Source organism: Erysipelatoclostridium sp. An15 (assembly GCF_002160675.1).
GTDB classification, from domain to species: domain Bacteria; phylum Bacillota_I; class Bacilli_A; order Erysipelotrichales; family Coprobacillaceae; genus Thomasclavelia; species Thomasclavelia merdavium.
Window position 1 is genome coordinate 1 of record NZ_NFLA01000010.1, and the last position, 57,671, is coordinate 57,671.

Consider the following 57,671-nt stretch of genomic DNA (forward strand, 5'->3'; position numbering starts at 1 on the left):
AAAAACAACCTTACAGTTGTTAAGTCAAATGGTGGTTCCGGCCGGAATCGAACCAGCGACACGAGGATTTTCAGTCCTCTGCTCTACCGACTGAGCTACGGAACCATGGCGGTCTGGACGGGACTCGAACCCGCGACCTCCGCCGTGACAGGGCGGCATTCTAACCAACTGAACTACCAGACCATTTTGGTTGCGGGAGAAGGATTTGAACCAACGACCTTCGGGTTATGAGCCCGACGAGCTACCAGACTGCTCCATCCCGCGATATTTGATTTTAATATAATGGCGAGGGATGAGGGATTCGAACCCCCGCGGGACGTTAATCCCCTGTCGGTTTTCAAGACCGATCCCTTCAGCCGGACTTGGGTAATCCCTCGCGTTATTAAATTTGGTGGACCCTGTTGGACTCGAACCAACGACCGATCGGTTATGAGCCGATAGCTCTAACCAGCTGAGCTAAGGGTCCTTGTTGTTCTTCACTTAGGGGCACCTTCTATTAAATTGGTAGCGGGGAAGGGATTCGAACCCCCGACCCACCGGGTATGAACCGATTGCTCTAGCCAACTGAGCTACCCCGCCGTAATCAACTACAGCAACGCTATAATTTAATATCTAATGGTGGAGCCTAGCGGGATCGAACCGCTGACCTCCTGCGTGCAAAGCAGGCGCTCTCCCAGCTGAGCTAAGGCCCCTTTTCAATGGTCGGGAAGACAGGATTTGAACCTGCGACCCCCTGGTCCCAAACCAGGTGCACTACCAAGCTGTGCTACTTCCCGAAAAATGGCGCGCTAGGCAGGAATCGAACCCACAACCTCTTGATCCGTAGTCAAGCACTCTATCCAGTTGAGCTACTAGCGCATTTCGTAATGCTTACATATATTAGCATAATTCATTTTTATTTGCAAGTCTTTTTTTAACTATTTATTTAATGGTGCCCAGGGCCGGAATCGAACCGGCACGGATTTTGAGGTCCGCAGGATTTTAAGTCCTGTGCGTCTACCAGTTTCGCCACCTGGGCAACATTATGGAGGTTCCAACCGGACTCGAACCGATGATAACAGAGTTGCAGTCTGCTGCCTTACCAACTTGGCCATGGAACCATTATTTCGTTTTTCTTTTTTACCGCCCTTGCCGGACTGCTTTTTTATTATATGTTATCTTTTAAAGAATTGCAACCCTTTTTTACAAAAAAATCATTAACTTTTAAATAAAAATTAATTTAAAACCAAATTTATGGCTAATAATCATCTTTTTTTTATCTCTTATTTTTTTAATTTTTTTTAAAAAAATAACCTAAAACTACCTAAATACGTTGTTTTAAACAATTTTAATACTATTTTTTATTTTGTTATTTATTATCTATTTCTATATAACTTTTTCAAAATATAATTAATACTTTTTATTTAAATAACTTAAAACTATAAAAAAGGAAACCTAAACGATGTTAAGTTTCCTCTTTTATCAAAATCCATATCTGTTATTTAGCTTTTACTTTAGTCCAACGAGAGTTATACATTTCTTTAACTTCATTAGTTTGATATGCAAAAATCTCATCATTGTCCTCTGTTCTTATTCCATAAGCACTAATTCCATTAAAATTTTCTTTAGATGCTTGGTTAGCTGCATTAACATTTGCAGTTAAATAACCTACTTCTACTGTATTTCGATAAGATATTTCATCTGAAATCATAAAATTAATAAACTGATTAGCCAATTCAACTTGTTTACATTCTTTAGATATAACAAAACCATCAAACCAGATATTAGTTCCTTGATCTGGCATATAAAATTCCATATTTTCATTTTCAGCCATAACAGCTGCTGCATCACCAGAATACATAATAGCCATAGCTTTTAAACCACTAATCATAGTATCAATTGATTCATCACCAACATATACCGGATCCATTTCCGCTCTTTGGTCAATTAACCATTGATATGCAGCATCTATTTCTTGTTGGTCAGTTGTATTCATTGAATATCCTAACGCCTTTAAAGCTACCATAAAACTATCTCTTTCAGAATCATACATATATATTTGGCCTTTATATTTAGTATTACGTAAAATATCCCAGCCTTCTTCTAGATCTTTAGCATCAACAATAGTCTTATCATATAAAATTCCTACATTACCACAGAAATATGGCACCCAATAATCGTTATTAGGATCAAATGATTGTCCTAAAACCCCTTCATTAATATTTGAAATATTAGGTATCAAATCTTTATCAATCTTTTGTAATTGATCTTCTTTAATCAACCGTTCAATCATATATTCTGAAGGCACCATAATATCATATGAATTTCCACTCATATATTTAGTATACATTATCTCATTAGAATCAAAAGTCTCATAAATTATTTGGCAATCATATTCTTCTTCAAACTCATCAAGAACGGTTTTATCAATATACTCACCCCAGTTATAAACTCTTAGAGTTCTTTTGGATGTACCTGTTGAAATAGACCAGCCAATAGCAATAATCATACAAACTGCCAAAGCAACTTTAACTACTTTACTATTAACAATCTTTTTAGTAAATTTTGGGCAGAATTTAGGTACAATTGTCCCAATACAAACAAACAATAACACTACTACTAAAATAATTGTAGCTAGAGCATAGATACTAGGATTCGTTCTTTTTGACATGTTGTAAATAACAATCGAAATATTTTCAATACCATTACCACTTACAAAATAAGAAATAATAAAATCATCAAAAGACATTGTAAATGCTAATAATGCCCCTGAAATAATTCCTGGTTTAATTTGTGGCAAAATAACCTTTGTCAATGCCTGAAACGGCGTTGCCCCTAAATCCATTGCTGCATCAGCTAAATTAACATCTAACTGACGTACTTTTGGTAAAACATTTGTAATTACAAACGGTGTACAAAAAGTAATATGTGCTAATAATAGCGTTAAATACCCTTTTTCAATTTTAATAAATGAAAACAATAACATTAAAGAAATCCCAATAACGATATCTGGATTCATAATTGGTAAATTATTTATTTGTAAAATCAATTTTCTTAAAACTGGTCTAGATTTAGAAATACCAATTGCTGTTATTGTTCCTAAAACAGTCGAAATTGCTGTCGATAAAATAGCAATACTAACTGATACAATAATCGCATCAATCATTTGCTGATTATTAAATAACTCTTGATACCATCTAATCGAAAAACCACTCCAGCTTGAAAGCGACTTAGAATCATTAAAAGAAAAAATCGCCATTACCACTAGAGGCATATATAGAAAAATTAATGTTAAAACAATACCTAGAGAACCCTTAAACCTTTTTTGTTTTTTCACGTTTAGTTTCCTCCTGATATCCTGCATATTTTTCAACTCGATTAATTAATCCCATTAAAATAATAACCAAAATAGCCAAAATCAATGAAACAGCACTACCAAAATGCCAATCTCCAACATTAATAAACTGCTGTTCAATAAAATTACCAATTAGTGAATATTGTCCACCACCTAATAATTTTGGAATTACAAATGATGATATTGATGGTAAAAAGACCATAGTTATCCCTGTTAAAACACCACCTAGTGATAATCTAAAAGTTATCTTCCAAAATGTTGTTACAGGACTAGCTCCTAAATCATTACTTGCTTCAATCAATGATTTATCCATTTTTGTTAACGAAGTATGAATTGGTAAAATCATAAATGGTAAAAAATCATAAACCATTCCTAACACTACCGCAAAATCAGTATATAACAAGCTGACTTCACCAAAACCAAATAATTGGAAAATATTACTAATTACTCCTTTATTACTTAAAATATTGATCCAGGCATAAGTACGCATTAACATATTGATCCAAGTTGGAAATGTTATCAATAAAATTAATAACGTTTGTGTTTTTTCTTTACACTTAGAAATCGCATAAGCAACCGGATAACCGATTAGCAAACACAAAGCAGTTGTTATTATTCCTAAAACAAATGATTTGATCAAAACAGATATAAATATCGGATCAAAAAACTTAGTAAAATTATCTAAAGTAAATTTAAATGTTGCAACATTATTTCCTTTAGCAACAAAAGCATAGATCATAATCAAAAACATTGGTACGACTGTTAAAACAAACAGCCAAAAACAATATGGTCCTACTAATTTACGAAAATGTTTCATTAATATGTACCCATTTTTTCCATGACATGAATATCTTCAGGCCAGAAATCTAAATTAACTTTTTTTCCTACTTCACTAATATCAGTAGTATGTACCATATAATTACGATCTTTTGTTTCTACAATAATTTCATAATGTACCCCTTTGAATACAATTGATCTTACAACACCTTCGATTTTCCCTTTACCAACATCAACAATATCTAAATCTTCAGGACGTAAAACAATATCTACTTCCTGTCCCTCATCAAAACCTTTATCAACACATTCAAATTCTTGATTATCAAAAGACACTAAATAATCTTTAACAAATGTCCCCTCAATTATATTAGAATCACCAATAAATTGAGCTACAAAACGATTTTCAGGTTCATTATAAATATCAGTTGGTGAACCGATTTGTTGAATCTGCCCTTCATTCATAACGACAATTGTATCTGACATTGTCAAGGCTTCTTCTTGATCATGGGTTACATATACAAATGTAATCCCAACTTCTTGTTGAATATTTTTTAATTCAATTTGCATTGCTTTTCTAAGTTTTAAATCCAGTGCTCCTAGTGGTTCATCCAATAATAAAACTTTAGGTTCATTTACTAATGCCCGAGCAATAGCAACACGCTGTTGTTGACCACCAGATAATTGATTAATATTACGAGGTCCGAATCCTTCTAAACCTACTAGTTTTAACATTCTTTCAACTTTATGCTTAATGGTATCTTTATCCATTTTTTTAATTTTTAATCCAAAAGCAATATTATCAAAAACATTCATATGTGGAAATAATGCATATTTTTGAAATACAGTATTTAATTCTCTTTTATATGGAGGTAATGAACTAATATCTTGACCATCAAATAAAACTCGTCCACCATTAGCTTCTTCAAAACCACCCATAATTCTTAGTGTTGTTGTTTTACCACAACCACTAGGTCCTAATAAAGTTACAAATTCTTTTTCATTAATATCCAAATGAATTCCCTTTAATACAACTTGACCATTATATTCTTTAGTCAAATTATCTAACTCAATTAATTTTGTCATACGCTCTCCTTTAAAATAATGGTGGTGTTGAAACCCAAATTACTTTTGCTTTTGCATCTCCTGGATTAGATAAATAATGTGCAACTAACCCTTTCAAATAAAATGTTTCACCTTTTTTCAACACATATTCCTTATCACCATATACTAATTTAACCCTTCCTTGAACAACATAACCAAATTCCTCACCTTCATGAGGATCAATCGTCATTGACTGATTATTTTTTTCTAATTCAATCAATATTGGTTCCATCTCATTTTTTTGAGCATTAGGAATAATATAAGAAATTTTATATTCATCTTGAATATTTTCAAAAAAATCATCTTTTTTAAAAACAATCTGTTCCTCTTGTTTTTCACTAAAGAATTCCTGTAAATTAGTCCCTAAAGCTTCTAAAATGTTTTCCAAAGTCGCTACTGAAGGTGAAGTTAAATCACGTTCTAACTGTGATAAAAAGCCTTTGGTTAACTCACTACGATTAGCTAATTCTTCTAAAGTAAGACCATTGGCTTGACGTAATCGCTTTACTTTACTTCCAATATCCATAAAACACCTCCATCTTTAATTTCACAACAGCCTAATTATAGCGAAAAATGTCAATAAAGCAACCTATATTTAACAATTTGTTTAATATATTATACTTTTTTTGTTTAAAATAATAAATTTTTTATTTAATATAAAGTATTATTGGTAAAATAATATACTAAAGATAACTAAAACAGTATAATAAATAATATCAGGAGTGATTAGATGAATAAAAAAATATATGAATATGATGAAAAAATACATTGCAATTTAGATAATGGTGGTGCCTATGTTATTTTTCCTTGGAACATTAAAGAAGAATTCGATCGTGATCGTGTTAAAGTTTTAGCTCTATTTGATAATGAGCCATATCAAGGCAGTATAGTTAATATGGGAGTCAAAAATGAAGATGGCAGCATTTGTTACATCATCGGTATTCCCAAAAGAATCAGAAATAAAATCAATAAAGGTGATCTGGACTTAGTCCATGTAATCATTAAAGAAAGAGAATAATTTTTATAAGGAGTCAATACAATGGTAAGATTAAAAAAGATGTTAGGTGATATCAATTCTAAAGAATGTCAAGATTTAATGCGACTAATCGAAACCCAAAGCAAAGAAACCCTTGCAAACTGGGCAATTGATTATGCATACGAAAAATATTTTCCAATTTATAATATTAATGATAATACTGATGAATTAATAAAAATATGCAAAGAAGCTATTAACGATAAAAGTAAATTACCAGAAGCTAAATCAGCTATCAAACAGATGCGTCAAAATGCCAAAGAACTAACAAATGAGCCAGTAAATTTAGCCGCAATTAAAGCAATATCAACTGCTTGTGCAACAATTCAAACCCCAAGTAATGCTTTTGGTTTTTTATTATATGGAAGTGCTGCTATTGCATATTTTAAATTAGGATTGAAAGATAGTCAGGAAAACTATGATAACTTAGCAAGTAACGAATTAAAAGAAGCACTTGCTTCTTTGCAAAAACGAGCTATTTTAAACGAATCAAAACCAGTAAAAATTAAATGGAATTGTTAAAAAGCACATCAATAAAATTTTGATGTGCTTACTTTTTTTCTAATTTTTCACGTCGTAATGATGATTCAATAAACATTTCTTTTAATTTTGCTTCATCATCATCATATAAAGCCTGTTTAATCATATCTAACTGTTCTTCAAAAGAATTAATCGACGCTAATAAATGATCACGATTTTTTAAAAATAATTCTGACCATAAATTTTCATTAATATTAGCTATTCTTGTTAGATCACGATAAGAATCACCAATATATTTTCCAGTATCATATTTTTGATTATCACTATTTATTAGAGCAACCGCTAAAGCATGAGGCAATTGCGAAGTAAATGAAACAACTTCATCATGAGCCTCTGGTGACATAATTTTAACACTTTTAAAACCAAGTGTAGCAACAAAAGATTCCATAAAACTAATCGATTCTTTTTTATTTACTGGATGTTCAATTAAGATATAATTTGCATTTGCAAAAACTTCTTTACTAGCGTATTCATAGCCTTTCTTTTCTCTACCAGCCATTGGATGGCCACTGACAAATTCAACATCTTCATCAATTAAATTAAATGCTTCTTGTAAAAAATATGTTTTAATTCCAACTGCATCTGTAATAATACTTCCTTTTTTAAAAGTATTATTTTTTATAAAATCGATGACTAACGAAGGATATAAACAAATAATCGTAAGATCAGATTGGGGAATAATTTCTTTTCCATCAACAAATCCTTCAATTATTGTTCCATCATCTTTAGCCATTTGCAATGTTCTTTTATCAACATCAATACCATAAACCTCATGTCCTTGACCTTTTAAAGCCTTAGCAAAACTTCCACCAATTACACCTAAGCCAACTATTGTTATTTTCATGCAATCCCTCTCCTTATACAAATAAAAGGATTACAAAAGATACTGCTGAAATCATCAAACATGAAAAACAATAACGTCCCAACAATCCCCAGATTGAAGGTTTCTTTTTATTATATAAGTAAAATGATACTACAATCAATAAACTTGTAATCGCACCATGACCAATGATAAAGGCCATAAACTGATCAACAAATTGCATAAGTAATGGTATTACTATTAAACTTGGAATTAAAAAATCAAAAACAAGCAATAAAATTGATTTCCAGTCTGTCGGAATCCATCTAAAGTTAAAGTTCTCTTTAAATTCCTTAAATTTAGATACTTTTACAGGTGTTTTTTTCGAAAAAGTAAATTCACTTTTCTGTCTTTCTACCTTACGTTCAAATTTTGCCATAATTTACCTCTATTGTAATTCTCTATTTTTCTTTTCTAACATTTTTAATTTATAATCTAATAATGTTTTTGTTAAATCCACATAATAATCATGTGGGTATTCTAATCTAAACACCTCGTCCCATAGCCTTTCTTTTTCATGATTTGAATATTCACGAATTTCATTTACCGTATATTCAGGATACACACATTTCCCATCTACAAAAACCGGAACTTGTAATGGTTCAACAGTATATGTATTAGCTAATATTGTTTTAAATTTCCAAATATTTGATTGATGATAAATTGTTAAATCCTGATCGCTAGAAATTTTTTCATCATGAAAAGCAATAACATCACCAATAGCTTTTCCTGTTTCGTTTTCAAATAAGCGATAAACTTTTTTATAACCAGGATTTGTAATTTTTTCAGTATTTTCAGATATTTTAATTTTAGGAATAATTTCACCATTTTTTTCAATTGCTACTAATTTATACACACCACCAAATACCGGTGAACTGTGCGATACAATTAAATTTTCACCAACCCCAAATGAATCAATTTGAGCACCTTGGTCCAATAAAGAACGAATCAAATATTCATCTAAAGAATTAGACGCTGTAATTGTAGTATCGTGTAAACCAGCAACATCTAACATCACTCTAGCTCGTTTAGATAAATAAGCAATATCGCCACTATCAAGACGAATTCCTTTTAATTTTTTACCCATTGGTTTTAATACTTCTAAAGCAACTTTAATTGCATTAGGGACACCACTTTTTAAAGTATCATAAGTATCTACTAATAGTACACAATCATCAGGATAAGTTAAAGCATATGCTTTAAAAGCTTCAAATTCACTATCAAAAGATTGCACAAAAGAATGAGCCATTGTTCCAACAACTGGAATACCAAACATCATCCCTGCTGAAACGGTTGCAGTTCCGGTAACACCACCAATATAAGCAGCTCGAGCACCATAAGTTGCACTATCATATCCTTGAGCGCGACGTGCCCCAAATTCCATTACTGCTCGTCCTTTAGCTTCTTGGACAATTCGATGAGCTTTAGTAGCAATTAACGATTGATGATTAACTGTTACTAATAATAAAGTTTCTATCAGCTGAGCTTCAATAAATTTTGCTCTAACAGTAATTAACGGTTCATTAGGAAAAACTGGCGTTCCTTCTTTTACCGCATAGATTGAACCAGTAAATTTAAAATCTCTTAAATAATCAAAAAAATCTTCATCAAATTTATTTAGTGAGCGGAGATATTCAATATCTCCCTCACTAAAATGCAAATCCTTAATACATTCAATCAACTGCTGTAATCCAGCAAAAATAGAAAAACCACCATTATCGGGATTTTTACGATAAAACATATCAAAGTATACATATTCATCTTTATTACCTTGTTTAAAATAATTATATGACATCGTTAATTCATATAGATCCATTACTAATGTCAAATTACGTTTACTACCTGCATGAAAATTCATATCTACTACTCCTCGTATACATATTTAACAATATCATAAACTCTTTCTATTTAAAAATCCAGTTATTTTAGAAATATAGTTCATACGATTGACGTGGCTGTGGCTTAGGTTGTGGTTTTGGTTTTACTGGTGGCACATTTTGAAATAGCACCGGTATCAACAACTGTTGGCCTGGAAATATTAATAGGTTATCCTCTAAATCATTCATATTTTTAATATAATTTACTCGTGTATTGAATCTTCTAGCAATTGCATAGACATTATCACCTCGAGATACTGTATATAAAAATATATCACCAACTTTAGGGGCCACAATTGGAGCCGCCTGACGATCGAATAAATTATCCATGTAATCTTCGTACATGTTCATCCCTCCTACTTTACCTTATTCATCGATAAATAAAAGATATAGGCAAAAAATCTATAAGCAAAATATTTTTAGTACAAAAAAAACAGACCGAAGTCTGTTATCGAGCTAATTTATTTAAAGCATCTTTAGCAGCCTTTTGTTCAGCTCTTTTTTTAGATGAACCAGTACCAACCCCTAAAATCATATCATCCATTTTTACTGCCATTTCAAAAACCGGATTATTTGAAGGGCCACTAGATGAAAGCAGGTCATATGTTACTGTTTTACGTTGATCGGCTTGAATCAATTCCTGAAGTTTAGTTTTAAAATCAGTAATATCATCATAATTAACATCTTCAACATGCTTATAAATTGTTTTTTCTAATATTTTTTCAACATGATCAGGTCCACAATCATGACAAACAGCACCAATAAAAGCTTCAAAAATATCAGCTAATACACTATCACGATCACGACCACCATTATTTACCTCACCAGCACCAAGATAAATCAATGGTCCTAAATCCAATTCTCTTGCAAATCGTGCCAATGATTCTTCACGTACTAATTTAGCTCTTAATTTAGTCAATCTTCCCTCTGGTAAATCTGGATATAAGTCAAATATATATCGAGAAACATGATATTGTAAAACTGCATCTCCTAAAAACTCTAATCGTTCATAATCATGTTTTTTCATTTTGTTTTCATTGGCATATGAGGGATGAGTAAAAGCTTCTTTAAAAATATCTAAATGTTGATAGGGCACTTCCATTTTATCTAAAAATTCTTTTAATTTCACCTTATTTCAATCCTTCTTTCATTTTTTCAACAACATTACTTGATACCATTTCAAACGCTAAATTTATAGCATTTTCAAAAGCAATCGCATCACTAGAACCATGAGCCTTAATTACTGGTTTTTCAAATCCCATCATTAAAGCACCCCCTGCTGCTTTTGTATCAAATTTTTTCATTAATTGTTTTAATCCTGGCTTTGCCATCAATGCCCCTACTTTAGTTCTTGTTGAAGACATTAAACTTTCTTTTAAGCTTTTTACTAGAACCTTAGCAACACCTTCAGTTGTTTTTAAAGCAACATTTCCAGTAAAACCATCAGTTACAATTACATCAACATCACCGTCTAAAATCTCTTTACCTTCAATATTACCGACAAAATTAATTTCTTTCATATTTTCTAATAATTTATATGTTTCTTGATGAACTTCATCACCTTTATGATGCTCACTACCAATATTCAATAAAGCAACTTTAGGATTTTCAATTTTACGAACATTACGAGCATAAACACTACCCATTACTGCAAAAGAAACTAATTGACTAGCAGTATTTTCAGAATTTGCCCCAACGTCAAGCATAGCAACATTATCACCTTTATAAGTAGGCAACATTGCCATTAAACAAGACTTTTCAATTCCTTCAATTCGTTTTAAAAATAACATTGCACAAGCATAATAAGCACCAGTATTACCACAAGATAAAACTGCATCCACTTCGTTTTTACGAGCTAACATCATTGTTTTTACCATACTAGATTCTTTTTTTCTACGAATCGCTAAAATGTTTTCAGTCATTTCAAGTATTTCTCTAGCATCAATTAAAACTACTTGGGGATGATTATTTAACGCCTGTAACTCTTCAATTTTTCCAACTACATACAATTCATCAGTTTTATTTTTTTCTAAAAACGATAAGCATGCTTCTACAACAATTTCGCTACCCAAATCCCCACTCATTGCATCTATACCTAATTTCATTTTTTTCACCTCGTATTAAATTTAATTATAACATAAATTAATCAATATATTTATTATTAACTGTTAATTGTTCTTCAATTTCTTTTATTAATCTTAAATAAGCTGGATCATTTGATTTACTATGTAGCAATTCAATTGCATCATTACGCGATATTTCTAAAATATTAGCATCCTCAAAAATATCAGCAACCAAAAAAACTGGTAAGCCACTTTGCTGATCACCTAAAACATCTCCAGGACCGCGCATTTTTAAATCATAATATGAAACCTCAAAGCCATCATTACACGACTCTAAAAACTCTAACCGTTTTAATGCATCACTAAGTGACGAATTAGTTAAAAGGAAACAATACCCTTGTTGACTGCCACGACCAATTCTACCACGAAGCTGATGAATTTGACTCAATCCAAACCGTTCTGCATTATAAATAACCATCCAGTTAGCATTACTAACATCAACTCCAACTTCAATAACTGTTGTGGAAACTAAAATTTGAATTTGATTTTCTTTAAAACGAGCCATTATTTCATCTTTAGTCTCATCATCCATTTGACCATGCAATAATCCAACTTCATAATGTCCTTGAAAATAACTTTTCATCGCTTGATAAATACTCGTTGCATCACGACTATTTAATGCTTCACTTTCACTAACAAGCGGACACACTACATAACATTGACCACCACTTGCTAAATAGTTTTTCAAATCTTTTAAGATTGGTCGCATACTAGAAGATTTTATTACTTTTGTAATTACTGGTTTACGACCCGCTGGCATCGTTTTAATTGTTGAAACATCCATATCTCCATATAAACTAATAGCTAACGTTCTAGGAATTGGAGTAGCTGACATAACCATAAAATCAACCTGTTTTCCTTTTTCCTTTAACGCTTTACGTTGTTTTACTCCAAAGCGATGTTGTTCATCAGTAATAACTAATCCTAGCTTGTTGTAATTTACTTTTTCTTGAAACAAAGCATGGGTTCCTACTACAATATCAATTTTACCACTTTGCAATCTATCATAAATATCTTGTTTTTTAGCATTTGATAAATGTCCAGTTAATAAAGCTATTTCTACATTTGTATCTACAAATAGTTTTATTAACGATTGATAATGCTGATTAGCTAAGATTTCTGTTGGTGCCATCAATGCTCCTTGATAACCGCTTAAATAATTAGCATATAAACCAATGGCCCCAACGACTGTTTTACCACTTCCAACATCCCCTTGGACAAAGCGATACATTACTGTTTCTTTTTGTAAATCAGTTAATATTTCTTTAGTTGTTTTTACCTGATCTTCGGTTAATTTAAAAGGTAATTTTTTTATAAAATCATTTAACAGCTGATGATCAAATTCTTTTTTTATCCCAATATTCTCTTTTCGAGATAATTTTATATATTGCATTGTAAGTTGAAAACGTAAAAATTCTTCATATTTTAAATATCTTAACGCTTCGATAATATCTTTTTTATTACTAGGAAAATGGATTAAATTTAACGCTAATTCTTTATGGATCAAATGATGTTTTACCATCAAACTAATCGGTACTTGATCTTGAATATGATTATGATAAAATGCCAACGCTTTTTTTACATATCCTTGAAATGACTTTTGGTTTATTCCTTCTTTTAATGAATAAACCGGTGTTACTCCAGATAATTCATTTAAAGGTTTTAACTTAACGTCACTTGCAGTGATACTATGATTTTTTTGACTATATTTACCAATGACTGTTAAAGTCATTCCATTATGCATATTTTTCTTTAAAAAATGACGATTAAAAATTGTCACCCGATATGTTTCACCTTGATATAAAATAGAAAATGTTAATCTTGATAGACGACCTTTATAAAATAATTTAGGTTCATCAACTAAAACACCTTCAATAATAACTTTTTCATTATCTATTAAAGGTGTTGCTTCAATTATTTCATAACGATAGGGAAAATGTAAAACAAGATCCCGCACTGAATATATATCCATATTATTTAGTAAAAGAATTCTATTTTCTTTTATTTTTAACTGTTGTAATGGTATTTCCTTTGACATATTATCACCAACAACATTGTATATTATTTTAACTAAAATATCTAGATTAATAGTTTTTAAAAAATAACTATCTTAATATACAATGTATTTATTATACAAAAGTTATTATTTAGTAACAAGGTCTTTTTGTATTAGATAAAAAAGGAATAGTTTTTATCCTATTCCTATAAAAATATATTTTTAGATTTTACTTCTACGTTTACTAGTAACGAAGATACCACATAAAGCAATAATTGTTCCAGCTACAAGAATAGTAATTTGAGCTGTATCACCTGTTTTTACAGATTGACTTGTTGAAGTAGAAGAAGAAGATTGATTGTTTCCAGCTTGATTTTCATCATCTGTAGTTTGTTCTGGTGGAGTTACAATACCAGGATTATCATCAGGAATAATTTCTGGTAGCCATTGTCCTAAACCATTACCAATTCTCATTTTATTTAAAATCTCTTCTAATGTTGTTTTACTATCAACATGTTCCATTTTACCTAAAACAATATCATAATCATCAGGTGATAATAAATTACCATCTAAATCCATACTGTTATATTCTATAAATTCAACTGTATCTTCATATGTTACATTAACAGTGCTGCCATTAACATGTTTACGTGTCCATACGTTCCAACGTTCATTTTGAATTTGATCGGTCATATAACAATCAATAAAAGTAGTTGCTGAACCAATATTTTTATAATTTGGATTAGGTATATCAGGATCAAAATAAGTAACTAATGTTGAACCATCAACACGAATAGATTCAGTATAACATTCATTTTGCCATGGTCGACCTAAACTTACGTCTTCAACTCGTGAATCAGCAGTTAAACGACATTGATTAAACACTAAACCTTGATTGTCTTCATTAGTATTTGGTGCTGTATAATAACCGTTATCTTTACCATTGAAATAAGCCATATGTAAATTACATTGTTCAAAATAAGCATCAGCATTACCAAAGATAAAATCTACAGTTCCTTCAATATAAGTATCTTTAAAATATATACGATTATTAGGTCCTTTTACATAAAGAGTATCTTGACGACCAATAATTTTACACTTATTAACAAGTACTTTATCAGCATTAATACATAAAGCAACTGCTGGTGTTTGTTGATCTTTACCAGTATTATCTTTAGTATTATAAGTATTTTCAACAGTTATATTATACATTGAAAAATTTGTTCCTTTTGGACCAACGATAATTGTACCACTTTGATCAGTTCCAACATCTTTTTCATCTTGAGGAACGAAATTCCCTTCATCATCAAAAGTATTTGATGAATAATAATTAGATTGAATAATTACATCATCACTATTACCACTAATTGATTTTAAAGTTACATTTGGCTGATTTACAGATATCTTTTCGTTATAAACACCATTTTCTAATTCAATAATTAATGGTGTAGCTGCACTAGAAACTTCATTATCTAACGCACTTTGAATACTAGAATAATTAGCTAATGAACTTGTACCAACACGAACTGTATGACTTACAGAAGCATTATCACTACTATAATCAATTACAATTCCATCTAAATAACAGCTACCAGTTCCAGTAAAGGTAAGTGGTAAATAACTAGTTTCATCTGCTTTAAAAACAGTTTCAGCACCAATTGAAATTGGTTGTCCATTAAACTCAACATCTAAGTTATTGTAGTTGTTACCACTAACCGTTAAAGCTATTTCACTATCAGCAGCTATTGGTAAATATAAAATAGTTCCACCATTTATTTGTGTATCATTTTCACGAGGTGCAAATTTACTAGTTGAAGCATCGATTTGAATTCCATCAAATTCTCCTTTTTCAAACTGTAAATCTGGTCTTGTAACACTTGAAGTACCGGTAAAATCCCAGCTTTTATCTTTTGCTGTTACTTCAGGAACACCATAACCGCTATCACTACCATAATCCACCTTTATCATACTAACATATGCTTTTGAATTAAAAGTCACTGTCACATATTTAGTATCATCAACTGTTAAAGCAATATTAGAGTTTGAATTAGCCACTTTTCCATCAACAGTTAAATCAATTGGTGTAGAACCATCAATCGTTCCAGCGATAACTAATGAAACTCCTTTTGAATCAGTAGTAACTGGTACATAGATAGTTGTCCCTTCATTAATTGCCACACGGTTTTGGTCAACTTGAATATTAAATTTACCATTTCTTGCATCAACTAAAATATCATCATAACTTCCTTTGACCCCTTCAAGATTTGCATTTTCTTGTACATTACCGTTTTCATCTTTTAAAGAATCAAGAGTGTTAAAATAATATTCTTTATCACTAGCTTCGATACCTTCAGGAACTCCTGGATACTCAGCCTCCGGTTGTGTGTAAGACAATTCAATAGAACTAATATAACTTTGTATTTTAAAAGTAACATCAACCATTGTATCACTTGTATTTGTTACTGGAATAGTAACTTTATTTGAAGAATTAGTATAAGTTTGGTTATCTACTACTACTTCACAGCTACCACCAGATAAATTCAAAATGATATTAGCGCCTAGTTCATTGCCACTTACTGGAATTGATAAAATTGTTCCTGGATTAATTTGAAGATCAGTATCACGAGGTGCAAATTTACCAACTGTAGCATCGATTTTAATATCTTGCCATTCACCAGTTCCTTTTTCAATTGTAGTTATGTCTTCTTGTTGATTATTAGTAACCCAAACTCTATTTTGCATGGCTTCAATAGTTATTGCACTATATACAATACTAACAATCATTGCAAAGACAGTTATTAGCGAAAAAATCCTTTTTTTCATTTAAAAATCCCCCTTTCAATTGCTACTTTAACACACCCCAAAAGTCTACACAACGCAAAAAAAGTCGAATACATCACAGTTTTTTGACTTAATAACAATTAAATCACAATTTTATTTTCACTTATGTAATACATTTTCTAATCTATTAATTTCTTCCAAAATACTGTAATTACGTTAAAAAACATCAATAAATCACATAATCATCCTTTATTTATCTTAAATTTATCGTAAATTAAACAAATTGTTTTTAAAAAAATTAATTTTTTGTTAAAATTAATATTTTTTTGATAAATTCAACTATTTTTAACATTTATTATCAATAAACTAAATTTATCAAACAACAAAAAAAGAGGCTAACGCCTCTTAAAGATATCAATATTATCATTAAACAAAAACCATCAATAAAACCACTAACACTACAATTCCAATTATTATTGATAACGAATTTGCAACAGCTGCCACTTCCCCTTCATAACGACATTGCTTAGTAAAAACGGCAGCTACAGTGCTGATTGGAGCAGCCAGGGCAATTGTTAAAATTTTACGAGCTAATAACGGTAAAGGTAAAAACATAAAACAAGCAAACATTAAAATAAAATTTCCTAACAAACGAATTCCTAAAACACGAATCAAATCTTTAAAATCATTTCGAGAAATTTTTATTTCCAGTAATAATCCAATCATTAACATCGCCAAAAAGCCATTACCAGCGCCAATAAAATCGGTTATTGATAAAACTGCATCAGGAATTCTAATCTTGAATAGTGCTAAAAAGAAAATAATTATATAGACATCAAATGGAATCGAAGAAAATAACTTCTTACACACATTACTGACAGATAACTTTTCCTGTTTATTTACAACACTAGAAGCAATTGCAAAAGTTCCTCCTAAACCCATCAAAGCATTTCCTACATCAAACATACATAAATAAGCAACTCCCATACCTGGGAAAAAAGCTTGAACAAATGGTAAAACAAAATTTCCAATATTATAACCAGAACAATTGATCATATATGCTGCTTGAGTAGGTGCTGGTTTACCATTACTTGCAAAGTAGCCAACAGCAACCATTATTAAATTGACAATAATTCCAATTGCAATCAATATTAACATTGCCCCATTAATTGTAATACCATTAGCATTAGAAAATAGTGCACATGGCAAGGTAACATTCATAATTATTGTCGCTAATATATAGCCATCTTCTTTTTTCAAAATCTTAAATTGTTTTAAAACAAAACCAATAATAATTACAAGTATAAATCCTAATGCTTTTATTAATACATCTATCATACAAAACCCTCTTATATACAACGTTTTTTTATTTTAACATCTATATTAATTTTTTTAAATAAAAAATAAGCTATTCATAAGAATAACTTACTTATTTACTAAATTAATTGCCTGATCTAAAACTGCTTGTCCATTCATTTTTACAAAATTATCACTATCAATTACATCAACAGGAATAGTATTGTTTACAATACCTTTTATATCTTCTATTTCACCAGCATTTTGAGGTGCTACTAAAACACAATCAGCGTCAGTCCATGAATGAGAAATTGCACTTTCTGCCATAGCCCAGATTAATGTATTAATATTTCTTTTTTTAGCTTCTTTTTTCATTGCATTTACAAGCATATTAGTAGTTAAACCAGATTTACAGCATAACAAAATTTTATACATAATATACCTCCGTTCCAATTAACGAAGTGATTTTATCACAACGATAATAAAAATACTAGAATTTTCATAATTTAAAAATATATTTTAATAATCTATCTATTATAGTTATATTTGACAACAATTATAATTTCTAATACATTTAATTAATAGGTGAGCGCTATGAAAAAAAATCTTATTTTAATTATCATTATCTTATTACTTAATATTATTGCTAGTAATTCAACTGACTTTGCCTCATGGTATGCAACAAATGTTTCAAAAATATTTGTTAATACTATTGGGCGAATTAGTAGTATTATGCCCTTTTCAATATTTGAATGGTTAGTTATCATTTTAGTTATTGGCTTACTAGCTATTACTATTAAATATCGTTCTATTACATTGATTGTACGTTATCTTTTAGTTATTATCCTTATCTTTACATTGACTACTGGAATAAATTATCATCGCATGTCATTAGAAAAAGAAATGTCATTTACACGTTTAGAATATAATAATGATGATTTAAAGAAATTATGTAATTATATTACTGATAAATTAATCAATCTAAAAGCTGATGAAATTTCGATTGAGAAAATTCATAGCGAAGCTAAAATAGCAATGAATAAGATAATTCCTGGTTATTATCCAAATCCTAAACCAATGTTTTTTTCAAAATTAATGACCATGGATAATCTTTCTGGAATTTTTTCACCGTTTACAATTGAAGCCAACTACAATAAAGATATGCCTACTTATAACAAACCATTTTCAATCTGTCATGAATTTAGTCATTTAGCTGGTTATATGGCTGAAGATGAAGCAAACTTTTTAGCATATCTAGCTTGTATAAATTCTAATAATGCATATTTTAATTATAGCGGATATTTAACTGCATTTGTATACGTTACCAATGCTTTAAATTCAAATAATATTGATGTTAGTGAATACTATGATCGTTTACCAGATAATATCATTAGCGAGTTACAAAAAAATAATAAGTTTTGGCAACAATATAATAATATTTTTGCTTCAATAACTGATAGCATTAATGACACTTATTTAAAAATAAATTCAGTTAGTGAAGGAACCGGCAGTTATTCAATGTTTGTTGATTTGCTTTATTCATATTGTGTTGATCAAGAATTATTTTAAAAGCCAGCAGTTAACTACTGGCTTTAATACTAGATTTATCAAAGTTATTTTACTACCAAACGTGATAACCACCATCAATAACAATATCGATTCCCGTTGTATAAGTCGAAGCATCTGATAACAAATAAATAACTGCCCCAATTAACTCAGAAGGTTTACCAACACGATGCATTGGTGTATTATTCATTGAATTTTCAAACACTCTAGGGTCATTTAATTTAATGAAATTTTTTACATTACTCATCCCTTTTTCTAAAAAACCAGGTGATACACTATTAACACGTACATTATATTCACCATATTCACTCGCCACACTTCTAGTTAAGTGTAATACCCCAGCTTTAGAAGTACAATAACCTGACATATTAAAAGGCGGTTTATTAACAATTGTCCCTGTAAACGAAGCAATATTAACAATCGATCCTTGTTTTTGATCAACCATATACTTACCAAAATATTTACAACACAAGAATGTCCCCACAACATTAATATTCATTAATCGTTCATAATCTTTTCCAGTATAATCTTTAATACTGCTATGTTGATTTACACCGGCGGCATTAATTAAACCATCAATTCGTTTAAAATCATTAAATACCTGTTCACTAACTCTTTTTATATCTTCTTCTTTTGAATTATCAGCTAAATAATATTTAACAGTAACACTGTATTCTTTTTGTAGGCGTGCTTGTAATTCTTTTAATTTTTCTTCATTAGCCGGGATATCAATCATCGCTACATTACCACCAGCTTGTCCTATTGCTTCAACAAAATGCGAACATAAATAGCCACTAGCTCCAGTAGCAACAATTACCTTTTGATTCAATCTAAATAAATCCATAACATTTTCCATTTTTTATTCCTCCTATAATAATGTCGTAATAACATTTGATAAACCACATAGACCAATTATTACATATGTTAATTTTTTTACTAATCCACCATCAAGACGATCGACAATTTTATTAGCAACAAATAATCCTACTAAAATACCAAACATTCCTAAACCAATTCCTGACATTAAATCAATAGTAATGATTGAATTAAAGATTCTAAAAATTGTTGAATAAAGCACATTAATAAGGAAGAAACATTGGATAGTTCCTAAATATTCTTCTTTACTGCTTGTTTTAGCTAAAAAATAAATAACCATTAATGGTCCACCAATCCCAAACAAACCATCACAAATACCAGAAATAACAATACATAATATAGAAACAATTCCTTTTGGTTCGATATCTTTTTTATTAAAAAATAAGAAATACAATGATAATATAATCAAAAAGATCCCTAGAATAATTTTCATTACTTCTTGATTGATCATTTTAGCAAATAAAATAGAAATACTGCTGATCGCTAAATATAAAATAGCTGGTGCAATAATCTTTTTAAAATTAATTGTTTTACGATAACGATAAACCATCGCTGCACATAAAATCATGCAAATAGCACTAGATATACCAGCACTTTGTACAACACTATATTGTAATGGTAAAAACATCATCATTACTACTCCGGCACCAAAACCAGTAACCCCTTGAATGATGCCACCAGCTAAAGCTGGTAGAAAAATATAATAAACAAATTCCATAATTATCCTCCTTCATCCTGTCAATTTCTATTTATAATAAATACCAATTTCCTTTTTTTAACAAGATTTCAAGACAACAAAAAAACATCGTCTTCAAAATGGCAAATTTTTAAATGCCAATTTGAAAACAATGTCTTCAACTATGCAATTTATTCTTCATTCATCACTTCATTACTGCTAACTCGATATGGCTCATAATCTTTGGAAATCTGTTTCTTTAAATTAAAATTCTGTTCATAATCCTTATGAAAAACCGCACTATACAATAAATCAAAAATCAACATTATCGAAACACTAGAAGAAAAACTACCAATATTGCTATATAATTTTTCTCTTGTTGTCATCCGTAATGTAACATCAGCTCTTTTACTTAACGAATTTTCACCTACCGAAGTAATCAAAATTGATGAAGCTGGGCTAGAAACGATTTTTTCAAAATAAAGTTTAGTTCGCTGAGTCGTTCCGGTATAAGAAACAATGATAAAACAATCATCTTTACAAGCATGGTATGCATAATAATATTGAAAATTAGGATTATCACTTATAATTACCTTTTTACCAATACGCATCATTCGATCAGCAAATACCTTAGCAAATTCTAGTCCAACCCCAATACAAATAACATGAATATTTTTCGCTTTAACTAATAACGTTATTGCATGGATCAGCATTTGATAATCGATTAAAGATAATGTATCATTACTAGTTTCTTCATATAAATGGACAACGGAATTACAAACACGAGCCAGATTATCATCTTTATTAAACGGAACATTAGCGTCAACTTTACTAAAATAACCTTTTAAATATTTTTCTTCATCTAAAAAAGCTTCTTTAAAATCTTTATATCCCTTAAACCCTAATTTATTACACAATCTCGTTACTGCCGATGTTGAGCTATAAGCTATTTTAGCTAATTCACGTATTGACATATCTTTAATCTCAACACCTAATGATAAAATATTATTAGCTACGTTTTGTTCAGAAACAGATAATGTTTTTAATTCTCTTAAATTTTCTTTTATAAGCATAACAACACCCCCTTAGTTATTATTTTATTAATTTAGAGATATTTACTAGCTTCTTTAATACTTAAAGAGCTCATTTTATCTCGATATTTTTCAATAAAATTTCGTACCCATTCTGGATCAGTTTTTGAATAATCTCTTAAACTCCAGCCAATTGCCTTATTAATAAAAAACTCATCACTATTTAGATTATTTACAATTATCTTTTCTAGTAAATGCTGATCAGTTTGATCTTTTCTTAATAATTGATGGTCAATTGCAATTCTCCTAAGCCAAAAATCATCATCTTGTGACCATTTTAGCATCAATATAGCAACTCTTGTATCTTTCAATCCAATATCACCGATAATTCGATCAAAACAATCAATTGTATCCCACCATTCTTTACTTTGAATATATTCTTTCATTTTATTCATATCTTCATATTTTAAAAATTTTTTCATCGTTGATAAATAATCACAAACAAAATATTGAAATTCACGATGTTCATCTTGATAACAGTAATCTAAAAACTGCCAATCAATTTTTTTATTTGCTTTTTCTTGTTTTAAAATATCTCTATAAATTCCTTTTCTTTTAGGTGTAGCTATGCCATAAAATTTAAATAAATTTCGCATGTATTTAGCCATTTTTCTAGCATTTTCAATATCTTCATGTTGTTCAAACAATTGTTCTAAAAGTAAATATTTATCCATTATTCTACCCTCAATAATATAATTGTTTTACTAATTATACAAGAAAATCAAAAAATAAAGAATTAGAAGTTTAAAACTTCTAATCCATTAACATTTCTTCTTTACTTTCTAAAATCAATTCACACGCTTTACAAGCTGGACAATCACAATACTTGGCACCGGCTGCTTTAATTTCCTTTCCATGTACTGCAACCTCTTTAGCCTTTTCTTCCCCAAACACTTGTTTTCCAGCTTCACTTTCAGCAAAAGTAATCAATCCATCAATAGGCATAATGTCTTCTTGTAATTTAGCAAGATAAATTTCAGTCTGCTTTTTTTCTTGAGCAGTTCCAAGCGCTTTTAACCAGGTATTGGCAACTTCTTTTAATTCACCACAACATGTTGCACTATTAATTAATTCATTAGTTTTTTCTACTACAAAATCTAAAGTTTCTTGTTTCATAAGGATCCCCTTTCTATGATAATACTTTATCTTTATTATAACACATTTATAAAATAGTTAAATTTCAAAAAAAGAATGACCAATAAGGCCATTCTTTTTGTATATTAATCTTGTGTATTAATTATGATCATATTCTTTTTTTCTTTTAACAACAATGTAAACAGCTCCTGAAATAATAATTCCTAAAGCAAATATTGCCATTGTTTGTTGATCTCCAGTATCTGTAGCATTAGCATTTTGACCATTATTAGCACCTGGTTTTTCTGATACACTTGGATCTTGAGTTGAATTATTATCATCTCCATCTGTTACATTATCAACTTTACCTTTAACAATAATTTCAAATGTAGCAGAGAATTCAGTTCCGTAATGTACGGTAACTGTTTTAGTACCTTCACTAGAAGAATCAAATCCAGTTACTGTTACTCGATTAGTTACATCCATTGTAGTACCGTCTTTTAATTTTGCAACAACTTGCATACCTGTTAAGTCAAGTTCATCACCAACAGTATAGACAGTTTTTGATGGTTTTGAAACAATTTCAATAGCTGTTACATCACCTTCATCAACGTTTTTCAATGTAACTTTAGCACCATCTAGAGCTACCATACCTTCACCAGTTGCCGTAATCACTAAATTAGTAATTCCCGGATTATCTACGATAACATCAATAGATTTAGTGCTCATTTGTGCATCAGCCGCTTTTAACTCAACTGTTTGACTTTGAATACCTTCACCACTAATTGATAATGTCATATCAGCAGTTGCTTTATAATCAAAGTCGAAACTATAAGTACCTGCATGAGTAGTATTTAATGGGACAGTAATTGTGTTACCTTCTTTGATTTTGTCAATCATTCTTCCATTACTGTAATCATTTCCATTAACCATTTTTAAATATTCATCTTTAACAATATTGTCATGTGATGAATCAAGTACCCCTAATTCAGCTTCTAATAATTTTTCTTCATCAAATTCATCAGGCATGATCATTGCATTTCTTACAGTATATTGAGAAATTGTTTGTAAATTTCCATATGCTTCTAATAATGCATTAGAAAGTCTCATCTTATCATCATCACTTAAATCAGGATTATCCACTGCTGCTTTTGCATTCAAGTAAGCCGCATCAAATTCAGCCCAATTTTCAGCTTTATACCATGACTCACTGATATTTGAAGTCTGTTCAACTGCATCTGCAATACGAACATCATCTTCAATAATTACTACACGAGCTGTACTCTTCATACCTAATTCAGCACCACCAGTTGGCGTAAAGATTTCTACATAGAAGTCTTTATTTCCAGTAACTGATAAATTATCGATTGTCTGAACAGTAATATATTTAGTTTTTTCACCATCTTTAAAAGTAATGGTTTCATTAGTAATATTTTCGTAATATTGTCCTTGAACCGCAGTTCCTGGAGGTGTAGTTACATTAACAGTTACTTCACCTGTAGAACCACCATTACGTTTGATTTTAACTTTAACAGCATCTCCTTCATTTACCTGATAAGAATCTGCTTCAATTTCAAATAAACCGTTTTCATTTACACCTAAGTAATATCCATAAGCAAAGTTAACTTTTCCACGATTAGTTCCTGTTGTTAACTGAATTGAATGTTCACCATTTGATAAAGTTGGTGATTCATATAAAATTTGATTAGGTGTTTCACTAGCAGCTGAACAACTTGCTGAACTTATATACTTTCCATCAATATAAATATCAAATGCTCCATAGTTAGGACCTTTTGTTCCTACCAGCGCAAAGTATGTTCCTTCAAAAGTATATTTAATATTTGCCCATCCATCAGTTGTTGTATAACTTCCATCTGCTTGTTCATGCCATCCAGTATTACCTTTACCATCATCATCCCATGATCCTTTATTTAAAGATAATCCTTCATCACCAGGAACAAATTTAGTATAAGCTGCTGGTAATGGTTGAGTTGCTTTAAAATCATCTGCCGCCTCATAAACACCGACTTCACTAATCATTGGTTCTGCTTGCGAACCAGTAATGTTAATTCTGATTGCCGTTGCTGTTACAGGATCGCTTCTTAATAATTTTTTAGCACCAATTGTTTTTCCATCGCCAAAGACAGCCCATTCACCGTTTTCTCTTTGGTATTCAACGTTAAATTCACTAATTCTTTGACCTTTAGTAATATATTCTTCAATTGAAACCACATCAAATTGTTTTGCTTCATCAAATTGAATTTCAATTACACCTGTATTAGTACCTTTTTCTGTTGTCCAGTAAGTTTCATCATCACCATCAATAACTTTAGTTGGTGAATATTGCAATGCATTTTCATAAACACTGCTAGCACTAGCACTTGCACCAGTTACTAAATTAGTATCAAATGTTTCAGCAATTGCATTTTTAAATTCATTTAATCTAGAATAAATAGTTCCATCTAAATCTCCAGTTTTATTTGGAGGGAAGTTTAATAATAATGGTGATCCATTACCGATTGTATCAAAATAAATTTTTGAAAGCTGGCTCATTGATTTTGGATTATCACCATCATGATAGAACCACCCGGCAGTAATACTAACATCACTTTCAGGTACAGACCAATGATCACCATCAGGAATACCATAAGTAAATCCATCAGCTTCACTATATCCATCACCTTTTTCAGAATCTACTTTAGCCCAAGTTTCTTCACTTGCTTGACCCTTTTCATTTCCAATCCAGTGAATACCACCATCAGTTCCACCACCAAAGATTAAAACACCAGGTTCATTTTCTTTGATTGTAGATAAGATACGATCCATATCGTATTCTTGAGCGTCGCCACCTTCACCTTTGGCACCGTCCATCCACCATTCTACAAATCGACCATTATTTCCATAAATTGGATTAGTTACGATTTCTGTAATTTGGTTAACATAGTAATCATTATAATCTAAAGCATCTTTCTCTTTAACTTCATCCATTGTCATGCCATTGATTGGATTACCACTTTCATCTAATAAAGAATTACCATTTTCATCATAATATCCATAACTTTCAGCATTAACATCCCATGGTGATAAATATAATCCCATATCCATATTATGTTTTGTACATGCTGCAGAAATTTCTGCTAATACATCACCTTTACCATCTTTATATGGAGAATTTTCAATATCATGTTCAGTATATGCACTTGGCCAGATACAGAATCCATCGTGATGCTTTGCAGTTACAATCAATCTTTTAAAACCAGCATTTTTTAATGCTTCAACATATGAATCAGCATATGTAGCAATATCACCTGTAGGGTTGAATGATAATGGATCTTCTTGACCATCACCCCATTCTTTATCTGTAAAAGTATTCATTCCAAAGTGCACAAACGCTGCTAATTCTTCTTCATGATATTGAAGTTGTGCTTCATTTGGTACTGCACCCCATGCTTCAGGTTCTACTACATTTTTATTTTCTAAATCAGAGTCATCTAACATATTTGCGTTAACTGCTGTATAAGCAAATTGACTTACCAGTGTTGTCGCTAGCGCTGCTGCCAAGACTCCTTTCATTACTTTTCTTTTCTTCATATTTTGAACCTTCTCTTTCCTTATTTAACATGCAGAGTTGCAATTTCTCTTGTATAAATATTAGATTCTCCTACTGTTGAATAAACAATTTCATATGTTCCTTCTTTAGAAAAATCTATTTCACTTGTTCTAGTTTTTCCATTCCACATTAATTTTGTTCCATTATTTACAGAACAATATACTTCTAAATCATTACCATTGTAGTCTTTAGCTGATACATTACTTAATAAGCTTTGTAATTCATCTTCACTGCTAATAGTAATATCTTTAACACCGCTGATAGTTGGACAAGTTGCATAGTATTTATCAGCAGCAGCTTTTTGTTCTTTAGTTTGACTATAGCTGATGTAATCAATTTCAAAATCCATTGGGAATTGCGTTTGATCATTAGGGAATCCTGGCCATGCCCCACCAGCTGCTAAGTTAAGTAATAGATAATGTGGTTTTTGGAAGTAATCCAAATCAGTAATATAAACTGTAGAATATAAATTGTCATCTACATACCATTGAATTGTATCTGGATTCCATACAATACTAAACGTATGGAAATCATTATTAAATGTTTCGTCATTTGGCAATGTATATGTATTTGTTTGTGCTTTATCACCATCTTCAGTTAAACCATTATGAATCGTACCATGAACTGTTCTGTCACTAGTACCTGGCATATCAGGGTTTTCACCAATTAATTCCATGATGTCAATTTCACCACACATTGGCCATCCAACACCTTGATCACTAGCAACTAAACCATCTAATGTAAAGTCATTACCTAACGTCCAAAATGCAGGGAACGCTCCAGCTCCTTTAGGTAATTTTGCTCTCATTTCAATTTTCCCATATAAAAATTCTCTTTTACCAAAAGTAGCAATACTTCCAGAATCGTATTTTTTTACGATATCGCTACCATCAGCATTATAATGAATAGTATATTCATGTTTTTTTGTTGCCCGTAAAATTAATTTACCATCTTCAACAAATACATTTTCAGAACTGTCAACATACTCTTGTGGTTCAATTCCACGTTTATGTCCTAACTGATAAGACCAGCTGTTCATATCTAATGTATCGAATTCATCACGCCATACTTCAGTATAAAGTTTATCTTGTGCTTCTTGTTCTTCTTCTTTGATTTCTTCTAAATATTTATCATATTCTGCTTTTTCATAAACACGCATATCACTTATACTAGCAGTACTATTTCCATAATATTTATAAATATCAACATAAGCTTTTTCAAATGATCCTGAATTAAATGGATATGTGTATTCTTTCCAAGTTACCCCTCCAGAATACCCAATATTGTCATCAGCTTTAAATAAGCTAGTACCATCTAATGCATTAATACTTGTAACAGTTCCGGTATTGTCTGAACCATGTTTCAAATAGACTTTAAATACATAATCAGTATTTTGCTTTAATCCACTGATTAGAGCTTTCAAAGAATTATATTCTACATTTTCCGGAAGTACCAAACCATAGGCATTTTCACCATACCCTTCACCTATTACTGCTGGTACATCTCCGTTATAATAGAATTTCCCTGATTCATAACTATATGTATCACCATTATTTTTCAAAATATCAGATGATTGAACATTGATCAAATCACTATTTTTAATATAGTTTGTCAATTTTGTTTTCGTTTCTTGTTTTGCTTGATATTCTTCATAATCAGCTTTAGTAAATAACTTAGCATCATCTACATAAACTTCAGATTTATAAATATCACTAACTGTATCTTTTTCATCAGTCCATTTAAGAACCCTAATTACAATTTCTTCATGATTACCTGAATTAAATGAAACTGTCCCATGTTTCCATTCAGTTCCGCCCGTCCATACTTCGTCAATTCCTTCAATCTTATTAGTATTAGCATCTAATACTTGTAAGATACCACTTCCTCCAGCTAAAGATGTTCTTACATAAGCTGAAAATACGTAATCTGTATTCTTTTTAACTTTAACTACTTGTGCCAGCCAAACGTTTTGTTTATTAGCTGGAAGCATTCCTGAACGTTCACTTTCGTTATTTCCAACGTAGCTTACAACTCCACCTCCTTCAGAATACCAGTTGCTGTATTCCATATCAGATGGAGTACCTGAGTACGTTAAAATACTGCTTGTTTGTAGTTCTTCAAAATTACCATTAACAACTAAATCAGTCGGTGCCGCATTAACTTGCCAGGTTTGTTTTGCTGCCGCAAACGTACTTAGAACTAGTGCACTGGCGATAAGAACCTTTTTTGTTTTCTTCATTTTTTTCTCCTTTCTCGTAAAGTAAATATCTGGAATTATTTACTAAACTTTTTACTAAAGAGATTATATTCTTTTTAGTAAAAAATTGCAACCGTTTACAATCAATATTTTTCTTTTTATTAAAAAAAACACCTTTTAATGAATGTTTTTTTAATTTTAATAAATATTTTTTTGTTAATTATTAATTTTTTATCATATAAAATATAGTAAAATTTACTAATCTTAACCGATAATTATTACTGATTTTTTTATTAAAAAAAATATTGTGATTATTTTATTTTAAATTAATCACAATATTTTATCTAAACATTATATTCTTTTAATATATATTCTTCTTTTGAATTATATGCATAAACAATATAACTTAAATTTACTAATAAAATAATAATAGCTAACCAAATACCATGAATAGAGTATATTCTACATGCAAAGCAAGAAAGTGCAACACCAATATGGAAACTTAATAATGTGCCACCAAAGAATTGTGCTTTTTTTAATTTTTCTTGTTTTTCCTCCAAATCATCTAATAATAAATATTCCATCAAAGAAACTACCGTTTGTTTAACATTATTTGTTGAAAAAATAGTTGAACTAAAATAACCTAACGCTCCTTTAAATACACACCACTGAAATGCTGTTACAAAAAAGATGGGATATAAAGAAAGTAACGGGTCAACTGTCGCTGGTATCATACCAACAATCAAAACTGCTAGCAGTTCTAAAGCAATGCATAAATATTTAAGATTTATTTTTGACCGTTTTTCTAAATACACCGCAATAATAATTGCTCCTACATAAATCAACAAAGCCCCTAATCGTAAGCACATTTCTAAAATATCGTTTCCTAAAATACTATGTACCAATTCAATCAAATTTGCTGTTTGAGCCGAACCAAAAACAGCCATTCGACTAAAAATCGCATAGCCACCTAAAAAGCCACCACAAATAGCCATCAAAAAATGAGTCTTTACTTCAAACTTATCTTTTTTATCCATTTTTATATCGCTTCCTTTTTTTACCGAAGTTATTATAACACCAAATACAAAAAAGTGTAACTTAAAATATAGGAATATATTATTTTTAGATTCTTTAATAACGAATAGTTATTGAAGTAACATATTTAATAAATTCTTTACTATCGTTTGATAATTTAATAAAATAACAATAAGAATAAATCATGATTTTAAAAAGATAGGAGGATCATATGAAATACTTAGTTTTAGATGTCGGTGGAAGTGCTATTAAATATGCCTTGATGAATGATGAATTAAAGATGCTCGAAAAAGGAAAAGTTCCTACTCCAAAAGATAGTTTAGAAAGTTTCAAAACTGCTATTAAAGACTTATATGACCAATACAAAGATCAAGTTGATGGTATTGCAATGTCATTACCTGGTTTAATTAATAAACAAACTAGAAAGATGCAAGTTCCTGGTGCTTTACTTTATAATCAAGATGCTTATATTTTAGAAGAACTACAATCAGTAACTACTAATAAATTTACAATTGAAAACGACGCTAAATGTGCTGCTCTTTGTGAAGTAACATACGGTAGTTTAAAAGGCTGTGATGTTGGTGCTGTATGTATAATTGGAAGTGGTATCGGTGGTGGTATTACAATTGGTGATAAAGTATTTACTGGTACTCATGGATTTGCTGGCGAATTTAGCTATCTATCTGATGATTGGACAAAAATAAATGGCTTTGATGGTAAATGGGGTTCTGATTCAAGCGCTTTAAGACTTGTAAAAATGATTGGCCAAGCGGTTGGAAAAGAAGGCATTGAAGGTCCAGAAGCTTTTGAATACTGTAACCAAGGTAATAAAAAAGCTTTGGCTGCTTTAAAAGAATTTTGTGGTACTTTAGCTATGGGATTATTTAATATTCAAGCTGCTGTCGATCCCGAAAAAATCGCAATTGGTGGCGGAATTAGCCAACAACCTATTTTACATGAATATATTCAAAAGTCATTAGATGAAATCTATGAAAAAATGCCAATTCCAATTCCTAGAGTTCAAATTGTTCCATGTGCTTATTTTAATGATTCCAACTTAATTGGTGCTCTAGCAAATTATAAAAAAACATTTAATATAGAATAAAAACAAAGTATGGCCATTCAAGTCATACTTTTTTAATCATCAATATAATCTTCAAATGACCGAATACTATCAATATTACATTTTGCTTCTAATTGCTTAGAATGTCTAATAAAATATTTTTCAACCTCTAAACGATCCATTGTTGAAATAATATTATAAACACCTGCTGGATCATCAATTCTTAAATCCTTTTCTTTTAGCTTTTCTATACAACTCAAAACTTCACTTTGACTTCTAAACTCTAAAGTCCATTTATTATTCATAGTATAAATATTTAAATCATATAAATATTTTATTGTCTTACTAACTGCATATGCTGGTGTATAATTACCAATTGCAAGTGATAGTACAAGTTTATCAATATCCACAAATTTAAATTCTCGTTGTCTTAATTTTTGCTTATTAGCAGATTTTAAAATAATTCTATCGTCCAAAATTTCAAGCTTAAAATTTGCTAATGCATGTAAATCAAATGGATTAATACTATTATGTTCGTTTCCATATTGACATTTAAATACTGTTTTCATCTTCATCACCTTTACAAAATCATTATTATAATATAGTTTTATTTCAACTCCACTTCCAATATAACCATCATAAACACCTCATTTACCAATGAATTATTTTTCTTATTTATATTATATCATATATTTTAAATAAAAAAAGATTACTGATAATTGTTTTATCAATAATCTCGATCATTTCTTATTACTAAGAAATTGTATAATTATATCAGGTAATTTAAATAAATATATTGCGTGTTATCATACGGGGTAAATGTTTTTATTTTTACCTGAAATAATTATATTAAAAATTAATTTGATGTCATTCCTTTATAATTCATATGATATAAAGTACAAAATCTTTCCATTGTATAATTACACAATGATAAAGTTTCTTTAGAAGGTGCGGCCCCTTGAATTACAAAATATAAATCCTTACCGCCTAAATCATTATTATCGACAATTGAATATAAACGATCTAACAATGCTCTTAAAGGCGCTGCCATTGAATACCAGTAAACAGGTGTTCCCATTACAAGTACATCAGCTTTACACATTTCTTGATAAATTTCTGCAAATTGATCATCAGGAAAATCTTGACCTAATGCATATAATTTATAATTAACTAAATCCAGTTGTTTATATGGTTGATCTTTTAATAACTTTTTTACCATTCTAGCAGTATTACCGTTTTTATTAGGACTAGCATTAACAAATAAAATATTTTTACTCATAATCATTACCTTCTTTCTTCTAGCAGTTAAAATATCTTTAAACCACTATCAACTTTACATCAATAATTATAGTTAGCAATCAAATAAAAGTACAATATCAATATTACATCATAGTATAATAAAATTGCATAGTAACTATAAACATCCACTTTAAACTATACTTTTAATTAATTCAAGCAAAGGTATTAAATAATGATTATCTACATAATTAACTTTTTGTCCTTCAATTTCTAATAAAGCCTTCATAGTAGGTTCTAAAGAATCACGATCTTTATTTTTAAGGACTTTTTTCATTATTTTACATAATGTCCGATCAACAAAACTTAATTTGCTTTCATCATAATTTCCCCGTCCATAAAATAAATCAATATTATTTAAATCCCCACTTAGATTTTGTCTTTCTATTTCTTCAAGCAATGCTGAGTCCTTTTTACTTAAACCAACCGCAAAAATAATTTTCTTCTTATCTTTAAAATTAGCAAAATATTTTTTTACTTCTTTTACAATTGTAATATTACCAGCATATATACCACTTACAAAAATTATTACATCATAAGATTTTTCATCTCCAGGATGATAATCATTAATGTTCATAATTGTACTATCGAGCTCTTTTTTTAATAACTCTCCATATTGTTTACTTGCACCATATTTAGATTTATACAATATTAGTATCTTTTTCATTTTAGACCTCACTTATCATTCGCTATTTTTTCTTTTAAATTATTAATACCAGGATATAGCTTCATCATTAAAATGAATAAATGATTAATTTCTTCTTTAGTATAATTTGCAAATAAATACTTTAATTCTGCTTCAAACTTAACAAAATCATTATTAAAATAATCTTTCATTTTTTTCGTCGGTTCAATTAAAACACCCTTTGTTTTAAATTGATTAGATTTAATTTTAACAAACCCTTTTTTCTCTAATATCGTTGCTAGTTTTTTTACATTCTGCCTTGAACAACCTAATAATTCCCCTAACTGGGTTAATGTTAGCGGCTGGCTAGATTGCTTAATAAGCGTTAATAACATAAACTGTTTTAAAGTAATATCAGGAATATGTTGATCAAAAGTTGTTTGTAATTTATTAGTAACAATAAAAAGAGTATTAAAAATAGCTTTACATTGCTTTTCAGGTGTATCTGAAAATTTATTTATTAAATCATTTATTTCCATTCTATCCCTCTCTTTTTTTAGTAACAAGTTACTATAATTATAATAAAAAATCTATCATAATGATAGTTTTTGACATAAAATTAACTATTTTTAAACAATACCAAAGCAATAAATTCTAGTGGCTCATTACCAGTAGCATATATACTATGACCTTGACCATCATCTGTAAAAGTAACATCACCAGGATTTAAAATTGTTTCGTTACCATCTTCATCTACATATTTGGCTGTTCCTTTTAAAATATACATAGTTTCAGTAGTTCCAATATGCTGATGATAACCTAAACCACTACCTGGATTTAAAAAGCAATGATTAAAAGCCCGTCCTTTTTGATCTAACTCTTCTGGTCCATTTAAGATTTTCTTTAGCGTTAAAATACCTTCACCATTTTGTGGTTTTTCAATATTAACTATTTGTTGTTCTTCTTTTCTTCTTATCATTTTACATACCTCCACTATTAATTATTTTTTATTAACATGTTCCTAAAAATAATTACAATTACCATTACTACAATTACAAAAGCTTCAAAATATAAAAGATAAACTAAATTATCCAAGAATGGTAATTGTTGTAATAAAAGACTAACATAAGGTGTTATAGCAACACCTAAATTATATCCAACAAGTATCAAAGAAGTAGCTAAACCTTTATTAGGAATATCTAAGCGATTTACACTATTAACTAAATATGGCAAAAACAATCTAAAGCCAAAACCAATTAGAAAACCACCAACATAACTAATCATGACATTATTAGCAACACCAATTAAAAACAACGAAAATGCAATCAATAATATAGCAATAATTAAAGTATTTTTCTTTAATACTTTATAGACTTTACCAAAGATAAAACCAGATATCATTGAACCAAAGCCAACTAAGAGCAATACTAAACTACTATCGCTAGCATCACCATAACCACCTTCTATAATTATCGGTGTTGTTTTAATTCCCATAGTCATATAAAAAATTGCAATAATAAAAACTAAAATGACATATTTTACTAATGGAAAATAACTCTTTAATTGTTGTTTTTCTCTATGAGATTCTTTTTTATTAATTGTCGTGTTTTCAATCTTAGGAACAAAAAATAAAAACAAGAAAAAAACCGGTACTGCCAACAAATAAGAATAAAATGGTGCTTGCCAATTGATATTGATCAACTGACCTGCAATAAACGTAATAATCATTCCGCCAATTCCTTCACATGAGGCTTGTAAACCATAAAAAGCTGTTCTTTCATGACCTTCATAAAAATAATTAGCTAATATTACCAACAATGAATTAAACAATCCAATTCCAAAACCTAACAAAGCTCTAGAAACAACAATTAAATAAAAGTTATTAATTAGCGCTGGCATAAATCCACACACCATTACTAATCCTAATCCAATCATTATAGTTCGTTTAATTCCTAATTTATTTGCAATAAATGAACTCATTAATACTGATAACATCAAAAATAGCGATGGTATTGTTGATAAAAGTTCAATAGTAGCTAATGGTATATCTGGAAACGCTGCTGCAATTTGTGGAATATTTGCATTAATCGCCGGTCCTGAAGCTACTAAAAGTGAAGCTGATAAAATCGATCCTTTTAATAATTTTTTCTTCATATTCTTCCCCTTACATATCTATCTTCACTTATTATTTTATCCAATACCCTCAAAATGTCTAATGCCTATTTTATACTTCACTAAAATGCTTAAAAAGCATTTTGGTAGCCAAAAAAGATATCAAATAACTTAATTATAATGTTGAACAATATTAATAAATTCAACTAGTGCATTTGACATCATTCCACCCTTTTTCCAAATTAAAGTAGAATAGGTATTTAAATATGGATAAACTGGTCGAAAACACAAATTAGAATGTTGACTAGAAACAGCACCACTTATAGAAAACGCTCGTCCTAAACCATTTTCAATCATTAAACTTACACTGCTAGTAGTATTAAAATATCCTTGAATATGAATTTTATCAATATCTTTTTCAATCCAGTTTTCAAATAATATTTGGATTTCTAATCGTTGGGGATAAAGTATTGAACTATTATATAGATGTTCTTTTGTTACGTATTGTTCATTAGCTAACGGATCATTTTTAGCCATAATTAATCCCCATTTTTCAACAATCGGTAATCGATAGCTTTCATATTTCCCAATATCTGCCGGCTCTAAAACAATCGCTACATCTAATAATCCTTTATCGATATTCTCTTTGACATCATCAGCAATATTAGAATAAATATTTATTTTTACTTTAGGATATCTTTCGTTAAATATTTTAATATACCGCGGCAAAAGCTCGCTAGTTCCTTGACATTCAGCAATTCCAATCGATAAAACCCCTTCTAATTCTTTTTTCTTAGAAGAAATATTAATTTTAGTAAGATTAGCTAGATCAACTATTTCTATTGCTTTGTTTTTTAAATAGATTCCTTCTTCAGTTAGTATAATTGCGCCATTTTTCCTAACAAACAGCTTTACTCCTAACTCATCTTCCAAATCATGGATTTGTCTACTTAAAGTTGGTTGTGTTATATGTAAAATATTTGCTGCCCTTGTAATGTTTAACTCATTAGCTACAACTATAAAATATTTTAAAACTCTTAATTCCATTATATATGTCACCTCGCCTTGTCATTTTCTATTATTGTATCATATCTTTTTACAACAATATCATCAATTAATTGAAGTATCTAAAGCATATTGCTATAATTGAATATAATAAACAAGAATTGATGTGGGTGATATAATGATTATTTTAATTACCGGTGCTTCGCATACTGGTAAAACTTTATTAGCACAAAAACTTCTTGAAAAATATAAATTTCCTTATTTTTCAATCGATCTTTTAAAAATGGGATTAATTCGTAGTAAAAATACAACTTTAACCCCTGAAAATGATGATAAGTTACAAAACTATTTATGGCCTATTGTTTGTAAGATGATAAAAACAGCTATCGAAAATAAGCATAATCTTATTATTGAAGGCTGTTATATTCCACCTAATTGGAATAAAAGTTTTTCAGAAAAATATTTGAATGAAATTCACTATTATTGCCTTATAATGAGTGAAAATTATATTAAAAATCATTTTTTCGATATTAAAAAATATGCTAATGTAATCGAAAAACGTCTTGATGATAGTTATTGTACCATTGAATCAATTCTTCAAGATAATAATCGTTATCTTAAAATGTGTCAAAAATATAATTATAATTATATTTTAATTGACGATAACTACCAGATTGATATTAATTTATAAAGGAGTTACGGTATGTACGAACAAGAACTTTGGGAAAAATTTATCTCAACAAACAATATTAATAGTAATGAATATGACTCATGGAGTTTTGGTGGAGATGCTGATTTACTTGCTAATCTGGTCATTAACGGTAAAAAAACTGCAACCTCTTCTTTATATCTTTTATATGAATTAGAAAATGAACCCTTACCCAAAAAAGATTCATACAATATTATTTTGAATTCCAAAAATGAAGCGGTATGCATTATCCAGACTAAAAAAGTTTATGTTACTCCTTTTAATAAAATTACCAAAGAACACGCCTATAAAGAAGGTGAAGGTGATAAATCCTTGGAGTATTGGCAAAAAATCCATGAAGACTTCTTTTCTAATTGTTTAAAAGAAATAAATTTAAAGTTTAGTGATAATATGAAAGTAGTGTGTGAAGAATTTGAGATGATTTTTAAACCATAAATTTATTCATCAAATAAAATATAAAATGATAGAAAGGATTAGTTATGTTTAGAAAAATAAGAAGAACAAAAAGTGAAATATCAGTAGAAGAAGCAAAAATATTATTAAAAAATAACAAAAGAGCTGCTTTTTCAGTAAATGGTGACAATGGTTATCCATTTACGATCCCTATTAATTTTTATTACGATGAAAATGAAAATAAAATTTATTTTCATAGTGCTAAAAGTGGTCACAAAATTGATTCTATTAAAGCTAGTAATAAAGTCTGCTTTACAACTTGGGATGATGGTTATCTTGATGAGGGTGATTGGGCCTACCATGTATCAAGTTGTGTAGTTTATGGCCGAGCTATATTAGTAGAAGACCGTAAAATCACCGAAGAAAAAGTTAGAACTTTAGCAATGAAATATTATCCTACTACTAAAGAAGTTGAACAAGAAATCCAAAAAAGTATTGATAGAGTTCAATTAGTGGTTATTGAAATTGAACATATTTCAGGTAAAAAAGTTCATGAAAAATAACATTATTATATTTTTAAAGCAGTCATTGAATGACTGCTTTAATATCTAAAATCTATTTTAAAAATATCTCGATTGCTTCACTAACACTATCTACTTGATAATCAACTTGTTCTTTTAATTTTACAGGTGAATTTTTAAATGTAAATGAAATATCAGCTTTTTCAAGCATTGTAAGATCATTATAAGAATCACCAATTCCTGCTATTTTAGAAATTTGATATTTTTGTTTTACTATTTTTAAAGCATTCCCCTTTGAACATTCTTTCATAACAATATCAATTGAATTTGTATTTTGAAAACCTTTTAACTTACTATATTTTTTATTAATTAAATCAGTATGTTTTTGAGCTGTTTCATCATCTTTAAAAACCAAAGAAATTCCATAGATTTTTTGTTCTTTTAATCCATCAATATTTTTAATAATTATTGTATTTTCATCAAGATCATTTTCTTTTTGTGATTTATAAACATTATTAGGATTATCTGTTTGAATAATAACTATTGCCTGATGATAATAGTTATTATAGATTTCTTGAATGTACTTATAATTAATGCATTGTTCATAAATAATTTTTTTATTTTGATCTAATATCAATGCTCCACTAGAAATAATATAAAAATCCGGTTTAATCTGATTATCAAACAAATTTACAACCCCACAATAAGGTCGACCACTACATAAACCAAATAAATTATCTTGATTTTGAAATTCTTTGATTGCATCAATATCACTTTTTTTAATTGGCGGATTTAAATAATGAAAAAATAATGTTCCATCAATATCACTTACAAATGCTTTATTCATAAAATCACCTCCTTTTGATTATAAACCATCTTATTTTAATTAGCAATTTCCTATTAAAAAAAGGATTTTTACTTTAATAAAAATCCTTTAAAAATATTATTATAATGCACCAACAATATTATGTGGCTGATATAATTCCTCTAAATATTCAATTTCTTCATCACTTAAAGTAACATCTAAAGCACTAATAGCTTCATCTAAATGTTTTACCTTAGTACCTCCAACAATTGGAACAACATTATCTTTTTGTAATAACCAGCTCATAGCTACTTGAGCCCTAGAAATTTGTTTACTTTCAGCAATTTCACCGACTCGTTTAACAATTGGATAATCAATTGTTTTACTCATATCATATTTTTCTTTAACTGTCTGATCGTATTTATCACGCAATGTATCACCATTCCAATCACGAGTTAAACGACCACCAGCTAAAGGTGAATATGGTGTTAATGGAATATTCATATCTTTGCATAATGGTATGAGTTCTCTTTCATCTTCCCGGTATAATAAATTATAGTGATTTTGCATAGATACAAATTTACCCCAGCCATTTTTCATTGCAATATACTGAGCCTTTTGAAATTGCCAGGCATACATTGCACTTGCACCGATATATCTTACTTTACCCATTCTTACTAAATCATTTAAGGCTGCCATCGTTTCTTCAAGTGGCGTATTATAATCAAAACGATGAATGATATACAAATCAATATAATCTAATTGTAATCTTCTTAAAGAATCTTCAACCGCTTGAAAAATATGTTTTCTTGAAAGTCCGCGTCCATTTAAACTATTATCAACTGGATAAAAAACTTTAGTAGCAATTACTAACTCATCACGATTACCATATTGTTTAATTGCTTCTCCTAAAATTTCTTCACTCTCTCCTTGACTATAAACATTAGCAGTATCAAAAAAGTTAATTCCTGAATCTAGTGCATGTTTAATATATTCAATACCTTCTTGCTTATCTAAATGCCATGGATATTTATCCTTAGCACCTAAATTCATACAGCCAACACAAATTTTCGATACTTCTAATCCTGTATTTTGTAGTTTAACGTATTTCATAATTATTTCTCCATTTGATAGATTTCTCCAGGTGCTAATACCTGGATACGTTCAGGATTAACAACACGGTCAAGCAAATCTTCAGGATTACCATTAAAAGGCGTCATTGATGGTGCATCAACACTGCCCCAATGAATACAAATTAAATCAGCATTAGGGTATGTGTTAGCTAATTTAATTGCCCCATCTAAAGTTATATGCCAATCATTATCAGCAAAATCAAACAAGATCACATCAGGATCAGGCATATTTAAATGAACTTCTAATAATTTAGAATCACCAGGTAACCAGATTATTCCATCGCTAGTTTCCATCCAGAAACCACAATAATCTTCTTCTTTCCATTCTCTAAAATTATATTTTGATGAACCGTTTTGCCAATTATGTCTAGCTGGTGTTAATGTAATTTTAATATCATTAACATTGAAAGTTTCATTTATATCATGTCCAATACCTGGTATTCCTTCTTTAACCATTTCACCAGCTACATAATGAGGAGCATGATATGATTTACATACTGATAATACATCTTTACATGTTGGTCGACTAAAATGGTCATTATCAATATGAGTAACCAGATATGCATCTAAAGAAGCAACTTCATCGGGAGTAATTGGATTTTCATATAATAAAGGCATATCAAATCCTTCTAATACTGGATCGATCATAATATTAGTACCACGACTATTGATCATAATTCCCGCACCGCCTAACCAGCGAATTTGCGTATTTGTAATCTTTTTAAAAGCTTCCTTACCAAAATGAATTGTTTTTGGAGCTACCGCTTGTCCATTTTCATTTTTATAAATTTTTCTCATAATCATACCTGCCTTTCCTATACACCTATATTTTACTTTAATAACATCATTTATACAATTTACCAAAAAGAAAAAAAGTCTATAAATTGACTTTTTCATTAAAACGTCTATTACTTATACGGATTCCCTTTAGTTTGACCATCAGCAAATAACTTATCCATGCCCACACTTCTTAAATCAGTAATTAATCTAGCCATTTCTTCACAACTAGCCGGCATATCGGATAATATCCAGGAAATAGTCATTGAACTAGAGGCCGTTGCATGGTATTCAGTTGCAAAACGCAATGTATCAGGCATTGGCTTATCACCGTATAATTTTTGATGAAATTCTAAATCAAATTGTTTACAATGATCAAAAATATAATCTTTTAAACAATTTTGTCCTTCCATTAATAAAGCCTGTTTCATAAAATTATGATACTTTTTCATTCTTTTAAATGTATCAACCATTGAATGATAGAAATCCATTTCTTTAGTAGGATCATCAAATTTAGGAATAATTCGATTTAAATAAATATAAACAATTAAATCATTTTTATCTAAAAAATGATTATAAAAAGATTGTTTTGAAATATGAGTATAATCTAATAATTGTTTAATTTTTATTGATTCTAAACGTTGCTGCTCAAGTAGTTCTAATAAGCCATCAGCAAGAATTTCTTTTACATTAATTGCCATTTTCATCACTCTTTTCTAGCAATATTGTAATATATTTATAAACACTTTTCTATTATATAATTAATATTTTTACTATATTTAAATCATTATAAACTTACTACAATATATCTATTAAACGATTTATCCAACCATTTTTTCGTTTATGATGATATATTTATAATATCATCATTTTACAAAAGAATAATATGTTTATTTACCAGCAAATAAATTACCATCATTTCACATCATTATTCTATCGTAGTAACATTGACTTTCAAATCCAACTTATTATAATGATAATTGTACGAAATCTAAAAAGATAGATGAGATTTCGACAAAATTAAATAGCTATCCCATTATTCATCAAAGGACTGATTCACCGCAGTGATGTAGTAAAAAAGTTTTACTCAGTTTGAAGAAGATGTCGGGTGCGCCCGGTTATTATTATGATAACCAGGCGCTTTTTTTGTTTAAGGAGGTAACAAAATGAAAGCAAGTACTAAACTAGCACTCTTACAAACAAGATTAAGAAAACTAGAGGTCAGAAAAAAGAATAATTATGGAGTGCAACAAAAAATACGTTGTTAAATTAATAAATTGCAACAAGAATTAATATAAAATATCATTAAACTATGAATTTAATAACTCATGTGGAGCATAAAAATTATGCTCCTTTTTTATTTGATAGTCTATCAATGAAACTACTAAAAAATAGAACAATGAAACATTTATTTTATCTATAAATAAAAACAGATTACTTAAATTTTTTTCTTGCAATCTGTTTTAAAACATGACTAATTTATTTTTCTTTTATTATACCATTTCGATAAGCAAATAGTAACTCCTTTAAATCTTGTAATTGTCTTGATAATTCCTTTCCCACATCACAATCTCGATTTTTAATTCTAGAATTAGTTTCCATAATTTCTACTTCAGGCGTTAAACACATCAAACCATCTTTAGCCAAATCATGATATGGTAAATGTTTAGCCAACTGCAAATGTTGAGAATCAAAAATTAATGTATATCCAGCGGTACCTGTTTTAGAATGATATGATTTAGAAATGCCACCATCGATGACATATAATCTACCATTAGCCTTAACTGGTTTTTCACCAGCAACTGTTTTTACTGGCATATGTCCATTAATAATATGACCTGTATTACTATCTAAATTAAAACATTTTAAAATCATCTTACAAGTCTGCTCTTGTTCAATCCATTTATAATATGAATCCTTTATTTCATTTATTAGCTTACTTTCTTGAATAAAATACTTTTCAAATAGTGCTAACTTACTTTTTCCAAATAACGGTGAATTCTTGCCACACCATAAATACCACATTAAATCAATTGCATCTTGATTATTTTGATAATACGCAAGATTTATTTTTTCTTCAAATTTATCTAACAGTTCTTTTCCTTGATAATCTTTTCCATCAACATTGACTTTCCGTAATTTTCCAGATTTATCTAATGGAATACAGCCATGAAACAATAAGTTTCCATTTATAATTTTATACATATTTCCATAACGATATAAATATTCAATGTGCTGTTGAAGTCTTTTACTATGAGTAAATGAAGCAGTTAAAATTCAATGTCATTAAGTTAAGATTTTAATGACAATCGATGGTTATATTGCAAATATGCCCTCTCTTTTTTATAAAATTTTTATCATTTTTAAAAGAAAAATATTGACATTGCAACGATAGTGTGCGGCCTATTATCAATTTTTTTATTGATAATAGGCCAATTGTTTATAGGTATATGTCGGAGGTACTTAAACATGAATAGCTATAAACATCTTAAAAACGTTTTATTTCACATTATCAATAATCTTTCGAATGTCTGTTCTATCTTTTGTGTCAATCCTGATACTGATTTCACCAGAAATAGAAAGCTTGATTTCGAAACAATCATGAAAATTATCCTTTGTATGGGTTCTTCTTCTATCAAGGATGAACTTCTTAAATTTAATGATTTTTCTATTGATACCCCTTCTGCTTTTGTTCAAGCCAGAAGCAAGATCAAACCTGAAGCATTCAAGACTTTGTTTGATGCTTTCAATAAAAAAACATTCAAAATAAAATTATTTCATGGCTATAGACTATTGGCAGTTGATGGCTATGAACTGCCTATTGATAATACCATCTTTGACGATGAAACTACTGAATTAAGACATGGCACTCTTGCTAAGGCTTATTCTGCCTTTCATTTAAATGCCAGTTATGATCTATTGGAACTTACATATGATGATATTATCATTCAGGGTGAAGCTAAAAAAGATGAAAATGATGCCTTCTGTCAGCTTGTTGACAGATATGATGGTCATAAAGCTATCTTCATTGCCGATAGAGGCTATGAATCCTACAATGGTTTTGAACATGTTGTTCGATCAGGAAATAAATATCTGATTCGTGTTAAAGATATCTGCTCTCAAACCAGTATCACTCGATCATTAGGTCCATTTCCTGAAGGTGAATTTGATATTGATGTATTTAGAATGTTGACCTTAAAACAAACAAAAACGACCAAAGCTTGTCCTGAAATATATAAAATTGTTACTAAATCAACGAGATTTGATTTTATGAGCAAAGATGATCCATGGTATGAATTCAACTGTCGAGTTGTGAGATTCAAAATTACTGAAGATACCTATGAAACCATTATTACCAATCTAAGCAGAGAAGAATTCTCAATGGAAGAAATCCGTGAAATTTACAATATGCGCTGGGGAGAGGAAACTTCTTTTCGTGAGCTCAAATATGCTATTGGACTCAATACATTACATGCCAAAAAAAGAAAATTGATTCAACAGGAAATCTATGCCCGCATGACCATGTATAATTTCTGTCAAAGAATTGTACAGGAAATAAAAATACCTAAAAAAGATAAAATCAAATATACATATCAGATTAATTTTACAAGAGCAGTACATATTATCAGAGAATTTCTAAGAAAAAAAGGTGGAAAAAATCCACCTGTAGAAAATCTGATAGCTAAAGAAATTCTGCCGATCCGCCCTGGCAGAAAATAAAAGCGACATGTCAAGCCAAAGACTGCCGTATTCTTTAACTATCGTTATAACTAACATAATTTATTATATACCTTGAAAAATGTAGTTTCAAGACTACACTTTTTTAGCTTGAATAAATATTAAAAACCAGGAAAAATATATTTACATATAATTCCTGGCTAAAATTTTATCATCTTAACTTAATGACATTGATTTTAACTACTCCTTTATTTTTGGGCCATCATTCCAACTAGAGCATGTGGTTGATATGGTTCTTCTAGATAAGCTTTTTCTTCATCAGTTAATTCTAATTCAGTTGCTTTTACAGCTCCATCAATATGATGAACTTTTGTTGCACCAACAACTGGTACCGCTACTTTAGACATTAACCACGCAAGTGAAATCTCAGTCATTGTCACACCACGTTTTTTAGCTAACTCATCAACACGATCGATGATGATACGGTCTTGTTTTTCAGTAGCATCATACTTACCTTTTGCATAGCTATCTTCCTGCATTCTTTTTGATTGTTCACCAGGATGTTTAGCTAAACGACCTGAAGCTAGGGCACTATATGGTGTCATTGCAATATTATCTTCATTACATAGTTTTGCCATTTCTCGTTCTTCTTCTCTAAAAATTAAATTATAATGTCCTTGAATAGAGATAAATTCTTCATATCCTTTTGCTCTAGCTAAGGCATTGGCTTTAGCTAATTGATAGGCAAAGCAATTAGAAATACCAATATATCTTACTTTTCCTTCTTGAATTACTTCATGTAATCCTTCTAAATAATCTTCAATTGGCGTATTATAATCCCAAGAATGTAAAATATATAAATCTACATAATCCATACCTAAACGTTTTAAACTGGCTTCTAGACAATTTCTTACATGTTGTTGTCCGGTAATACCATCATCAATTTCTTTTTGAGTTCTAGGTGAAAATTTTGTTGCAATAACTACATCTTCTCTTTTAGCAAAATCTTTAATAGCTCGCCCTAAAAATTCTTCACTAGTTCCTCCTTGATAAGCCATAGCTGTATCAAAGAAATTAATACCATTGTCTAATGCATATTTAATAATTTCTCTTGATTTATCTTCTGGTAAAGTCCATGAATGCATTCCTTTTTGAGCATCTCCAAATCCCATACATCCCAAACAAACTTTTGATACTTTTAAATCACTGTTTCCTAATGTTGTATATTTCATTTTCACTTCCTCCTTAAAATTGATGTCTAATTACATCTTTTAATTTAAACTGATGATTTTCATATTCATAGATAAAGATACAGCAATTTCCAAAACCTTTTTGCAATTGTTCACTATAGTCATCTTCAACACCTCTTAAAAAATTAAAGCAGGCCCCACCATGACTAACCGCTAAGACTGAGTGATGATCTTCTTGTTCCATAATATTTGTAAGGGTTTCAATCATTCTTTCTTTAACGGTTTCTGAAGATTCACCACCAAATTGTAAATAATATGTCTTACATTTTTCCGGATCGTTTTCTGCTAAGAACTCTCCTTCTGCTTCCAAAGTACCATAATTATGCTCTTTTAAACCTTTTAATCTAACATAAGGCATATCACTAACTAATTCTAACGTATCACAACAACGTTCACTAGTTGAACTATAAGCATGATCAAATTGAATATTATTATCTTCAAACCATTTTCTTGCAATTTTGGCTTGTCTAATCCCTTCTTCAGTCAATGGTGAATCACACCAGCCCTGAATCTTTTTTAACACATTAAATAATGTTTGACCATGTCGCATTAGATATAATGTTTTTGCCATCTTTACCATCTCCTTTTTACAACTATTATCTTAGTTCAATCTTTATATAAATACAATTTACTAAAAAATCAGAAAGTCTATATTTTGACTTTTTCATTAAATAGTCTAAAAAAGCTGTTAATTACAACAGCTTATCGTTTAAAATTAGTAACTAAAAGTAACCCAACACATATTACAATCATAATTAAAGCAATTATAAATCCATATAAATATGAACCAAAAAAGTCATAAATATAACCAACCATCGATAAAGAAATAGCGGCTCCTAAATTAGAAGCAAAAGAAATACTTGGGAAAGCTTTAGCATAATTTTCTACTTTGAAAAAATATTTTGTTAGTAATGGTAAACTAACAGCACCAATAGCATAACTTGATCCAAATAAAAATGATCCAATCATTAATAAATAAATATTTGAACCAGCAATTAATAAAACAATACCGATTATAATTGCAAAAATCATAATCAATGTTGCCCTTACAGCACCAAACCAATCACTTAAAACACCTATAATCAATTTAGAAACTACATTTCCTACCATTCCGGCTGAAAGCAGTAAAGCACTTAAAGAAGCACTATAACCTAAAGATTGGCCATAACCTGGAAAATGTTGAGTAAAGCTAGTAATACAACTGCTTAAAAGTCCAAAGATAAAAAAGCTAACAAACGCAACTGTCAAAAAACTAAAAGAGTAACTCTTCTTTACCTCACTTACTTGTTTTTCACTATAACCATATGGTAAATAACCATCTAAACGTGGATCAAGATGAAAAGGATACAAAACTGCTGGTAAACATAGACATAAAATAACTCCAGCCTTTATAAAATACCCTGTTTGCCACCCCATTGTTTCAATAAAATGCGAAAGAACTGGCGAACAAAACGATCCAGCCAAACCGCTAAAACCAAATACAATACTTGTTGCAAGCCCATGATTTTTTTCAAACCATTGATTGATAATTAAAGTTAAAGGAACGATTGAAAAAAAGCTGGTACTTAATCCCCGAATAGCTCCAAGCAAATAAAACATTGGAATTGTTTTAGCAAAAGCCATAGCAGCAGTTGCAATTACCGCAACTAAGACACTCACTGTTAAAATTAGTTTATAAGAATATTTTTCCATCAATTTTGGAATAAAGAAAGCACTGATAGCAGTAACTAAAGAAAATATTGTCATATGCATCGAAAAAGAACCACGTAAAATTCCTAAGCTTTCAGATACTGGTGTATAAAATACACCTGATGAATTAATCGAAATTCCAATCGATGATGCTGCTAAACCACAACATACTAATAAAACTAAAAAATGTTTTGTACTTTTATTACTCATTAATAACACCTCAAATTAATTTTATCTAAAAAAAATGTTTTTTCCAATAAATTAGATTATCTAAGGAAATAACAGCAAGAAAAATCTTGCTGTTAAATAGATTTGGCATTTTCTTTAATAACTTGTTGATACCAGTAAAATGAATCTTTTTTATAACGTTTCATTTCTTTTAAATCATCTTCATCACGATCAACATAAACAAAACCATAACGTTTACCATAACCTTGATGAGTACTTACTAAATCAATAAATGACCATGGACAATATCCAATAATTTCTACTCCATCAGTTAGAGCTAATTTAGTTTGATGGAAATGTCTTTGTAAATAATCGATACGATACTGATCATGAATTTTTCCATCTACTAATTCATCTTTAGCTCCTAAACCATTTTCAGTAATCAATAAAGGTAAATGATAACGATCATAAATTCTTCTAAGGGTTACTCGCATTCCAATAGAATCAACCATCCAGCCAAAATCAGTTATTTCCAAATAATCATTTTTAGCAGCCCGATAAACTCCTTCTTCACCAATCATAATTTGTTGATCACCATTTCTTGGCTGACAATCAGTTCCATCGTTTTTAGCAGCTGCAACAGTAGCTGTAGCATAATAATTAATTCCTAAATAATCTGGTTTTGCTTTAGCTATTACTTCCATATCGCCATCATAGATTTCTGGAGTATAGCCTTTTTCATTCAAATAAGCCCAGACAAGATTATTATAACGACCATGAACGGCAATATCTAAATACAACCAGCAACGAATTGCTTCCCAATTATCAGCAGCAATTACATCTGCAGGATTGCACTTTTCAGGATAGATAGCAGTAATATTTGGAGCTGGTCCAATTTTTCCACCTTCAACCATTTCATGACACAATAATGTCACTCTAGCACTAGCAACAAACATATTATGACATCCTTGATATAGTTCTTTTTTACTTGGAACTTTACCAGGATTCATTGCATTTGGATGATTGATCATAACATTTTGTTCATTAATTGTTAGCCAGTATTTTACTCGATCGCCATAGTTTTCAAATAATATTTTGGCATATTTTACAAAAGCATCAATTGTATTACGATTAGCCCAGCCACCTTTTTTGTGTAACTCTAATGGTAAATCAAAATGATAAATAGTTACAACTGGTTCAATGTGGTATTTAACTAATTCATTAATTAAATTATTATAAAATTCAATCCCTTTTTCATTAACTTCACCATCACCATCTGGAATAATTCGACTCCAGGCAATTGAAAAACGATATGCTTTTAAACCTAATTCAGCCATTAAAGCTACATCTTCTTTATAGCGATGATAATGATCACTAGCTACTTTAAAATCAGTGATTCCTTCAGGAGCTTCATGAACATCCTGAACTGATAGTCCTTTACCATCTTCATTATAAGCACCTTCTACTTGATATGCCGATGTACTAGCTCCCCATAAAAAATTATCAGGAAAATCTTTTAATTCTTTATAAAACATATACCTCATCCTTTCTTTTTTTATTCTACTTTTAAAATAACATCTTGATAATTTACATCTTTTTTATCACTTAATGTAATTGATTGATAACTTGCACTATTAGTAATAATTACTGGTACTTGTGTCAAATACCCTTCAGCTTCAATCTTTTTAATATCAGCTTCAATTAATAAATCTCCTTGATTTACTCTTTGCCCTTGTTCTACAAAAGCTGTAAAGTGTTTACCATCTAAATTAACAGTATCAATACCAAAATGAATTAATAATTCTATTCCATCATCTGATAAAATCCCAATTGCATGTTTTGTTGGGAAAAGTGTAACAATTTGACCATCAAATGGTGCATATACTTTTCCATCATCTGGTTGAATCATTGCTCCATCACCTAACATTTTAGAAGCAAATGCTTCATCTTTAGCTTCAGTTAATGGATATAATTTACCATGTAGTGGTGAAAGAATTTCACCTTTATTAACTTGTACTTTTTCAATTGTTTTTGTTTCCGGTTCTTTTTCGAATTTTAAACTTAAGATGTAAGTTACCACTGCTGTAACTACAAAACTAATAATTAAAGCAATTAATATGTTATAAAAATAAGTCATTGTATTATCGCCAATATATAAGAATACTGCTGGTAAACCAGAAGATCCAGTCGCAAAACGATGAGTATGAGTAAGTCCTGCATATAATCCCCCAGCTGCTCCACCAATCATTGCTGCAACTAATGGATATTTTTTTGGTAAATTAACTCCGTATAAAGTTGGTTCTGTAATTCCCATATAAGCTGTAATTGATCCAGAAGTAGCAATTTGTCTTGTTTTTTTATCTTTAGTTTTAATTGCAACGACTGCTGAAGCTGTTGCTTGAGCAATATTAGAACAAACACAACCTGGTCCAAAAATACTGTCATATCCAAGTTCACCCATTTGCATAACCCCTAATGGCGCAACTCCATTGTGTAATCCAAACATAACCATAATTGGTAAAAAACCACCAATTAAAACAGCTGGTGCCCAAGCTGCAGTAGTACTCAAGAAAGTAAAGAAATCAGCAAGATAGTTACCTAAAATACTTCCAATTGGACCTAAAACAGCTAAAGCAAGTGGTCCCATAATTAAAAATGTTAACATTGGTACAAACACTAATTTCACTGCTTGAGGAATCCATTTTTCTAAAAATCTTTCAACATATGATTGAACTAATACTACAATAATAATTGGAATTACTGTTGAAGTATAAGTAGTAAGCGTAAATGGAATAATTCCAAAAAACTCTACTGGATCACCTGCAGTTACTAAGGCATTCCAGTTGGGATGCATCATTATCCCGGCTATTGAAGCTGCTAAAATTGGATTACAACGTAATTTTTGAGCTTCAGTAAACGCTAACATCATTGGTAAAAAATAAAATACTGCATCAGCAAAGAAATTTAAAATATAATATGTCTGTGATTCTGCAGAAATCATTTCAAAAGTTACTAGTAAAGCTAAAACTGCTTTAACCATCCCTGCTCCAGATAAAGCTGGAATAATTGGTTGAAATGTTCCAGAAACAAAATCAATTACTGTAGAAACAATCCCCTTTTTTTCTGTAGTTTCTACTGCTTTGCCTTCTAAAGGACCTACAATTTTTTCTACTTCTTCAAAAACATCTTTGACATGAGTTCCAATTACTACTTGGAAAACCCCGCCACTAATCAAACAGCGAGCTACTTCATCCATAGCATTTAAAGCATCTTGATCAGCTATACTTTCATCTTTTAGTTTAAATCGTAATCTTGTTTGACAATGATAAACATGATTTACATTATCTTTTCCCCCAACTAATTTGACAATTTGTTGAGCCAGACTTTCATATTGTTTACTCATAATTTTCTCCTTATTTTTTAATAAGGTCTTTATAAAACGCGCATTTTGTAACAACCTTTTTTGTTTACAAGAACACTTTAGCATTGTAAAAATAGATAAACAACGTAATTCCCATAACTTTTTAAAGTCAAAATTTTATTTCATCATTTAACAATATTTATGACCATTTTGGTGAAATTAAATGAAATAAAATCCATATTCCCTATAAATATCAATAATATTTTTTTAGAAGAAAAGATCATCAAATTACTTGATGATCCAACTATTCTTCTTTTAATTGTTTTAATGTAGCATTTCTTTGCTGCTCTAATACTTTAGAATTTTCAATTTTATAAACAAGATTTTGATGATAATGCTTTTTAAAATAACAAGCAAAAATAACATTAAATATTAATAACAATGATTGTTCAGTTGCAAAAGTAGAAATTTTACTATATAAACGTTCTCGCGCTGATATTTCAAAAATACAATCTATATTTTGTTGCAAATAATTATTACCACCACTAGTCATAGCGATCATTGGAACATTTTGCTTTTTTAATATTTCTACCTGGGCCATCGGATCTTTATTGACATTATCCCCTGAATAAGATACTAAAATAGCACAATCATCTTTAGTAAGTGTCCTTGCTAGCATCCCAAATTCACCATAACCAGCAATATGAATATGCAATCCGATGCTTAAAAACTTCCATCTTAAACTTTCAGCATAATAAGAATTAGGACGCATTCCAAAAAGAATAATATTTTTAGCTTTCGATAATCGGATTACTGCTAATTCCAGCATCTTTTCTTGAATTAAATTAGCTGTATCCATAATACTTTCAATTTGTAACTGGGCCATATTATCAATAACTTTTTTATAATCATCACTTTCAACAAAAGGAAAATTTACATCAATAGTACTTTTATTACTTTCCTGATACTTTATTTCCTCCATTAAGACCCGATTAAAATCCTTCCAGCCTTTAAACCCCAAAGTTTTCGCAAATCTTACTAAGGTAGATTTAGAAGTATAAGTAAAACGAGCAATATCATCCATTGTATATCGATATAGATGATTTTTTTCATTTAATAAAAACTCGGCAATTACTGCTCTAGCATCATGATATTGAATCATGACTTCTTCAATTCTTTGAAATAAATACATAACTACTCAGCCAATTCCTTAATAGCATTAAAAGCATTGAAAATACATGGAAAACCTAAATATGGTAAACATTGAATCAAAGCTGCATATAAAATATCTAAAGAATTACCAACTTTTAAATTTCCTAAAGCATGAGAGTATAATTGTCCTGTAGCATTTAAAGCCGTTAAAACACAAAAAATAAGTAATTCTCTAGTTTTAATATCCATAGCTTTTCGACTATAACAATCTCCAAAACACCATTCCGTTAAAAATTTTGGTAATGCATTAGCAATTTCTTCTGGTAAATATTGATAATGTTCTTTGATTTCATCACCATATAATTCTTTTTGAATTTTTAATCCTTGTTCATATCTTTGATCATCAGCGAAATCGCATTGATTTTCTAATGGTAATGTAATATTTCTTTGATTAAATACTTCATTTACTACACTAATTGCATTTAAAGTTTTAGGATAGCCTATAAATGGTGCACACTGATAAATAGCTTCTTTTAATTCTAATGGGGAAACTTCAACATTTAATGCAGCATTTACATGGGCTTTTAATTGTGGTAATGTTTGCAGTACTGTTAAAATTGTACAAGTTATCAACTCTCTTTGTTTATCAGTTAAGTTACCAGTATAGAATACTTCTCCAAAAATAAACCGTTGTAATTGACTCATTAATTCAGGATCATTGGGATCTAATTTTTGTTCTGTTTTAAATAACTGTTCATATTTTTCTTTGCTCCGTTCAATTCTACTCATAACATTTTCTCCTTCTATAATAATATAATCTTATCTTTATTATAGCATTACTTTGATTTTTAATTTAATGATGTTAAAAAAAAATCTATTAATAATTACAAATAGTTATCAATTATTAATAGATTAATAAAATATATTTTATTGTTCAACACTGATTTGAACACTTGATCCTTGATCTAGTTCTTCAAGATATTCTAATCCTTCAACAACTTTACCTAGTGGGGCTAAATTATTTTATTCTTGGAAATCTTGATAAAAGAAACAAATATTACCCCATGGAATATAATAGGCTAGTGTTCCTTGGACCGGTAAACAGCTTGTAGATACGTCACTAGTATCTAAATCTTCATCCAAATAACAAATTTTTTCAGTACCGTTAAAATCTTCAAATTGAACATCTAGCGGTAATCTAGAAACTAAATCTCTTGTAGCAGAATTATCGTCTAATTCAACAACAATTTCTCTATTATCAAACTGTAATTTAATAGTTGTCATTGTTTTTGTCTCCTCACTTTCTTTAACAGATGATTCTTGAACTTCATTATTTGAATCACCGTTATTTTGTTGATTAGTTGAAGTTTGACAGCCATTTAACAATAATACACAAATAATCAATAATACTTTAGCTGCTTTTTTTAGCATTATAACACCTCTTTTAACGATAAGCTTGTTTTAAAATCTTTAAACAATCTTCATCTGATAATAAATATCGATCATTTACAAAGTTACCAGGCATTGCTCGACGGGCTTTAGCGATAATCAAAGGGAACTCATCTTCACTTATCAAATAATCAGACATTTTTAAATTATCAACATGACATTTTTGATGAATATTTTTGATTGCTTTAATAAAATCATCAGGACTATTAGCATCTACTGCTCCTAACAATCTAGCCATTTCAACAAATACTTCATCACAAATATGCAAATCAATAAAAAACTGAAAATAAGCAATTGAAAGAATTATTAAACCTGCTCCGTGTTCTAAATCAGGATGTAATGCTGACATAGCACATTCTAGAGCATGCATTGATGTAGTACCACTTAAATTAATTACAATTCCTGATAAATAACTTGAAATAGCCATTTTTTCTCGAGCTTCTTGATCATCACCATTTTTAACTGCTTTACTTAAATTATTACCAGCTAATTTAACTACTGTTTTTGCAATATTTGTAGCATCGCTATTTTCATTTTTATTTATTAGGTTTTCCATGCTATGGGTTAAGGCATCCCAACCTTGATAAGCAGTAAGCTTTGATGGCAAGGTATACGTCAAAGTTGGATCAATGACTGTAATAGCAGGAAATAATCGTTCATCTTTAAATGCTACTTTTTCTTGTAATGGTAAATAAGTAAATGCTCCAGCACAATCAACTTCAGAACCAGTTCCCGCTGTCGTTGGGATAGCAATAATAGCGATAGGGTCATTAATAACTGTTTTAGGCTTTTTATCTGTACATGTATAATCCCATATCGAACCACCATTAGTTAAAACAATAGCTATCATTTTAGCACTATCAATAACACTACCACCACCTAAAGCAATAATAAAATCTACTTGTTTTTCCTTAGCAAATTTTGCTCCATTATCAATTTCATCAGAAGTAGGATTAGCACTAATTTGATTATAGATTACAAAATCAACTTGAGCTAAATTCAACTCATTACACAACTGATCTAAATAGCCATATTTTTTCATCGAATTACCATTAGTAATTAGTACCAAAGCTCGTTTACCCGATAATTTTTCTTGATGTAAAGTTTTTAATTTTTCAGCTCCAAATAATATCTTAGTTGGAAAAAAAGCATTATCTTCAACGTCCATTTTCCCACCTCAAATCTTTTTACCTAATTGATAAGCTTGTTTTAAATAAACAGTATTTCTAGTCATAGAAACTGTTCCACAACCTAATCCAAGAATTTCCCCTTGATTATCAAAATCTAAATAATTACAAATCGTACGATAATGTGCCAATAAATCATCCATAGTATCATCTGCTTGATTCCAAGCAGCAGCAATTAAAACACTTTTAATTGGTTTACTTGTTAAACGACCATTAAAACTATAAAAACGATCAATAACTAATTTTAATTGAGCTGACATTCCAAAATAATATAATGGAGTAACAAATACTAACATATCACTTTCTAAAATCTTCTCTTTTAAACTAGCCATATCATCTTTTTGGATACATGGTCCATTCATTCCACAATGATCACAGCCAAGACATGGCTTGATATTTGCATGAGCAACATCAAACTCTTCAATTTGATGATTATTTTCTTTAGCACCTTTAATAAATTCATCAGCTAACAAGTTAGAAGAACCATTTTTATGTGGACTTCCTTTTAAAACTAATATTTTCATTTTATACCTCCAACAAAAATCTTTTTTCTACTATCATTTTAACTAGCAATTATCAAAATTGTCTAATACTTATTATTTATTGTCTGCCATACCTTTTAGGTATAAAAAAAGTACACCGAAGTGTACTATGAATGTTTTCTATTATATATTTTTACACAAATAAAATAACTAATAATATTTAAAACAATTGCAACAATTAGACTTAGTATTAAAATTACTCCAATATCTAATGATAATAATTTACTTAAATCAAAATTTAAATTAAACATAACATATCCAAAGGCAAATATGGCAACTAATACTGCATAAACAACAGCTCCTTTTTTATTATCAAGCAAGAAAAAACCAACGCCATTAATTGCATTCATTATTAATGCAATAATAAATCCAATAAACAAAACTAGCAATCCTGTTTTTAAATCAACTGTTTGATAAATAAAAACATAAACAATAGTAATTAACAAACTCAATAAAAGATTAGTAATTAAAGTTAACAATAATGATGATAATAATTTTGCTTTCACTATTTCTTGTCTAGTTATTGGAAATGTTAACAAAATTTGATCAAATTTAGAAATTTCATCCTGCTCCATTGATGATTGAAGAGTAGAGGCTCCCATCATTGGTAAAGTTATTCCTACTATTAAAACAAAAGCATATAAATTATCTATTAAAGATACTACTAATAAAATAACTGATAATGAAAATATCATCCCAATGATATTCTTTTTTAGACAGAATGTTTCATAATAATCTTTAATAACTATTCCTAACATATTATTTCACTCCTTTAACATAAAACAACATTAATTCTTCAACTGTTGGTCTTTTAATATCAAGATCAGTAAAAATATTTAAAATATCCTGACGATTATTTATTAATATCGAGCAACTATAAGGTTGTTTTATATAGGCAATAATATCTTCTGTATTTAATGATTTTAATAAACTTTCACCACCATTAATGATGCCATAATTTTCATTAATTTCCTCATATGATTTTAAAAACTGTAATTTACCTTGATGAATATAGGCAATATAATCTGCAATTTTATCTAAATCACTAGTAATATGAGATGAAATTAAAACTGTATGTTCTTCATCTTCAGTAAATTCACGAATTAATCCCAAAATATCATCACGAACAATTGGATCTAAGCCACTAGTAGCTTCATCTAAAATTAATATTTTAGCGTTATGACTAAAAGCTATCGCAAATTCTAATTTCATTTTCATTCCTCGAGAAAAGGATTTTAATTTCTTTTTTAGTGGTAAATCAAACTTATCTAAATATTGATAATATTTATCCATATCCCACTGTTTATACATCTTACTTAGTAATAAACCTATAAATTTCGGTGTAAACTCTAAATTATAATGAGTAGTATCAAAAATAACCGCAATTTGTTCCTTAATTTCTTTCTCATTATCTTTAAAATCTTTTTCAAAATATTGTAACTTATCATAATGAGAATCAATTACTCCTAAAATTGCATTGATAAATGTTGACTTCCTAGCACCATTTTCACCAATCAAACCAATAATACTTCCTGAAGGAACTTTTAATGAAATATCTTTTAATTTAAAATCACGATATTCTTTAGATATATTTTCCACCTCAATAGCGTATTCCATAACTACATCTCCTTAAATATCAATTGCAGTGTTTGCAATAATTCTTCAACAGTAATTCCGTTTTGTTTTGCTAGTTCACAAGCATCACTAAGCAGCTTTTCAATTCGCCGTCGATTTTCTTCGATAATAAAATCTTTATTTTGTATCGAAACAAATGCCCCTTTAGCTGGTACAATATCTATAAAACCATCTTTGGACAACTCTTCATAAGCTCGTTGAGTTGTTATAATACTAACGTGTAGATCCTTAGCCAACTTGCGCATTGAAGGTAGAGGATCATTGGCCTTTAGTTCTCCTTTCATGATATGCTCTTTAATCTGTAAAGCAATTTGTTCATAAATAGGTTTAGAACTAGCATTACTTAAAATAATTTCCATGAATATTCACCTCGTAACATAATATACTGTATATATCTTACATATACAGTATAACTAATAACGTTAATACTGTTAATATACAATATATACAGTTTTGTTAAAAAAATACAACGAAATTATTCGTTGTATCTACAATATAAACTATATCTCTATAATCAATGATTATTCTTGATGACTAATCTTAAATTTTTTTCGCATCATATCTGCAAATTCTTCAATATAATAAGTAGATTTTTCTTTCTTCCAAAAAGCGCAATAATTTCTTTGAATCAATTTTTGATTCCGATATAAAGGAATAGTTTTAATTCCTTCTTTTTCATTCTTAGGCATTTTTACATGTTCAATTGGCATAATACCCCGATTCATCATTACCATTAATCTACCTTCATCAATATCATTTGCAAATAAATACTTGCATTTTAATCCAATTATATTTTCATAAAATTCTTGTTCAATTGCTTGTTGTTCTGGAGTCGCTACTAAAATACAATTTTCTTTTCTTAAATCTTTTACATCTAAAATATCTTCCTTACTCAAAGGATTATTAAGTGATACCTCCACACAACAATCCATATGCAATAAATGATAATTAATAAAATCATCATGAAAAGAACGACGTTGATCACTTATTGCTAGATCAACTGTTTCATCCATCAAATGCTTATACAACTCCTCATGATTTCCTTTAATAATATTAATTGTAACGTCTGGATATAATGAAGCAAAATCCAATACAGCATCTTTAAACTCTTTACCTTCATACCCTCTTAAATACCCTACTTTTAAAATATTTTCATCTTCTTCTAATTCCCTGGTTTTTTTACATAGCTCATCAACATCTTGTAATATTTCCTGACAATGCTGATAAAAATATTCACCAGCAGGTGTTAATGAAAAAGATTTTCTTTTTCTAATCAATA

56 protein-coding genes and 11 tRNA genes (1 of these 67 running past the window's edge) are annotated in these 57,671 nt (G+C 29.6%); 8 read left to right on the forward strand and 59 right to left on the reverse strand.

Going from position 1 to position 57,671, the window contains the following annotated elements:
- Window positions 1–29: 29 nt before the first annotated feature.
- The 15 genes from B5E92_RS04970 to B5E92_RS05040 all read right to left on the reverse strand — a co-directional run bounded on the left by B5E92_RS04970 (window position 30) and on the right by B5E92_RS05040 (window position 5,738).
- A tRNA-Phe gene (locus B5E92_RS04970) sits at window positions 30–105 on the reverse strand.
- Between the two features lies 1 nt (window position 106).
- Window positions 107–183 (reverse strand) — tRNA-Asp (locus B5E92_RS04975).
- Window positions 184–187: 4 nt separating this feature from the next.
- Window positions 188–264, reverse strand: a tRNA-Met gene (locus B5E92_RS04980).
- Between the two features lie 19 nt (window positions 265–283).
- A tRNA-Ser gene (locus tag B5E92_RS04985) sits at window positions 284–376 on the reverse strand.
- A gap of 13 nt (window positions 377–389) precedes the next feature.
- A tRNA-Ile gene (locus tag B5E92_RS04990) sits at window positions 390–466 on the reverse strand.
- A 36-nt stretch (window positions 467–502) separates the two neighbouring features.
- Window positions 503–579, reverse strand: a tRNA-Met gene (locus B5E92_RS04995).
- A 37-nt stretch (window positions 580–616) separates the two neighbouring features.
- Window positions 617–692, reverse strand: a tRNA-Ala gene (locus B5E92_RS05000).
- Between the two features lie 7 nt (window positions 693–699).
- Window positions 700–776 (reverse strand) — tRNA-Pro (locus B5E92_RS05005).
- 5 nt (window positions 777–781) lie between these two features.
- Window positions 782–858: transfer RNA gene (locus tag B5E92_RS05010), tRNA-Arg, on the reverse strand.
- 71 nt (window positions 859–929) lie between these two features.
- Window positions 930–1,018 (reverse strand) — tRNA-Leu (locus B5E92_RS05015).
- A 7-nt stretch (window positions 1,019–1,025) separates the two neighbouring features.
- A tRNA-Cys gene (locus B5E92_RS05020) sits at window positions 1,026–1,100 on the reverse strand.
- Between the two features lie 377 nt (window positions 1,101–1,477).
- Window positions 1,478–3,343 carry an extracellular solute-binding protein gene (locus tag B5E92_RS05025; RefSeq protein WP_087299809.1) on the reverse strand — a complete coding sequence of 622 codons (1,866 nt, stop codon included), beginning with the start codon at window positions 3,341–3,343 and terminating at the stop codon, window positions 1,478–1,480.
- On the reverse strand, window positions 3,294–4,151 hold the full coding sequence (locus tag B5E92_RS05030) for an ABC transporter permease (protein ID WP_087299811.1): 858 nt from the start codon (window positions 4,149–4,151) through the stop codon (window positions 3,294–3,296). Before B5E92_RS05030 ends, B5E92_RS05025 begins: the two co-directional genes overlap by 50 nt.
- A complete protein-coding gene (potA, locus tag B5E92_RS05035; RefSeq protein WP_087299813.1) occupies window positions 4,151–5,194 on the reverse strand; it encodes a spermidine/putrescine ABC transporter ATP-binding protein in 1,044 nt (347 codons plus the stop codon). Before potA ends, B5E92_RS05030 begins: the two co-directional genes overlap by 1 nt.
- A 10-nt stretch (window positions 5,195–5,204) precedes the next feature.
- Window positions 5,205–5,738 (reverse strand): helix-turn-helix domain-containing protein, encoded by a 534-nt coding sequence (locus tag B5E92_RS05040; protein ID WP_087299815.1) that lies wholly within the window; start codon window positions 5,736–5,738, stop codon window positions 5,205–5,207.
- Between the two features lie 204 nt (window positions 5,739–5,942).
- Here B5E92_RS05040 and B5E92_RS05045 point away from each other — a divergent pair, with 204 nt between their 5' ends.
- Together B5E92_RS05045 and B5E92_RS05050 are read left to right on the forward strand one after the other, a co-directional pair.
- Window positions 5,943–6,230 carry a DUF1905 domain-containing protein gene (locus B5E92_RS05045; RefSeq protein ID WP_087299817.1) on the forward strand — a complete coding sequence of 96 codons (288 nt, stop codon included), beginning with the start codon at window positions 5,943–5,945 and terminating at the stop codon, window positions 6,228–6,230.
- Window positions 6,231–6,251: 21 nt separating this feature from the next.
- On the forward strand, window positions 6,252–6,767 hold the full coding sequence (locus B5E92_RS05050; protein ID WP_087299819.1) for a putative immunity protein: 516 nt from the start codon (window positions 6,252–6,254) through the stop codon (window positions 6,765–6,767).
- Between the two features lie 28 nt (window positions 6,768–6,795).
- Here the strand turns inward: B5E92_RS05050 and B5E92_RS05055 are convergent, their stop codons facing one another.
- The 10 genes from B5E92_RS05055 to B5E92_RS05100 form a co-directional block, all read right to left on the reverse strand.
- Window positions 6,796–7,629 carry a prephenate dehydrogenase gene (locus tag B5E92_RS05055; protein WP_087299821.1) on the reverse strand — a complete coding sequence of 278 codons (834 nt, stop codon included), beginning with the start codon at window positions 7,627–7,629 and terminating at the stop codon, window positions 6,796–6,798.
- Between the two features lie 13 nt (window positions 7,630–7,642).
- A complete protein-coding gene (locus B5E92_RS05060; RefSeq protein WP_087299823.1) occupies window positions 7,643–8,023 on the reverse strand; it encodes a hypothetical protein in 381 nt (126 codons plus the stop codon).
- Between the two features lie 9 nt (window positions 8,024–8,032).
- Window positions 8,033–9,502, reverse strand: a complete 1,470-nt coding sequence (locus B5E92_RS05065; RefSeq protein WP_087299825.1) for a nicotinate phosphoribosyltransferase — start codon at window positions 9,500–9,502, stop codon at window positions 8,033–8,035.
- Between the two features lie 67 nt (window positions 9,503–9,569).
- Complete coding sequence (locus tag B5E92_RS05070) at window positions 9,570–9,866, reverse strand: LysM domain-containing protein (protein WP_087299827.1); 297 nt, start codon at window positions 9,864–9,866, stop codon at window positions 9,570–9,572.
- 103 nt (window positions 9,867–9,969) lie between these two features.
- Window positions 9,970–10,650: a ribonuclease III gene (rnc, locus tag B5E92_RS05075; protein ID WP_087299829.1), complete on the reverse strand. Its 681-nt coding sequence runs from the start codon at window positions 10,648–10,650 to the stop codon at window positions 9,970–9,972.
- A gap of 1 nt (window position 10,651) precedes the next feature.
- Window positions 10,652–11,626, reverse strand: coding sequence for a phosphate acyltransferase PlsX (plsX, locus tag B5E92_RS05080; RefSeq protein ID WP_087299831.1), 975 nt, complete (start codon window positions 11,624–11,626; stop codon window positions 10,652–10,654).
- Between the two features lie 37 nt (window positions 11,627–11,663).
- A complete protein-coding gene (gene recG, locus B5E92_RS05085) occupies window positions 11,664–13,682 on the reverse strand; it encodes an ATP-dependent DNA helicase RecG (protein ID WP_087299833.1) in 2,019 nt (672 codons plus the stop codon).
- A 180-nt stretch (window positions 13,683–13,862) separates the two neighbouring features.
- Window positions 13,863–16,463 (reverse strand): pectinesterase family protein, encoded by a 2,601-nt coding sequence (locus tag B5E92_RS05090; RefSeq protein WP_087299835.1) that lies wholly within the window; start codon window positions 16,461–16,463, stop codon window positions 13,863–13,865.
- A 384-nt stretch (window positions 16,464–16,847) separates the two neighbouring features.
- Entirely contained in the window at window positions 16,848–17,759 is a 912-nt protein-coding gene (locus B5E92_RS05095; protein ID WP_087299837.1) for an AEC family transporter, read from the reverse strand.
- A gap of 87 nt (window positions 17,760–17,846) precedes the next feature.
- Entirely contained in the window at window positions 17,847–18,152 is a 306-nt protein-coding gene (locus B5E92_RS05100; protein WP_087299839.1) for a PTS sugar transporter subunit IIB, read from the reverse strand.
- Window positions 18,153–18,311: 159 nt separating this feature from the next.
- Here B5E92_RS05100 and B5E92_RS05105 point away from each other — a divergent pair, with 159 nt between their 5' ends.
- Complete coding sequence (locus B5E92_RS05105; RefSeq protein ID WP_087299841.1) at window positions 18,312–19,286, forward strand: DUF3810 domain-containing protein; 975 nt, start codon at window positions 18,312–18,314, stop codon at window positions 19,284–19,286.
- Window positions 19,287–19,338: 52 nt separating this feature from the next.
- On the opposite strand, the gene B5E92_RS05110 is transcribed toward B5E92_RS05105, so the two are convergent.
- From B5E92_RS05110 to B5E92_RS05145, 8 genes are all read right to left on the reverse strand, one after another.
- Entirely contained in the window at window positions 19,339–20,139 is an 801-nt protein-coding gene (locus tag B5E92_RS05110) for an SDR family oxidoreductase (RefSeq protein WP_087299843.1), read from the reverse strand.
- A gap of 12 nt (window positions 20,140–20,151) precedes the next feature.
- Window positions 20,152–20,877: a sulfite exporter TauE/SafE family protein gene (locus B5E92_RS05115; RefSeq protein WP_087299845.1), complete on the reverse strand. Its 726-nt coding sequence runs from the start codon at window positions 20,875–20,877 to the stop codon at window positions 20,152–20,154.
- A 149-nt stretch (window positions 20,878–21,026) separates the two neighbouring features.
- Window positions 21,027–21,908: a MurR/RpiR family transcriptional regulator gene (locus tag B5E92_RS05120; protein WP_087299847.1), complete on the reverse strand. Its 882-nt coding sequence runs from the start codon at window positions 21,906–21,908 to the stop codon at window positions 21,027–21,029.
- Between the two features lie 32 nt (window positions 21,909–21,940).
- Window positions 21,941–22,600 (reverse strand): DNA alkylation repair protein, encoded by a 660-nt coding sequence (locus tag B5E92_RS05125; RefSeq protein ID WP_087299849.1) that lies wholly within the window; start codon window positions 22,598–22,600, stop codon window positions 21,941–21,943.
- A 79-nt stretch (window positions 22,601–22,679) separates the two neighbouring features.
- Complete coding sequence (locus B5E92_RS05130; RefSeq protein WP_087299851.1) at window positions 22,680–23,042, reverse strand: molecular chaperone Hsp90; 363 nt, start codon at window positions 23,040–23,042, stop codon at window positions 22,680–22,682.
- Between the two features lie 117 nt (window positions 23,043–23,159).
- Window positions 23,160–26,591, reverse strand: a complete 3,432-nt coding sequence (locus B5E92_RS05135) for an alpha-L-fucosidase (protein WP_087299853.1) — start codon at window positions 26,589–26,591, stop codon at window positions 23,160–23,162.
- Between the two features lie 20 nt (window positions 26,592–26,611).
- Window positions 26,612–28,849, reverse strand: coding sequence for a family 16 glycosylhydrolase (locus B5E92_RS05140; protein WP_087299855.1), 2,238 nt, complete (start codon window positions 28,847–28,849; stop codon window positions 26,612–26,614).
- A 302-nt stretch (window positions 28,850–29,151) separates the two neighbouring features.
- Window positions 29,152–29,844: a YoaK family protein gene (locus B5E92_RS05145; protein ID WP_087299857.1), complete on the reverse strand. Its 693-nt coding sequence runs from the start codon at window positions 29,842–29,844 to the stop codon at window positions 29,152–29,154.
- A gap of 209 nt (window positions 29,845–30,053) precedes the next feature.
- Between B5E92_RS05145 and B5E92_RS05150 the strand changes: the two genes are divergently transcribed.
- On the forward strand, window positions 30,054–30,947 hold the full coding sequence (locus tag B5E92_RS05150) for an ROK family protein (protein WP_087299859.1): 894 nt from the start codon (window positions 30,054–30,056) through the stop codon (window positions 30,945–30,947).
- A gap of 32 nt (window positions 30,948–30,979) precedes the next feature.
- Here B5E92_RS05150 and B5E92_RS05155 read toward each other — a convergent pair whose 3' ends face one another.
- The 7 genes from B5E92_RS05155 to B5E92_RS05185 all read right to left on the reverse strand — a co-directional run bounded on the left by B5E92_RS05155 (window position 30,980) and on the right by B5E92_RS05185 (window position 35,985).
- Window positions 30,980–31,474, reverse strand: coding sequence for a hypothetical protein (locus B5E92_RS05155; RefSeq protein ID WP_087299861.1), 495 nt, complete (start codon window positions 31,472–31,474; stop codon window positions 30,980–30,982).
- Window positions 31,475–31,761: 287 nt separating this feature from the next.
- The gene (locus tag B5E92_RS05160) at window positions 31,762–32,184 is read right to left on the reverse strand and encodes a flavodoxin family protein (protein ID WP_087299863.1); all 423 of its coding nucleotides are present in this window, start codon (window positions 32,182–32,184) and stop codon (window positions 31,762–31,764) included.
- Between the two features lie 150 nt (window positions 32,185–32,334).
- Complete coding sequence (locus B5E92_RS05165) at window positions 32,335–32,868, reverse strand: flavodoxin domain-containing protein (RefSeq protein WP_087299865.1); 534 nt, start codon at window positions 32,866–32,868, stop codon at window positions 32,335–32,337.
- An 8-nt stretch (window positions 32,869–32,876) separates the two neighbouring features.
- Complete coding sequence (locus B5E92_RS05170; RefSeq protein ID WP_087299867.1) at window positions 32,877–33,365, reverse strand: MarR family transcriptional regulator; 489 nt, start codon at window positions 33,363–33,365, stop codon at window positions 32,877–32,879.
- A gap of 80 nt (window positions 33,366–33,445) precedes the next feature.
- A complete protein-coding gene (locus tag B5E92_RS05175) occupies window positions 33,446–33,805 on the reverse strand; it encodes a cupin domain-containing protein (RefSeq protein WP_087299869.1) in 360 nt (119 codons plus the stop codon).
- 17 nt (window positions 33,806–33,822) lie between these two features.
- Window positions 33,823–34,980, reverse strand: coding sequence for an MFS transporter (locus tag B5E92_RS05180; RefSeq protein WP_087299871.1), 1,158 nt, complete (start codon window positions 34,978–34,980; stop codon window positions 33,823–33,825).
- A 129-nt stretch (window positions 34,981–35,109) separates the two neighbouring features.
- Complete coding sequence (locus B5E92_RS05185; protein WP_087299873.1) at window positions 35,110–35,985, reverse strand: LysR family transcriptional regulator; 876 nt, start codon at window positions 35,983–35,985, stop codon at window positions 35,110–35,112.
- A gap of 136 nt (window positions 35,986–36,121) precedes the next feature.
- Here B5E92_RS05185 and B5E92_RS05190 point away from each other — a divergent pair, with 136 nt between their 5' ends.
- Genes B5E92_RS05190 through B5E92_RS05200 form a run of 3 tightly spaced genes read left to right on the forward strand, consistent with a single transcriptional unit; the run spans window position 36,122 to window position 37,608 of the window.
- Window positions 36,122–36,634, forward strand: a complete 513-nt coding sequence (locus B5E92_RS05190) for an adenylate kinase (protein WP_087299875.1) — start codon at window positions 36,122–36,124, stop codon at window positions 36,632–36,634.
- A gap of 12 nt (window positions 36,635–36,646) precedes the next feature.
- Window positions 36,647–37,087 (forward strand): ASCH domain-containing protein, encoded by a 441-nt coding sequence (locus B5E92_RS05195; RefSeq protein WP_087299877.1) that lies wholly within the window; start codon window positions 36,647–36,649, stop codon window positions 37,085–37,087.
- A gap of 44 nt (window positions 37,088–37,131) precedes the next feature.
- The gene (locus tag B5E92_RS05200; RefSeq protein WP_087299879.1) at window positions 37,132–37,608 is read left to right on the forward strand and encodes a pyridoxamine 5'-phosphate oxidase family protein; all 477 of its coding nucleotides are present in this window, start codon (window positions 37,132–37,134) and stop codon (window positions 37,606–37,608) included.
- Between the two features lie 52 nt (window positions 37,609–37,660).
- Here the strand turns inward: B5E92_RS05200 and B5E92_RS05205 are convergent, their stop codons facing one another.
- The 5 genes from B5E92_RS05205 to B5E92_RS05225 all read right to left on the reverse strand — a co-directional run bounded on the left by B5E92_RS05205 (window position 37,661) and on the right by B5E92_RS05225 (window position 42,558).
- Window positions 37,661–38,413, reverse strand: coding sequence for an HAD-IIB family hydrolase (locus tag B5E92_RS05205; RefSeq protein ID WP_087299881.1), 753 nt, complete (start codon window positions 38,411–38,413; stop codon window positions 37,661–37,663).
- A gap of 99 nt (window positions 38,414–38,512) precedes the next feature.
- Complete coding sequence (locus B5E92_RS05210; RefSeq protein WP_087299883.1) at window positions 38,513–39,484, reverse strand: aldo/keto reductase; 972 nt, start codon at window positions 39,482–39,484, stop codon at window positions 38,513–38,515.
- Between the two features lie 2 nt (window positions 39,485–39,486).
- A complete protein-coding gene (locus B5E92_RS05215) occupies window positions 39,487–40,302 on the reverse strand; it encodes an MBL fold metallo-hydrolase (protein WP_087371744.1) in 816 nt (271 codons plus the stop codon).
- Between the two features lie 110 nt (window positions 40,303–40,412).
- Window positions 40,413–40,982 carry a TetR-like C-terminal domain-containing protein gene (locus tag B5E92_RS05220; protein ID WP_087299887.1) on the reverse strand — a complete coding sequence of 190 codons (570 nt, stop codon included), beginning with the start codon at window positions 40,980–40,982 and terminating at the stop codon, window positions 40,413–40,415.
- Between the two features lie 778 nt (window positions 40,983–41,760).
- Window positions 41,761–42,558: a fructose-bisphosphatase class III gene (locus tag B5E92_RS05225; RefSeq protein WP_087299889.1), complete on the reverse strand. Its 798-nt coding sequence runs from the start codon at window positions 42,556–42,558 to the stop codon at window positions 41,761–41,763.
- Between the two features lie 192 nt (window positions 42,559–42,750).
- On the opposite strand from B5E92_RS05225, the gene B5E92_RS05230 reads away from it, so the two are divergent.
- Window positions 42,751–44,001, forward strand: coding sequence for an IS4 family transposase (locus B5E92_RS05230; protein ID WP_143357568.1), 1,251 nt, complete (start codon window positions 42,751–42,753; stop codon window positions 43,999–44,001).
- A 206-nt stretch (window positions 44,002–44,207) separates the two neighbouring features.
- On the opposite strand, the gene B5E92_RS05235 is transcribed toward B5E92_RS05230, so the two are convergent.
- From B5E92_RS05235 to B5E92_RS05300, 14 genes are all read right to left on the reverse strand, one after another.
- Window positions 44,208–45,191, reverse strand: a complete 984-nt coding sequence (locus B5E92_RS05235) for an aldo/keto reductase (RefSeq protein WP_087299891.1) — start codon at window positions 45,189–45,191, stop codon at window positions 44,208–44,210.
- Window positions 45,192–45,204: 13 nt separating this feature from the next.
- Window positions 45,205–45,780, reverse strand: a complete 576-nt coding sequence (locus B5E92_RS05240) for a histidine phosphatase family protein (RefSeq protein WP_087299893.1) — start codon at window positions 45,778–45,780, stop codon at window positions 45,205–45,207.
- Between the two features lie 131 nt (window positions 45,781–45,911).
- Window positions 45,912–47,108, reverse strand: a complete 1,197-nt coding sequence (locus B5E92_RS05245) for an MFS transporter (protein WP_087299895.1) — start codon at window positions 47,106–47,108, stop codon at window positions 45,912–45,914.
- Between the two features lie 92 nt (window positions 47,109–47,200).
- The gene (locus tag B5E92_RS05250; protein ID WP_087299897.1) at window positions 47,201–48,601 is read right to left on the reverse strand and encodes a glycoside hydrolase family 1 protein; all 1,401 of its coding nucleotides are present in this window, start codon (window positions 48,599–48,601) and stop codon (window positions 47,201–47,203) included.
- A 20-nt stretch (window positions 48,602–48,621) separates the two neighbouring features.
- The gene (locus B5E92_RS05255) at window positions 48,622–50,469 is read right to left on the reverse strand and encodes a beta-glucoside-specific PTS transporter subunit IIABC (protein WP_087299900.1); all 1,848 of its coding nucleotides are present in this window, start codon (window positions 50,467–50,469) and stop codon (window positions 48,622–48,624) included.
- Between the two features lie 262 nt (window positions 50,470–50,731).
- Entirely contained in the window at window positions 50,732–51,619 is an 888-nt protein-coding gene (locus tag B5E92_RS05260; protein ID WP_087299902.1) for a MurR/RpiR family transcriptional regulator, read from the reverse strand.
- A 2-nt stretch (window positions 51,620–51,621) separates the two neighbouring features.
- A complete protein-coding gene (locus B5E92_RS05265; RefSeq protein WP_087299904.1) occupies window positions 51,622–52,368 on the reverse strand; it encodes a carboxymuconolactone decarboxylase family protein in 747 nt (248 codons plus the stop codon).
- Window positions 52,369–52,602: 234 nt separating this feature from the next.
- The gene (locus B5E92_RS05270) at window positions 52,603–53,010 is read right to left on the reverse strand and encodes a cyclophilin-like fold protein (protein ID WP_087299906.1); all 408 of its coding nucleotides are present in this window, start codon (window positions 53,008–53,010) and stop codon (window positions 52,603–52,605) included.
- A 13-nt stretch (window positions 53,011–53,023) separates the two neighbouring features.
- On the reverse strand, window positions 53,024–54,196 hold the full coding sequence (locus tag B5E92_RS05275; RefSeq protein WP_087299908.1) for an iron-containing alcohol dehydrogenase: 1,173 nt from the start codon (window positions 54,194–54,196) through the stop codon (window positions 53,024–53,026).
- A 9-nt stretch (window positions 54,197–54,205) separates the two neighbouring features.
- Window positions 54,206–54,739 (reverse strand): flavodoxin family protein, encoded by a 534-nt coding sequence (locus B5E92_RS05280; protein ID WP_087299910.1) that lies wholly within the window; start codon window positions 54,737–54,739, stop codon window positions 54,206–54,208.
- A 125-nt stretch (window positions 54,740–54,864) separates the two neighbouring features.
- Window positions 54,865–55,515, reverse strand: coding sequence for an ABC-2 transporter permease (locus B5E92_RS05285; RefSeq protein WP_087299912.1), 651 nt, complete (start codon window positions 55,513–55,515; stop codon window positions 54,865–54,867).
- A 1-nt stretch (window position 55,516) separates the two neighbouring features.
- Complete coding sequence (locus B5E92_RS05290) at window positions 55,517–56,374, reverse strand: ABC transporter ATP-binding protein (RefSeq protein ID WP_087299914.1); 858 nt, start codon at window positions 56,372–56,374, stop codon at window positions 55,517–55,519.
- 2 nt (window positions 56,375–56,376) lie between these two features.
- Complete coding sequence (locus B5E92_RS05295; protein WP_087299916.1) at window positions 56,377–56,751, reverse strand: GntR family transcriptional regulator; 375 nt, start codon at window positions 56,749–56,751, stop codon at window positions 56,377–56,379.
- A gap of 162 nt (window positions 56,752–56,913) precedes the next feature.
- A protein-coding gene (locus B5E92_RS05300) for a LysR family transcriptional regulator (RefSeq protein ID WP_239404232.1) crosses the window boundary here: on the reverse strand, window positions 56,914–57,671 show its 3' portion. The gene runs 136 nt beyond the window's last position; 758 of the gene's 894 nt are visible here — the last part of the coding sequence; its start codon lies off the right edge, out of view; the stop codon is at window positions 56,914–56,916.

Coding starts and splice junctions, on each gene's coding strand:
- B5E92_RS05145 (WP_087299857.1), bottom strand. CDS start 29,844: ATGGATAAAAAAGATAAGTTTGAAGTAAAGACTCATTTTTTGATGGCT.
- B5E92_RS05260 (WP_087299902.1), bottom strand. CDS start 51,619: ATGTATTTATTTCAAAGAATTGAAGAAGTCATGATTCAATATCATGAT.
- B5E92_RS05235 (WP_087299891.1), bottom strand. CDS start 45,191: ATGAAATATACAACATTAGGAAACAGTGATTTAAAAGTATCAAAAGTT.
- B5E92_RS05110 (WP_087299843.1), bottom strand. CDS start 20,139: ATGGAAAATGTTATGGATTTATTTAGATTGAATCAAAAGGTAATTGTT.
- B5E92_RS05250 (WP_087299897.1), bottom strand. CDS start 48,601: ATGTTTTATAAAGAATTAAAAGATTTTCCTGATAATTTTTTATGGGGA.
- B5E92_RS05090 (WP_087299835.1), bottom strand. CDS start 16,463: ATGAAAAAAAGGATTTTTTCGCTAATAACTGTCTTTGCAATGATTGTT.
- B5E92_RS05240 (WP_087299893.1), bottom strand. CDS start 45,780: ATGGCAAAAACATTATATCTAATGCGACATGGTCAAACATTATTTAAT.
- B5E92_RS05105 (WP_087299841.1), top strand. CDS start 18,312: ATGAAAAAAAATCTTATTTTAATTATCATTATCTTATTACTTAATATT.
- B5E92_RS05175 (WP_087299869.1), bottom strand. CDS start 33,805: ATGATAAGAAGAAAAGAAGAACAACAAATAGTTAATATTGAAAAACCA.
- B5E92_RS05140 (WP_087299855.1), bottom strand. CDS start 28,849: ATGAAGAAAACAAAAAAGGTTCTTATCGCCAGTGCACTAGTTCTAAGT.
- B5E92_RS05210 (WP_087299883.1), bottom strand. CDS start 39,484: ATGAAATACGTTAAACTACAAAATACAGGATTAGAAGTATCGAAAATT.
- B5E92_RS05150 (WP_087299859.1), top strand. CDS start 30,054: ATGAAATACTTAGTTTTAGATGTCGGTGGAAGTGCTATTAAATATGCC.
- B5E92_RS05095 (WP_087299837.1), bottom strand. CDS start 17,759: ATGATAGATGTATTAATAAAAGCATTAGGATTTATACTTGTAATTATT.
- B5E92_RS05200 (WP_087299879.1), top strand. CDS start 37,132: ATGTTTAGAAAAATAAGAAGAACAAAAAGTGAAATATCAGTAGAAGAA.
- B5E92_RS05115 (WP_087299845.1), bottom strand. CDS start 20,877: ATGGAATTTGTTTATTATATTTTTCTACCAGCTTTAGCTGGTGGCATC.
- B5E92_RS05285 (WP_087299912.1), bottom strand. CDS start 55,515: ATGTTAGGAATAGTTATTAAAGATTATTATGAAACATTCTGTCTAAAA.
- B5E92_RS05050 (WP_087299819.1), top strand. CDS start 6,252: ATGGTAAGATTAAAAAAGATGTTAGGTGATATCAATTCTAAAGAATGT.
- B5E92_RS05165 (WP_087299865.1), bottom strand. CDS start 32,868: ATGAAAAAGATACTAATATTGTATAAATCTAAATATGGTGCAAGTAAA.
- B5E92_RS05070 (WP_087299827.1), bottom strand. CDS start 9,866: ATGTACGAAGATTACATGGATAATTTATTCGATCGTCAGGCGGCTCCA.
- B5E92_RS05025 (WP_087299809.1), bottom strand. CDS start 3,343: ATGCAGGATATCAGGAGGAAACTAAACGTGAAAAAACAAAAAAGGTTT.
- B5E92_RS05205 (WP_087299881.1), bottom strand. CDS start 38,413: ATGAATAAAGCATTTGTAAGTGATATTGATGGAACATTATTTTTTCAT.
- B5E92_RS05160 (WP_087299863.1), bottom strand. CDS start 32,184: ATGAGTAAAAATATTTTATTTGTTAATGCTAGTCCTAATAAAAACGGT.
- B5E92_RS05045 (WP_087299817.1), top strand. CDS start 5,943: ATGAATAAAAAAATATATGAATATGATGAAAAAATACATTGCAATTTA.
- B5E92_RS05185 (WP_087299873.1), bottom strand. CDS start 35,985: ATGGAATTAAGAGTTTTAAAATATTTTATAGTTGTAGCTAATGAGTTA.
- B5E92_RS05295 (WP_087299916.1), bottom strand. CDS start 56,751: ATGGAAATTATTTTAAGTAATGCTAGTTCTAAACCTATTTATGAACAA.
- B5E92_RS05120 (WP_087299847.1), bottom strand. CDS start 21,908: ATGCTTATAAAAGAAAATTTAAGAGAATTAAAAACATTATCTGTTTCT.
- B5E92_RS05195 (WP_087299877.1), top strand. CDS start 36,647: ATGTACGAACAAGAACTTTGGGAAAAATTTATCTCAACAAACAATATT.
- recG (WP_087299833.1), bottom strand. CDS start 13,682: ATGTCAAAGGAAATACCATTACAACAGTTAAAAATAAAAGAAAATAGA.
- B5E92_RS05265 (WP_087299904.1), bottom strand. CDS start 52,368: ATGAGTAGAATTGAACGGAGCAAAGAAAAATATGAACAGTTATTTAAA.
- B5E92_RS05180 (WP_087299871.1), bottom strand. CDS start 34,980: ATGAAGAAAAAATTATTAAAAGGATCGATTTTATCAGCTTCACTTTTA.
- B5E92_RS05275 (WP_087299908.1), bottom strand. CDS start 54,196: ATGGACGTTGAAGATAATGCTTTTTTTCCAACTAAGATATTATTTGGA.
- B5E92_RS05220 (WP_087299887.1), bottom strand. CDS start 40,982: ATGGCAATTAATGTAAAAGAAATTCTTGCTGATGGCTTATTAGAACTA.
- B5E92_RS05245 (WP_087299895.1), bottom strand. CDS start 47,108: ATGAGTAATAAAAGTACAAAACATTTTTTAGTTTTATTAGTATGTTGT.
- B5E92_RS05060 (WP_087299823.1), bottom strand. CDS start 8,023: ATGGCAAAATTTGAACGTAAGGTAGAAAGACAGAAAAGTGAATTTACT.
- B5E92_RS05065 (WP_087299825.1), bottom strand. CDS start 9,502: ATGAATTTTCATGCAGGTAGTAAACGTAATTTGACATTAGTAATGGAT.
- B5E92_RS05255 (WP_087299900.1), bottom strand. CDS start 50,469: ATGAGTAAACAATATGAAAGTCTGGCTCAACAAATTGTCAAATTAGTT.
- B5E92_RS05055 (WP_087299821.1), bottom strand. CDS start 7,629: ATGAAAATAACAATAGTTGGCTTAGGTGTAATTGGTGGAAGTTTTGCT.
- B5E92_RS05040 (WP_087299815.1), bottom strand. CDS start 5,738: ATGGATATTGGAAGTAAAGTAAAGCGATTACGTCAAGCCAATGGTCTT.
- B5E92_RS05270 (WP_087299906.1), bottom strand. CDS start 53,010: ATGCTAAAAAAAGCAGCTAAAGTATTATTGATTATTTGTGTATTATTG.
- potA (WP_087299813.1), bottom strand. CDS start 5,194: ATGACAAAATTAATTGAGTTAGATAATTTGACTAAAGAATATAATGGT.
- B5E92_RS05100 (WP_087299839.1), bottom strand. CDS start 18,152: ATGTATAAAATTTTGTTATGCTGTAAATCTGGTTTAACTACTAATATG.
- B5E92_RS05280 (WP_087299910.1), bottom strand. CDS start 54,739: ATGAAAATATTAGTTTTAAAAGGAAGTCCACATAAAAATGGTTCTTCT.
- B5E92_RS05135 (WP_087299853.1), bottom strand. CDS start 26,591: ATGAAGAAAAGAAAAGTAATGAAAGGAGTCTTGGCAGCAGCGCTAGCG.
- B5E92_RS05290 (WP_087299914.1), bottom strand. CDS start 56,374: ATGGAATACGCTATTGAGGTGGAAAATATATCTAAAGAATATCGTGAT.
- B5E92_RS05230 (WP_143357568.1), top strand. CDS start 42,751: ATGAATAGCTATAAACATCTTAAAAACGTTTTATTTCACATTATCAAT.
- B5E92_RS05170 (WP_087299867.1), bottom strand. CDS start 33,365: ATGGAAATAAATGATTTAATAAATAAATTTTCAGATACACCTGAAAAG.
- B5E92_RS05130 (WP_087299851.1), bottom strand. CDS start 23,042: ATGAAACAAGAAACTTTAGATTTTGTAGTAGAAAAAACTAATGAATTA.
- B5E92_RS05030 (WP_087299811.1), bottom strand. CDS start 4,151: ATGAAACATTTTCGTAAATTAGTAGGACCATATTGTTTTTGGCTGTTT.
- plsX (WP_087299831.1), bottom strand. CDS start 11,626: ATGAAATTAGGTATAGATGCAATGAGTGGGGATTTGGGTAGCGAAATT.
- B5E92_RS05190 (WP_087299875.1), top strand. CDS start 36,122: ATGATTATTTTAATTACCGGTGCTTCGCATACTGGTAAAACTTTATTA.
- B5E92_RS05125 (WP_087299849.1), bottom strand. CDS start 22,600: ATGGATAAATATTTACTTTTAGAACAATTGTTTGAACAACATGAAGAT.
- B5E92_RS05215 (WP_087371744.1), bottom strand. CDS start 40,302: ATGAGAAAAATTTATAAAAATGAAAATGGACAAGCGGTAGCTCCAAAA.
- B5E92_RS05155 (WP_087299861.1), bottom strand. CDS start 31,474: ATGAAAACAGTATTTAAATGTCAATATGGAAACGAACATAATAGTATT.